Origin of the sequence: Occallatibacter riparius (assembly GCF_025264625.1) — a bacterium.
In the GTDB taxonomy this organism is placed as follows: Bacteria; Acidobacteriota; Terriglobia; order Terriglobales; family Acidobacteriaceae; genus Telmatobacter; species Telmatobacter riparius.
The window spans coordinates 1,380,371-1,438,041 of sequence record NZ_CP093313.1; the positions used below are offsets into that span (position 1 = coordinate 1,380,371).

At 59.9% G+C, this 57,671-nt stretch carries 40 protein-coding genes (2 of these 40 running past the window's edge); 22 read left to right on the forward strand and 18 right to left on the reverse strand.

The window, feature by feature from the left end; genetic code table 11:
* From MOP44_RS05490 to MOP44_RS05505, 4 genes are all read right to left on the reverse strand, one after another.
* A protein-coding gene (locus tag MOP44_RS05490) for a carboxypeptidase regulatory-like domain-containing protein (RefSeq protein WP_260794904.1) crosses the window boundary here: on the reverse strand, nt 1–2,908 show its 5' portion. The gene continues 611 nt to the left of window position 1, outside the view; the window shows 2,908 of its 3,519 coding nt (coding positions 1–2,908); the start codon lies at nt 2,906–2,908; its stop codon lies beyond the left edge, outside the window.
* 404 nt (nt 2,909–3,312) lie between these two features.
* On the reverse strand, nt 3,313–4,227 hold the full coding sequence (locus tag MOP44_RS05495; protein WP_260794905.1) for a metallophosphoesterase: 915 nt from the start codon (nt 4,225–4,227) through the stop codon (nt 3,313–3,315).
* A gap of 114 nt (nt 4,228–4,341) precedes the next feature.
* Complete coding sequence (locus MOP44_RS05500) at nt 4,342–5,856, reverse strand: sulfatase family protein (protein WP_260794906.1); 1,515 nt, start codon at nt 5,854–5,856, stop codon at nt 4,342–4,344.
* 496 nt (nt 5,857–6,352) lie between these two features.
* Nucleotides 6,353–6,544, reverse strand: a complete 192-nt coding sequence (locus tag MOP44_RS05505; RefSeq protein WP_260794907.1) for a hypothetical protein — start codon at nt 6,542–6,544, stop codon at nt 6,353–6,355.
* A gap of 72 nt (nt 6,545–6,616) precedes the next feature.
* On the opposite strand from MOP44_RS05505, the gene MOP44_RS05510 reads away from it, so the two are divergent.
* The gene (locus tag MOP44_RS05510) at nt 6,617–7,555 is read left to right on the forward strand and encodes a hypothetical protein (protein WP_260794908.1); all 939 of its coding nucleotides are present in this window, start codon (nt 6,617–6,619) and stop codon (nt 7,553–7,555) included.
* A 253-nt stretch (nt 7,556–7,808) separates the two neighbouring features.
* Nucleotides 7,809–8,657 carry an RraA family protein gene (locus tag MOP44_RS05515; RefSeq protein WP_260794909.1) on the forward strand — a complete coding sequence of 283 codons (849 nt, stop codon included), beginning with the start codon at nt 7,809–7,811 and terminating at the stop codon, nt 8,655–8,657.
* A gap of 27 nt (nt 8,658–8,684) precedes the next feature.
* On the opposite strand, the gene MOP44_RS05520 is transcribed toward MOP44_RS05515, so the two are convergent.
* Complete coding sequence (locus MOP44_RS05520; RefSeq protein WP_260794910.1) at nt 8,685–10,022, reverse strand: MFS transporter; 1,338 nt, start codon at nt 10,020–10,022, stop codon at nt 8,685–8,687.
* Nucleotides 10,023–10,493: 471 nt separating this feature from the next.
* On the opposite strand from MOP44_RS05520, the gene MOP44_RS05525 reads away from it, so the two are divergent.
* The 4 genes from MOP44_RS05525 (at nt 10,494) to MOP44_RS05540 (ending at nt 18,269) form a co-directional block, all read left to right on the forward strand.
* Entirely contained in the window at nt 10,494–11,741 is a 1,248-nt protein-coding gene (locus tag MOP44_RS05525) for a mandelate racemase/muconate lactonizing enzyme family protein (protein ID WP_260794911.1), read from the forward strand.
* 37 nt (nt 11,742–11,778) lie between these two features.
* Complete coding sequence (locus MOP44_RS05530; RefSeq protein ID WP_260794913.1) at nt 11,779–12,747, forward strand: RraA family protein; 969 nt, start codon at nt 11,779–11,781, stop codon at nt 12,745–12,747.
* A gap of 95 nt (nt 12,748–12,842) precedes the next feature.
* Nucleotides 12,843–14,150 (forward strand): hypothetical protein, encoded by a 1,308-nt coding sequence (locus tag MOP44_RS05535; RefSeq protein WP_260794914.1) that lies wholly within the window; start codon nt 12,843–12,845, stop codon nt 14,148–14,150.
* Between the two features lie 552 nt (nt 14,151–14,702).
* Nucleotides 14,703–18,269, forward strand: coding sequence for a TonB-dependent receptor (locus MOP44_RS05540; RefSeq protein ID WP_260794915.1), 3,567 nt, complete (start codon nt 14,703–14,705; stop codon nt 18,267–18,269).
* Nucleotide 18,270: 1 nt separating this feature from the next.
* Here MOP44_RS05540 and MOP44_RS05545 read toward each other — a convergent pair whose 3' ends face one another.
* Entirely contained in the window at nt 18,271–19,656 is a 1,386-nt protein-coding gene (locus MOP44_RS05545; protein ID WP_260794916.1) for a sigma-54-dependent transcriptional regulator, read from the reverse strand.
* Nucleotides 19,646–20,758 (reverse strand): sensor histidine kinase, encoded by a 1,113-nt coding sequence (locus MOP44_RS05550; RefSeq protein ID WP_260794917.1) that lies wholly within the window; start codon nt 20,756–20,758, stop codon nt 19,646–19,648. The genes MOP44_RS05545 and MOP44_RS05550 overlap by 11 nt, the downstream gene beginning before the upstream one ends.
* Nucleotides 20,759–21,118: 360 nt before the next feature.
* Between MOP44_RS05550 and MOP44_RS05555 the strand changes: the two genes are divergently transcribed.
* The 5 genes from MOP44_RS05555 to MOP44_RS05575 all read left to right on the forward strand — a co-directional run bounded on the left by MOP44_RS05555 (nt 21,119) and on the right by MOP44_RS05575 (nt 29,661).
* Nucleotides 21,119–22,279, forward strand: a complete 1,161-nt coding sequence (locus MOP44_RS05555; protein ID WP_260794918.1) for a TolC family protein — start codon at nt 21,119–21,121, stop codon at nt 22,277–22,279.
* Between the two features lie 11 nt (nt 22,280–22,290).
* Nucleotides 22,291–23,448 carry an efflux RND transporter periplasmic adaptor subunit gene (locus tag MOP44_RS05560; RefSeq protein WP_260794919.1) on the forward strand — a complete coding sequence of 386 codons (1,158 nt, stop codon included), beginning with the start codon at nt 22,291–22,293 and terminating at the stop codon, nt 23,446–23,448.
* On the forward strand, nt 23,449–26,574 hold the full coding sequence (locus MOP44_RS05565; protein WP_260794920.1) for an efflux RND transporter permease subunit: 3,126 nt from the start codon (nt 23,449–23,451) through the stop codon (nt 26,572–26,574). It abuts the gene before it with no gap.
* A gap of 389 nt (nt 26,575–26,963) precedes the next feature.
* Nucleotides 26,964–29,240: a hypothetical protein gene (locus MOP44_RS05570; protein WP_260794921.1), complete on the forward strand. Its 2,277-nt coding sequence runs from the start codon at nt 26,964–26,966 to the stop codon at nt 29,238–29,240.
* A 16-nt stretch (nt 29,241–29,256) separates the two neighbouring features.
* Nucleotides 29,257–29,661 (forward strand): DUF1360 domain-containing protein, encoded by a 405-nt coding sequence (locus MOP44_RS05575; protein ID WP_260794922.1) that lies wholly within the window; start codon nt 29,257–29,259, stop codon nt 29,659–29,661.
* Nucleotides 29,662–29,844: 183 nt separating this feature from the next.
* Here MOP44_RS05575 and MOP44_RS05580 read toward each other — a convergent pair whose 3' ends face one another.
* Entirely contained in the window at nt 29,845–31,764 is a 1,920-nt protein-coding gene (locus tag MOP44_RS05580) for a CocE/NonD family hydrolase (protein ID WP_260794923.1), read from the reverse strand.
* Nucleotides 31,765–31,913: 149 nt separating this feature from the next.
* Between MOP44_RS05580 and MOP44_RS05585 the strand changes: the two genes are divergently transcribed.
* From MOP44_RS05585 to MOP44_RS05610, 6 genes are read left to right on the forward strand one after another with little or no spacing between them, the layout of a single operon-like run.
* A complete protein-coding gene (locus MOP44_RS05585; protein WP_260794924.1) occupies nt 31,914–32,459 on the forward strand; it encodes an RNA polymerase sigma factor in 546 nt (181 codons plus the stop codon).
* A complete protein-coding gene (locus MOP44_RS05590) occupies nt 32,456–35,041 on the forward strand; it encodes a FecR domain-containing protein (protein WP_260794925.1) in 2,586 nt (861 codons plus the stop codon). Before MOP44_RS05585 ends, MOP44_RS05590 begins: the two co-directional genes overlap by 4 nt.
* A 1-nt stretch (nt 35,042) precedes the next feature.
* On the forward strand, nt 35,043–35,984 hold the full coding sequence (locus tag MOP44_RS05595) for an ABC transporter ATP-binding protein (protein ID WP_260794926.1): 942 nt from the start codon (nt 35,043–35,045) through the stop codon (nt 35,982–35,984).
* Entirely contained in the window at nt 35,971–36,843 is an 873-nt protein-coding gene (locus MOP44_RS05600; RefSeq protein ID WP_260794927.1) for an ABC transporter permease, read from the forward strand. Before MOP44_RS05595 ends, MOP44_RS05600 begins: the two co-directional genes overlap by 14 nt.
* A 5-nt stretch (nt 36,844–36,848) precedes the next feature.
* Nucleotides 36,849–37,790, forward strand: a complete 942-nt coding sequence (locus tag MOP44_RS05605; protein WP_260794928.1) for an ABC transporter ATP-binding protein — start codon at nt 36,849–36,851, stop codon at nt 37,788–37,790.
* Nucleotides 37,787–38,641, forward strand: a complete 855-nt coding sequence (locus MOP44_RS05610; RefSeq protein WP_260794930.1) for an ABC transporter permease — start codon at nt 37,787–37,789, stop codon at nt 38,639–38,641. Before MOP44_RS05605 ends, MOP44_RS05610 begins: the two co-directional genes overlap by 4 nt.
* 8 nt (nt 38,642–38,649) lie before the next feature.
* Here the strand turns inward: MOP44_RS05610 and MOP44_RS05615 are convergent, their stop codons facing one another.
* From MOP44_RS05615 to MOP44_RS05635, 5 genes are all read right to left on the reverse strand, one after another.
* A complete protein-coding gene (locus MOP44_RS05615) occupies nt 38,650–39,789 on the reverse strand; it encodes an iron-containing alcohol dehydrogenase (protein ID WP_260794931.1) in 1,140 nt (379 codons plus the stop codon).
* A 2-nt stretch (nt 39,790–39,791) separates the two neighbouring features.
* Nucleotides 39,792–40,097, reverse strand: a complete 306-nt coding sequence (locus MOP44_RS05620) for a putative quinol monooxygenase (protein ID WP_260794936.1) — start codon at nt 40,095–40,097, stop codon at nt 39,792–39,794.
* A gap of 496 nt (nt 40,098–40,593) precedes the next feature.
* The gene (locus tag MOP44_RS05625; RefSeq protein ID WP_260794937.1) at nt 40,594–44,553 is read right to left on the reverse strand and encodes a TonB-dependent receptor; all 3,960 of its coding nucleotides are present in this window, start codon (nt 44,551–44,553) and stop codon (nt 40,594–40,596) included.
* A gap of 212 nt (nt 44,554–44,765) precedes the next feature.
* A complete protein-coding gene (locus tag MOP44_RS05630) occupies nt 44,766–46,088 on the reverse strand; it encodes an SMP-30/gluconolactonase/LRE family protein (protein ID WP_260794938.1) in 1,323 nt (440 codons plus the stop codon).
* Nucleotides 46,089–46,100: 12 nt separating this feature from the next.
* Nucleotides 46,101–47,501, reverse strand: a complete 1,401-nt coding sequence (locus tag MOP44_RS05635) for a cytochrome c3 family protein (RefSeq protein ID WP_260794939.1) — start codon at nt 47,499–47,501, stop codon at nt 46,101–46,103.
* A 636-nt stretch (nt 47,502–48,137) separates the two neighbouring features.
* Between MOP44_RS05635 and MOP44_RS05640 the strand changes: the two genes are divergently transcribed.
* Nucleotides 48,138–48,812, forward strand: coding sequence for a hypothetical protein (locus MOP44_RS05640; protein WP_260794940.1), 675 nt, complete (start codon nt 48,138–48,140; stop codon nt 48,810–48,812).
* Between the two features lie 171 nt (nt 48,813–48,983).
* The gene (locus MOP44_RS05645) at nt 48,984–49,907 is read left to right on the forward strand and encodes a hypothetical protein (protein WP_260794942.1); all 924 of its coding nucleotides are present in this window, start codon (nt 48,984–48,986) and stop codon (nt 49,905–49,907) included.
* Nucleotides 49,908–49,998: 91 nt separating this feature from the next.
* On the opposite strand, the gene lpxC is transcribed toward MOP44_RS05645, so the two are convergent.
* Nucleotides 49,999–50,931 carry a UDP-3-O-acyl-N-acetylglucosamine deacetylase gene (gene lpxC / locus MOP44_RS05650; RefSeq protein ID WP_260794944.1) on the reverse strand — a complete coding sequence of 311 codons (933 nt, stop codon included), beginning with the start codon at nt 50,929–50,931 and terminating at the stop codon, nt 49,999–50,001.
* 338 nt (nt 50,932–51,269) lie between these two features.
* On the opposite strand from lpxC, the gene MOP44_RS05655 reads away from it, so the two are divergent.
* Together MOP44_RS05655 and MOP44_RS05660 are read left to right on the forward strand one after the other, a co-directional pair.
* On the forward strand, nt 51,270–51,827 hold the full coding sequence (locus tag MOP44_RS05655; protein WP_260794946.1) for a DUF4396 domain-containing protein: 558 nt from the start codon (nt 51,270–51,272) through the stop codon (nt 51,825–51,827).
* A gap of 64 nt (nt 51,828–51,891) precedes the next feature.
* Nucleotides 51,892–53,070 carry a M20 family metallopeptidase gene (locus MOP44_RS05660; protein ID WP_260794947.1) on the forward strand — a complete coding sequence of 393 codons (1,179 nt, stop codon included), beginning with the start codon at nt 51,892–51,894 and terminating at the stop codon, nt 53,068–53,070.
* 3 nt (nt 53,071–53,073) lie between these two features.
* Here MOP44_RS05660 and MOP44_RS05665 read toward each other — a convergent pair whose 3' ends face one another.
* The 4 genes from MOP44_RS05665 to MOP44_RS05680 all read right to left on the reverse strand — a co-directional run bounded on the left by MOP44_RS05665 (nt 53,074) and on the right by MOP44_RS05680 (nt 56,569).
* Nucleotides 53,074–53,550: a DUF1761 domain-containing protein gene (locus MOP44_RS05665; RefSeq protein WP_260794949.1), complete on the reverse strand. Its 477-nt coding sequence runs from the start codon at nt 53,548–53,550 to the stop codon at nt 53,074–53,076.
* Nucleotides 53,551–53,673: 123 nt separating this feature from the next.
* On the reverse strand, nt 53,674–54,270 hold the full coding sequence (locus MOP44_RS05670) for a septal ring lytic transglycosylase RlpA family protein (protein ID WP_260794950.1): 597 nt from the start codon (nt 54,268–54,270) through the stop codon (nt 53,674–53,676).
* 203 nt (nt 54,271–54,473) lie between these two features.
* Nucleotides 54,474–54,767 (reverse strand): hypothetical protein, encoded by a 294-nt coding sequence (locus MOP44_RS05675; protein WP_260794951.1) that lies wholly within the window; start codon nt 54,765–54,767, stop codon nt 54,474–54,476.
* A 398-nt stretch (nt 54,768–55,165) separates the two neighbouring features.
* Entirely contained in the window at nt 55,166–56,569 is a 1,404-nt protein-coding gene (locus MOP44_RS05680) for a sugar transferase (protein ID WP_260794953.1), read from the reverse strand.
* 809 nt (nt 56,570–57,378) lie between these two features.
* Here MOP44_RS05680 and MOP44_RS05685 point away from each other — a divergent pair.
* A protein-coding gene (locus tag MOP44_RS05685; protein WP_260794954.1) for a capsule assembly Wzi family protein crosses the window boundary here: on the forward strand, nt 57,379–57,671 show its 5' end (the start). The gene runs 1,447 nt beyond the window's last position; only the first 293 of its 1,740 coding nucleotides appear in the window; its start codon is at nt 57,379–57,381; its stop codon lies off the right edge, out of view.

Consider the following 57,671-nt stretch of genomic DNA (forward strand, 5'->3'; position numbering starts at 1 on the left):
GGTTTAGCGGCGTAGCGAGATTGTCGTACTGGCGCGGCAGGGTCAAAGAAGCGAGGAACGTGAGACCGTTACCGGTGTGCTTGTCAGCCTGGATCTGCAGTGCGTTGTAGTAGGTGGTTCCGGCCTGATCGAAGGCCCGCGCCACGTTCGAGTACTGCGGAAAGTTCTTCAGCGACTGGAACACCGTTGCGCCGCCCTTGAACTGGCTGGAGAAGTCGGCATACGGTGCGCTGAACCCGGCTGCCTGTGCCTGAGGCGAGTTGATGTTGTCAGTAAGCAGTGAGCCGTATTGGAGCACGGAAGGATCGGGCTGACTGATCGGGTTGATGTTGTAGCCGGTCAGATGTGTCACGCGGTTGGCGGAGTACGCCACGGTGATGAGCGTGTTCCAGCCGAGCTGACGCTGCACGCTGGCATTCCACGCCTGATACATAGGAGCACGGCCGTCCTGATTGGGATTGAAGTAGTTGATCGTCTGGGCCACGCCAAGCGAGGGGCTGAAGGGGGTGGTGGAGACGGTGGGTAGCGGGTTGGGAGTACCGTTAGCCGTCCACGGTCCGTAACCGGGAACGTTGCTCCCGGTGCCATTTACGGTGAAGCTTCCGCCCAGGAGCGATGCCAGGCTCACTGCGCCGCCGACGCCCTCACCCTGTCCATAGGCGCTGTTGAAACCGAGGAAGTTGATGATGTAGCCGGCGTGGACAACCGTTCTTGGATCGAAGGCGTAGGCAAAGCCGACGTGTGGACCGAAGTTCTTCCAGTGAATTGCGGCGCGATCGACACCGGAGCAGCCGGTGCAGTTGCCGAATGCGGTCGCGGCGCCAGGAAGGTTGCCGGCGGCAGGATTCGGAGCCGTTGGGTTCAGCCACACGTTGTTGTTCTGGGTCAGCTTGTAGGGAACCATCACGTCCCACCGCAGGCCGGCACTGACGGTCAACTTGCTGGTGAGCTTAATGTCGTCCTGAATGTAGGGCGAGTAATCCTGGGTGTAGAACTGGGTCTCGGTCTTGGCGGTGCGGCTGGCCGAGTCAGGCAGCCCGAGCAGGAAGCTCGCGAAGCCGCTGCCGTATTTGCCGAAGTTCGGATCTGCGGAGTTCGGAACCGACGTGGTGGACTGGTGGAAATCGAACTCGCCACTGCCGTAGTCGCTGATGGTGTGCGCCATGTAGTGGTGGTACTCCCCACCCATGTTCAGCGTGTGACGGCCACGGGTCCACATCCAGTTGTTGACGATGTTCCAACCGAAATTGTCGACATAGTAGTTGATCAGGCCGCTCCACACGTCGCCCCAGCCGGTAGGGGCGTTCTGGCCGCTGAACGTGATGATGGGAAGCGTCTTGCCGTTGGTGACACCGGGGAAGCTAACATTCTGGTTGTCACCCACGTAGTCCTGCATCTTGTCTTCCGCGGCCAGGCCGATGGTGAAGAGAAGGTTCGGGGTGACGGTTTTCTGATAGGTTCCGAGCCACACGTTGGTGTTGTCGATGCCCGACTGCTCACCGGTGAGGGGGTTGGACTTGGGAACGATGGGCGGAGTTGACTCCTGCACTACGGAGTAGTGATTGCGCCACCAGGTGAAGCCGAGGTTCTGGGTTGAGCTCAGGGCGTGGTTCACGGTGAGTCCCCAGGCCTGCGTTTTGAAGGGAACCGACTGAATCGCCGGTAGCTTGTTGGCTACCAGGCCGAAGTTGTTGCCCGGTGTGTCGGGGTCCGGAAGGTACTGCAAGAGAGACTGGCTCAGCGGGTCAATTCGGTTCGGGCAGATGACATTGAGCTGGCCGTTGCACGAGAACTGCTGGCCGGTCTGCGGATCGTAGATCGGGATCAGCTTGCCACTCGCGTCGACGAACTGGCTGAAGTCGCCGTTCTTCATCGCAGGCGTAGGAACGGTGCCGATGCTGGTAATGCCCTGATTCTGGCTGAAGATATCTACACTGCCCAGGAAGAATGTCCGGTTGTGTCCGTTGTAGAGGTGAGGCAGAACGACCGGACCGCCAACGCTGCCACCCCAGTTGATTTCGCGATCGATGGGAGCAACCGGCTTGCCGTTCGCATCGAACTTAGATGGAAAGAACCCGGCCGAATCGAAAGCGTTGTTGCGGTTGATAGCGAACACATCGCCGTGCAGCTTGTTGGTGCCGGAACGCATGTTGTACGCGACCGCACCCTGTGTCATGCCATAGCGAGACGAGAACGCGGAACGAAGCATACGGAACTCATCCACCATTTCGAACGGGGGATCGGAGTTGATGGCCGACGCAGTGACCAGCGGCAGGCCGTTGTAGTAGCTGCCCGATGAATTGATCTGCTTGGGGTTGCCACCTTCCACCGTTAGCGTGCCATACGGACCAGATCTGACGCCGGGTGAGAGCGTGCCGAAGCTGGTGATCTGGCGGATGTTGCCGCTGATCTCCAGCGGCAGGGCTGACACTTCGGCCGGCGGGAGCATGGTATCGAGCTGCGGCTCGGTGGTATTGAGTTCGATGGAATTGCCTTCGGAAACCTGAACCGTCTGGGTCTCCGCGCCCATATTCATCTTGATATTGAACGTGGGAGTAGCGCCTACTTCCACCAGCACCTGGGTCGCCTGGTACCTCCGGAACCCGGGTGACTCGACAGACACGTTGTAACTTCCAGGCGCCAGAGCGACGCTGTACAGTCCGACCGAGGAGGAAGCGACCTGAGAGCTGATCCCGGTCGCGGTGTTGAGGAAGGTAATCGTCGCGCCCGGAATGGCTGCGCCGGACGGGTCCGTCACGGAACCCGTGAGGCCACTATTTGCCTGCGCGCGGAGAAGTTGAACTGACGGGCCCACCAATGTGAAAAGCAGCACCCACATCCACACGACGCACCGCTTTCCCATTGGTCCGACGCTGGGCTTTTTGAATACTTGTTCCGTGAAAAGCATGCTACTGCAGCCTCCAAATACACTCGAAAGTTCCCACGTTCAGGCGCACGCGTATTCCCCAGAGTCAGAACTCCACCAGCTTCAGGTGCGTCCAATCGTGCCTATCTGGAACCAGAGCGAGTTTCGAAGATCAGAGACTGCTTGCCAAGGGATTAGCCCTCCGCAACGTGGTGAAAACTTCGATTTAACAAGTGCCTTTATCTATTGCAATAAGATCCGCAGCCGTCTTTAGGTACTGATGCGGGAGAGTTTCGAGGATCAAAGGAGGTTCTGCTAAGAGATATAGCCGCTGAACATCTCTCGATGCGAAGCGGCCGATTTTGTCGTCACCGCGCAACAAGGGATTTGCAGGTCATGATGACGCGGCTCGGGAACCGTCCAAGTTCGAAGATCTCTCTGTGAAGTCACTGCGGACAATGCGTCGGCGGCAGATTGGGCGGCTGCACCTGATTAGGTATGTCCGCAAGGCAATACCATCGCGACTCGAGCTTGCTTCCATCGACGGTGACCAACCTGAATCCCGACAGCGATCCGCCGATGGGCAAGCCCACGGCGCCACTGACGCTCTCATTCAGCGATCCGTCTTTACCACCCGCATTGCGGTGATAGTGCCCCGCGAAAACATAATGCACATTGCCTCGTTCAAGGAAATCGAGGTACTTGCGACGGATGGAGGCCGGCAGATTGAAGTAATCATCTTTCTCTGCCGGGTCGTGGAGGAAGTAGGGAATATGCTGGAAGACAACTACCTCGCGACCTCGGTGCGCCCGGGCTTCAGTGAGAGTGTTTTCGAGCCACTGCTCCTGTTTCTGCGCTTCATCCGTCACCTGCGTCGGCGACCCTATCAGGCTTGAATTCAAGACGATGCCGAGAATGCCATCTGCCGAAAAGGAGTAGTAGTCGCGCCCAAATGCCTGGCGATAGCTATTGAGGGTATTCGGGGTGGGTTCATTCCCGACGTCGTGATTTCCCGGCACGTTATGGACGGGAATTGCCGGGTCCAACTTTTGGAGAATGCGTTTGTACTCAGCTATCTCCGTTGCATCGCCTGTACGGTTGGTCAGGTCGCCGCAGACCACCACGAATCGCGGATGCAGCCGGTTCAAGCTGGCCACAACAAACTCGAGGTTTGCGCTCTCCTGGGTGAAGTTCTGGTCCTTGGCGTACATGCCCAGTTGCGGATCGGCCAGTACCGCAAAAAACCATGGCTGCGCGGCTTGAGCCATTCCGAATGGGGCAATGAAGGTCGGCAGCAAGAGCAAGATGATAAGAAGGAGCCGCCGCGACAATTTGTCCTGCCCCTGGAGATTCGATTTCACACAGCTCTCCCTAAGATCATTCCGCAACACGGAGTCGATATGGCCAATCGTCCGGACCGGCTTCGACATGATCTGAAGACAAGGATAGTCATCTGTGTGTCGCACGCACTTCACTCAATCGCCCGGGGGCGCGAACTTGACCGGGTAGCCGGTGTTGTCGTTGTATCGCTCCCGCAGCTGCGTCAACTGTGCCAACAGGTCCTTGAAGACGGTGTCGTATCCCTGCTGGATGTGCCGTCCGTTATCGATGACGAGGTTTTCCATCTCATCGGGATCCTTCTCCAGGTCGAACAGCTCCCACTCATTGCGAGTGTAGTAGCTGATCAGCTTGTAGCGTTCGGTGCGAATTCCATAATGCGGCGCCACCCAATGCGGCGTACCGAACTCGTAGTAGTGATAGTAGAGAGCGGGACGCTCGCCGGGCAAACTCTGCCCGCGCAGAATGGGCGCGATGCTCTTGCCCTGCATCTCCGCCGGAATGGGCAGGCCCACCAGGTCGAGAATCGTGGGCGCATTATCGATGTTGATCACCCAGTCGTTGCGCACCGTGCCTCGTCCAGCAGCGCCGGGGCAACGGATCATCCAGGGAATCCGGATTGCCTGCTCATACATGAAGCGCTTGTCAAACCAGCCGTGATCGCCGAGGAAGAATCCGTGATCGCAGGTGTAGACGATGATCGTGTTGCCGGTGAGTCCGTTCTGATCCAGGTATTGGAACAGGCGGCCGATATTGTCGTCCTGAGAACGCAGAGTTCCGAAAAAGCGACGCATATATCTCTGATAATTCCACTGTTTGCGCTGGCGCCCCGTCAGATCTGCCGGTGGATTGAAGTCCGGCATGTCTTCAATGCGCATTCTCGCTCTGCCCGCGGGGCTGGCGCGGTGATCATAGTTGTCCCAGAACGTACCCGGCTCGGGAATCCGCACGTCGTCATAAAGGTGTTCGTACTTATGCGGGGGGTCCCACGGCCGGTGCGTGTTGAAAAACTGCATCATCATGAACCACGGCTGCTTGAACTGCTTCAACCCTTTGAGACACAGGTCGGTCATGACATCTGTCTCATATCCCTCGTAGCGAAACTTCTGAATTTCCTCGCTGCCGAGGCTGGGATTGCCAAGAAATCCGGTGGGCTCGTAATACGGGCCGCCCGCGCCCTCCTTGTAGACGAAGTAATCAAAGCCGGCCTTGGCTGGATTCACCGGCAGATGCCACTTGCCCACCATGCCAGTCTGGTACCCATTCCGCTTTAGGATCTTGGCAACGGTCTCCTGCGCCGCATCGAAACGCGAGGGCGGGTCTCCCAAACTATAGAACTCCGGGTTCCCGAGAATTCCGTTCACATGGCTGTAGGTGCCCGTCAGCAAAGTGGCCCGGCTTGGCGCGCAGAGCCCATTCGTGCAGAAGGAATTTTCAAACCGGATGCCTTCGTTGGCAATGCGGTCGATGTTCGGCGTCTGTAGGAGACGTCCTCCGTAACAGCTCAACGCCGGCTGGGGCACACCCTCTCCGGTGATCCAGAGGATGTTGGGGCGCCTGGGCAAGGAGCTTGTTGCACTGCTCTCGATTGGCGTGGCTTTCGTCGCGAGTAGCGGCTCTCCCTGTGCACTCACCGTTGCGGCGGCGATCATGCCTCCGAGCCTCTTGAGTGCGCTGCGCCGACTGAGAGCTCCCGATAGCTTCGAATCATTGTCTGATTTCATGGAAGGCAAGAACAGCAACATGGATTCCGTATGCGGCTGACGTGTCCGAGCCCAGATCTCGTTCTCGTCGCTCTGCAGCCCCAGGCGGAGCCTGGCAGCCGGAAATCATTCTTGCGCTCCGCGCTGATGCACGCCAAGAGGTTATCCAGCTAAAACCAGGTGAAAACATTCTGTTCACATGTGTTCTCGGTCGCAAAATATTCTGCGGCAGTTACATGGCGCGATGCCACCGGCGGGCCGATACAGGAGTAAATGCGCGCGAGCACGGCCGTGTAAGTAGGGGGCTATAATTTGTTTCGGTATGTCTTCCCCCCAGCGGCTCCCGAACAAGGTTGAAATCCCTCTTTCTTCAAAACCAGACCGGGACGCCGATCCACGCTGGGGGCTCATCGAACGTATCCTGCAGAGCCCGCCGTTCCAGAAATCAGCTAATTTGCACGGCCTGCTTTCCTACCTGGCTGAGCACTCCATTCGCGGGGAACGAGAGGCCTTGACCGAGAGACAGATCGGCCGGGCAGCGTTCGGGAAACCGGAAGACTACAGCCCAGCCGAGGATAGCGCGGTTCGCGTTCACGTGCGACACCTCCGGCTCCGGCTGCACGAGTACTTTGCCCACGAAGGCCAGACAGAGCGTCTACTGGTCGAAATCCCGAAGGGTTCCTACGCGTTGGAGTTCCGGCCCAGATATATGGAACCGGTTACCGCGCCCCAGTCTCTCGTCGTTGCGGCGACGCCCCCGGAGACGCGGGCCAGAGGGCACTTCCGAGGCCAGGGCCTCCTGCTCTGGTGCTCGATAGCCGCTGCGGTGATCTGCGCAATCGGCTGGTATCGTGCGGTCAGGGTGCATGAGAACAACCAGGCGATTCTGTGGCCGCTGAATGCCGTCATTCAACCGGATCGCGAGACACGGCTCATTGTTTCCGATGGGAATACGATGCTCAGGCTCCTAGGCGACAAGGAGTTAACCCTGGATCAGTACCTGGCATCCAACTTTCGCACGAGTCTGGTGCCCACTCACCTGCCGCCGAATATCTCGCGGCTTGTCGACTACATTTCTGATTCGCAGCTCACTTCTTTCGCAGACCTGGTCGTGGCTTCTTCGATTGCGAAAGTCGCCGGGAGGTCCGGTCATCCGATCCAAATTTATTCCGCTCGAAATCTGAACCTTCGCGAGCTCGATGATGGCAACTACATCTTCATTGGCGGCCCCACTTCCGATCCCTGGGTGGGGCTCTTTACTGGAAAACTCAATTTCGAAGTCGTGGAAGATGGGGTGGGCGGCAAGATGTACTTCCGCAATAGGAGACCGCTCCCGGGTGAGCAAGCGACCTATGAGGGTCTGCCGCGCACCGGCTCAGCCGGTGAAGAATATGCGACCATTTCCCTTCTTCCCAGTTCCACCGGCCGTGGCAACATTTTGATTCTGCAAGGACTGCGCCAGGAGGGAACGGAAGCGCTTGGGGAGTTTCTGCAGAACTCCGCGGATCATGCTCAACTCGAAAAGGCGTTGAATATCCACGAGGGTTCATCAACACCCGTCTACTTCGAGGCTTTGGTGCATGCTCGCGTGGTGGCCGGCGCGCCGTTGTCGATCAGCGTCGTGGCTACGCGCACCATCCAGCCCTGAGGCTCTGCAGAGGCGCCCGTTCGATAGCACCAGGGATATTTGGCAGAGCGCTTCCGACATTACCTCAACCATCCTCCGATGGCGTATGCGGCGCGTTGGCGACTTCCGGTTGGGAGCGCAGATGCCGTTCGCCATGCCGAGAGAGAACAAAGCTCCAGTCAAACTGGCAGCAACCGCCGATACTCCAATTCACCAGTTGGATACTGTAGGCTTGCCACTAGCGAACGGCTGACGCCAAAGTGAGGAAACGAAGATGAAGGATGCTCGTCAAGGAACGGCCACAGGGGTGACAGCGCGCCGGGCGAAGCGCTTCATTTTCTCATTGGTGTTTGCACTGGTTACCGTGCTCGTAATCTTTCCTGCTGTGGCATCGAGGAAGGCACGCGGTGCCACGCATGAAGTGGGAAGGCCCGTTCAGGTGGGGAACGCACAATCCGCGGCGGCCAATGAACATGATCCGGCAACACTGCTCCAGGCTTACCGCCATGTTGAAGTGGCATCCGTCTCCGACGCCATCGAACAGCTTCTGGGGCGGCGCATGTACCTATCGCACGGGATGCAGCCGCTGTTTCCATCGCATTTTGCGGGGTATGCCGTCACCGTGCGCATGGAGAAGCAGGAGAATCACGACCCACACGCTGTGGATGGGATGCTCGAAGCGATCGATCGTGGGAAGAAAGACTCCGTTTACGTTATGTCCATCGAGGATGGAGCGGACGTGGCTGGCATGGGCGGGCTGATGGGCACGGCAATGGCGGCGCGTGACTTTGCGGGAGCGATTATCGATGGCGCGGTTCGCGACACTGCGTATCTCAAGAAGATAGGCTTCCCGGTCTACTCAACCGGTATCGCGCCATCCACGCTGGTGGGGCACTACAGATGTGCGGGAAGCGAGGTGCCTGTGGCGATTGAGGGGGTGACTATCCGTCCCGGTGACATCATCGCCGCAGATCACGATGGAGTGGTTGTCGTACCGCGCGAGCGCGCAGAAGATATCCTCAAGCTCGCGCAGCAGTTGGATTTCAAAGAACACTCGATGTACCCGCTGATCGAAAAGACAAGGTCGATCGAGGCGGCGGTAAAGCAGTTCGGCAGGCTCTAGTCAATTCGAAACATAGAATGAAATCGCTCAATGCGATTCGCGGCTGATCTCGAATTGCGTGAGCCCCTTGGATGCCGCGAGGTTGTCAATCACGGCGCTGACGAGTTTCGTTTCGGGATCGACCGCGAGCCACGCGATTGCGCCTGCGACGGCCAGTATGGCGGCGACGAGGAAGGAAGTCGTCCAGCCAAAATGCTGTGCGATCCAGGGAGTGAGCGACGCAGTCACTGCGCCCCCGATCTGCGCTCCCATATTCATCACGGCGGAGACGACTCCAGCGCTTTCACCTGCGATGTCGGCCGAGACCGACCAAAACGAGCTCTGGCAGAGATACAACACGCCTGCGCCGGCGGCCAGGATCATAGCCGCAAGCGAAGCGCTCCCGACACGTGAGCCAAGCACCAGCAACACCGCTGTCATTACGAGCGAAAACACGCCGACACCGCAGCGTCCGGCGCGTAATCCGCGGCGCGCAGTGATCCAATCGCTCAGTACACCGCCGCCGAGACAGAACACGGTCATGGCGATAAACGGGAACATGGTGTAGAACGCGCTAGTCTTCAGGTTCAGGCCGCGCGCCTGGGCCATGTACATGTAAAACCAACCTAGGAAGATCCACGCCACGTAACCGAAGGTGAAGTAAGTAAAGGTGAGCAGAAATAACGTGCGGCTGCGGAAGATGGCGCTCCACGGAACGGGTGTTCTCGCTGCATGCTTATCTCCGGCTTCTGGAAGACCTGCCTGTATATTGCTCAGTTCGCGCGCGGAAACCAGCGCATGTTGTTCGGGCGTGTCGCGGGCGATGAAGTACCAGATGATTCCAGCGATCACGCCGACCGTCGCACTGAACCAGAAGGCTGCACGCCATCCATGCGAGGCGATGATGGCGACGAGCAGAGGAGGAGTAAGTCCCGCCCCAGCACCGACTCCGGCAAAGATGACTCCATTCACCGTGCCACGCTCGCGGGTGGGTATCCAGCGCGCCACGAACTGGTTGGAAGCGGGATAGATGATGGCCTCGCCGATGCCCAGTCCGAAGCGGACCGCGATCAGCACCAGGATCGCGCCGCGCATTTTTGGGGGGACCAAAGCGGTGGCCAGCGTGAATCCACCCCACCACAGCACGCCTGCGGTGAGCGCGCGCCGCGGGCCGAGGCGAACCGCCACCCAGCCGGCGAGCACCTGCGATGCGGCATATCCGATGAGGAAAGCGCTGATGATCCAGCCCATCCGCAGGTTATCGAGCCCGAATTCGCGGATAATTTGCGGTCCCGCGATGGACACGTTCGTGCGGTCAAGAAAGGCAATGGCGCTGAGCAGGAAAATCCAAAAGACCAGCACGGCGCGGACTGGCAACTTGCCCATTGCAACGATGCTCCGATCCCAAACTTGGATCCGGCAGTCGTAGCGCCGGAGTTGTTCGTCCATTGATCTGCGGATTGCAGTGTCGCGGAAAGCAGTTATGCGTCGCACGTGCTAACCTGCCGCGTCGTTCAGGAAGGATGCGAGGGAGACGCGAACCACGCCAGCCAGTCTAGCGCGAAGGTTTACCCCAGCGCATCAATCGTGTCATGGCGTGGGACGATTCGAGAGGCAATTCCTCGGTGCATCCCTGAAACGAAAGAATTTACAAAAATCGCTTTAGTTGAGTCCCGCTATTTCGTTGACAGAGGCCGAATCTCTTTTGTAATCTTCGCGACCGTTCAAGACTTTCGGCAAGAATCGTCACGAACTTCCCCGTGACGCTGTGGACTCAGTAAACGCTTCCTGAACTCGGAATCAAATCCAGACAAGAAGATTCCCCGGGGGTTTATGCCTCATCTGTCACGAAGATCGATGCTGAAGGGCACTGCTCTTCAAGCACTCGGAGCAGTTTCGGCCTTTTCTCTTCCCGGCCTGGCACGAGCAGTCGAAAACAACAGCACGCCGTACCAGCGCAGCAAGCTGAAGATCACGGATGTGCGCACCGCCCAGGTGCTTGTTCATGGTCCGCAAACGCACGTGCGTATCTACACGGATCAGGGACTCTACGGCCATGGCGAGTGTACCGACGCTGCGGTTGGTGCGGCATCGCTGATCCGCGGATGGCGGCGCATGCTCATCGGGCGCGACCCGCTCAATGTCGAAGCGATCTGGGAGCGTCTTCGCACCGGAGGAATTTTCGCCGGCGCGCAGGGTGGCCAATACATCACTGCTCTTTCGGGACTGGAAATTGCCATGTGGGATCTTGCTGGTAAGGCGCTGGGACTCCCTGTCTACCAGTTGCTGGGCGGAAAATTCCGGGACAAGGTCCGCATCTATTGCGACTCCGACATGGATGTTCCGATTGGCGCCGAGGCCGACAAAAAGCTGCCGTGGATCAAGGAGCAGGGTTTCACGGCAATGAAGATCGACTTGGATGACGCCAGGGATCCTGCGCGCTTCGATGCGGTCAATTGGACTGCGAGCAACGGCGAGATCGATCGGATGGTGAAGTGGGTGTCGCACGTGCGCGAGTCCATTCCCGCCAACATGGATTTGGCCTGCGACATGCATGGCCGCTACGACGCTCCGACCGGAAAGAAAGTGGCCAAGGCGCTAGAGCCATTCCGGCTGATGTGGCTGGAAGAACCGGTTCCCGCCGAGGACATTGACGCTATGGCGGACATCCGGCATTCGACGTCCACTCCAATTGCCTGCGGCGAGAATCTTTACATGCGCTGGGGGTACAGGGAACTGCTCGAGAAGAAGGCGGTCGATATCATTCAGCCGGATTTCCAGAAAGTAGGTGGAATTGCCGAGGCGCAGAAAGTGGCCAACATGGCGCAGGCCTACTACGTGCCGGTCGCCCCACACTGTGTCGTATCGCCGGTCGGCGTTATGGCGACGGCTCACGCATGTACTACCTATCCGAACTTTCTGGCATGCGAGTGGCACTGGATCAACCATCTCGACCTGTGGAAGAGCTGGGTGAAGGAAGGCGAAATCATTGTGCAGGGGCATGTCACTCCCACGGACAAGCCTGGCCTGGGTGTGGAGATGGATGAGGACGTTGCGAAAAAGGCGCAGATTCCGGGAACACCCTGGTTCGAGCCCGAGAAGTAGAGATCAGCAAGACAAACTCACGGGAGCAAAGAGACAGATGCGGAGAATCATTGCAGGCGTTCTGGCCGGGGCAGCGTTCCTGGCATTCACTCCCTGCCTCAGGGCCCAGCAGGAGTTCTTCACGCGCGAGGATGTGATCAAGTACACCCCGGAATGGCGCGGGGAGAGATTTCCTGACGGCCGGCCCAAGGTGCCCGACGACATTCTGGACCGTATGAAGAACGTCACGCTCGAAGAGGCTTGGGCAACGCTTCGCAGTGCAGGATTCAACCACCAGTATGAGGACGGCTGGTATTCCATTCACCCGGATCAGGTGCTGGTGGGCAGAGCGCTCACGGCAGTGTGGATGCCCGGGAGACCGGACATTGAAAAGGTGATCGAAGAACAGGGAGTACAGGACCATCGCAAGGGAGGAACGAACGCCTGGCCCGTCGATATGCTCCAGCCTCGTGACGTCTATGTCTGCGACCACTTCGGACTGAAGAAAGACGGGCCTTCCATTGGTGATAACGTCGGTAACGCGATCTACGCGAAGTCAGGCAATGGCATCGTCTATGACGGCGCGGTTCGTGACATTAATGGATTGGAAGAGCTGAAGGACTTCACCTCATTTGTTCGCTACTATGATCCCTCGCATCACTTCGGAATGCTTGCCACCGGCGCGCGGCTCAATTCGACCATGGTGAGCATCAATGGGCCAACGCGAATTGGGCAAGCGCTGGCAATGCCGGGAGATGTTGTGCTCGGACGGAACGGCGGGGTTCTGTTTATCCCGCCACAACTGGCGGAGCGCGTCGTGAAGTATTCGGAACGAACGCACCTCGAAGACATGTTCGGCCACCAGCGCCTGCGGGAGAAAAAGTACACCGCGGGGCAGATTGACGCGAAGTGGTCACCGGAGATCGAAGCAGATTACCACCAGTGGCTTAAAGAGAACGAGGGCCACCTGCCGGCGCCGAAGTCCACCATCGATGAAATTCTGAACGAGAGCAAACCGCCCCAGTAGGCGGATTGCTTGTCAAGCAGATGGGAAGCGGGTCCGGTGCCTGACGACTACCACGAACAGAACGTCTGGAAGCCAATCCTCCTGGAGACCAGAACATGAAGAATCTAATGGCAGAGGTGGTCACTCCTCTCCCTCCTCTGCCGGGAGAATCAGAGGCTGTGTCTGCATCCGAAGTTCAGACATCGCTAGCCGATATCCTGCAGAGTTCCCCCTTCCGCTCGAGCCCGCAACTCCAGAAGCTTCTGAAGTTCCTCGTCGGCGAGACGCTGGCCGGGCGCGGCGAGTCACTCAAGGAAAGGAATATCGGCGTACGCCTGTTTGACCGGTGCCCCGACTACGATACGAACGTAGATCCCATTGTGCGGCTCCGGGTTGCTGAAGTCAGAAAGCGCCTGGCGCTTTTCTATCAGGGAGTCCGGGATCAGACGGTATTGATCAGCATCCCATCCGGCTCCTTCCGGGCGGTATTTGAGCCTGGCGTTCTGAGGGCGCTTCCCGCAGGGGTGACTCCCATGCTGACCCCGGAGCCGATCCCAGTTCCGCCGCAGAAAGGCACGGCGGCGGATGTGAAGGCTCGGAGGTTTCGATTTCGCCGATGGTGGATCGCCGTCCTCGCTTCCCTACTGCTGATGGCCGCTGCGCTGGTGCGGTATCTTCCGTCCTCCGACGAACGATTGCTAAACCGGTTCTGGTCGCCGGTTCTCGAGAACCCCAACAGTGTTTTGATTGGAATCGGCAACAATCCGATTTATGAGCTCTCTAACGCGGGCGAAGATGAGTACTACAAGGATCATCCAAAGGGGCAATTCGAGGAAATGGGGCTGCACCCATATATCCCACTAGCTCCTGAAAGCTCAATCGATAGCAGGTATTTGCGTTCTGCCGTTAATACGTACCTCACTACGGGCGATGCCGCAGCGTTGTCGGATGTCGAATACATTCTCGCGCAGCGGCGCATAAAGCTCGACATGCGGTTTGTGAATGATGTGACCTATGGCGATCTTCGCCAGAATCCCACGATCCTGATAGGTGCGCATAACAATATTTGGACGCTCACAATGACGGAGAACCTGCGGTTCGGGTTCCAGGGCCATAGCACGATCGTCGATCGGTTCGACCGTCAAAAGCAATGGACCGCCAACGCGGACCGTTCCGAGACTTACGCGATTGCGGCCCGGCTCCTGAATGCATGGAATGGGAAGGTGATGATCGTAATCGGAGGAGTGGGGTCGTCAGCAACACGTGCCGCAGGGGATTTCATCACCAATCCCCACTCCATTGCAAAGATGGCTATGTCTCTTCCCAAGGGATGGGAAAAGAAGAATATCGAAGTCGTTTTGCATACGACTGTGAAGAACCAAATTCCGAGTACATCGGATATCGTTGCCATCTATTCCTGGTGACTTTACAGCGGCTCAGAGTTGCGTGCTCGGAATGATCCGTCTGGCGAAACCCGCAAGGCAAAGGCGGGGCTCAACCCTTGCTGCCCCTGAGCCGAGAAGGTGAGTCACGGCGCGTCCCGGGAAATCATTGCTTGGCTGCAACTGTCTCCGCTGGGAGTATGCGGCCACGCGCACGACACAAGCCGGGAAAGCGCGTTCTGAAGACAGACTCTCCGGACAGTACTGTACGGCACGCCTAACATGGTCAAAAAGAGACACTTACTTCTTTCTTCCTAGAACACTACCCGAATGAACTTGCAATGGCTTTGACAGCAGGAATCTGCTTGCGTCTGGAACACACCGCATACACCGGATGTCGTTTCTCAGACTATGCGCAGATCCCCACACGGAACCGTTCGGGAATGGCTTGCCGGCCGGCACTTCCACACTACAACTTGTACACGCAATCGAGGACGCAATGACCGGGAGGTCGACCCTGTGAATCACTGTGCGAAGCGGCATACTCAGCCCCTTTTCATCCAGCCCAATCAGCCCGTTCGACGGCTTCATAAGATGCCCCGGAAATCTGTCGCCATCGCTTGGGATATCCGTCCGACCTTCGGCTACGCAGCGCTTGCGGCTCTTCTCGTTCTGGCATGGGGGTCCCGGCTGATGGCCCAGACCGCGGCCACCATCTCGGGCCACGTCAGCGATACAAGCGGCGCCGCTGTTCCGGGCGCCGCCATCCTGCTCAGTAACAATGCAACGCAATCGGGACGGTCCACGATATCAACGACAACGGGCGACTACACGTTTACCGACGTTCCCGTCGGAACGTATAAGCTCACCGTCACGCACCCAGGCTTCAAGACAATTACAAGTAACGCAATCCAGGTTCAGGTGCAGCAATCGGTCCGGCTCGACTTTGCTCTGCAGATCGGCGCGGTGACCGAATCCGTCGAAGTGCAGGCCAGCAGCGCTCTTCTGCAAGCCGAAAACGCGACGCTTGGCACGGTGGTGGAGAACGAAGCTGTTTCGCAGTTACCGCTGAACGGCAGAAACTATCTCGCCCTGGTAGCTCTCGCTTCCAATGCCAATACGCTTTCACCGAACGCAGGCCAGGCAGGAGCTCGCCTGGGAGGCGAGCGCGCCAGCCAATCGATCTCGGTTGGCGGCAATCGCATCATGTTCGATTACTTCACCCTGGACGGCGTGAACAATACCGATCCCGATTTCAACACCTATGTGGGGCTGCCCTCGGTGGACGCCATCGAAGAGTTCAAGGTGCAGACCGGCGTCTATTCCGCGGAGTTCGGCCATGAAGCGTCCCAGGTCAATGTTGTAAGCAAGTCAGGCACCAATACGTTCCACGGATCGGCTTACGAGTTCATCCGCAACAACTACGTGGATGCGAACCCCTATTTCTTTCCCTACAACCTGACTCCCCCCAAAGTCTTCCCCTTCAAGTGGAACAACTTCGGGTTTGAGTTGGATGGGCCAATCAGGATTCCGCACGTTATCGATACAAGAAACAAGTTCTTCTTCATGATCGACGACGAATGGAGACACATCCGTTCAGTAGGACAAGGGGAAGCAGTAGTGCCCACAGCGGCAATGGCTGCCGGAGACTTCTCGGGCTACACGTATCAGGACGCTACGGGCACCCATCCAATCACCCTCTACGATCCCGCCACGGGAGACGCGAATGGCCTCGGGAAGCAGCCATTTCCAAACAACAAGATTCCGTCGCAAAGAATCAGCCCTCAATCGACGGAACTCCTGAAGTACCTGGGAACAGCCCCCGCCGCGCCCACATACACCTGCACCGGATCCAGCTGTTCGGTTAACAACAACTACGCGTACAGCACATCTTCTCCGCAAGACCGCCAGAGCCTGACGGTTCGTGGAGACTTCATCCAGTCACAGAACTTGCAGTACGCGTTCCGCTACAGTTCGGGCGACGAATCAATCATTTCGACAGGTCTGCTGGGAGCGGGCAGCAAGATCATCACCAACTATTACCAATACCTGGGCTCCAACACCTGGACGCCAACCCCGCACCTTGTTAATGAGGCGCGATTTGGTTATACCCACTTCTACAATTCACTGGGGCTGCTGTCGGCTTTCACGCACAACGTGGTCGACGAGATCAAGATTCCTGGCCTGAGCGGCGGAGCCCCTGCCACGTGGGGCATTCCGGATGTGTCTTTTGGCAGCGCGCAGGGAAATCCCATTAAACAAATCTGGAGTGGTTTCGGAGATCGAGGCGGCGACGGTCCGTATGTTGTGACGGATCCCGGCTGGCAGATTGTCGATAACGTCTCATGGACGCGAGGGAAGCACTCGCTGCGGCTGGGCTACGAGTACAACAAGCAGACGTTTAACCAGCTTGGCAACCAATTCTCGCGCGGCCAGTTCAGTTCTCAGCCCATCGCGACGGCCTACAACTCCGGCAGTGGGAGCAATCCCCTTTCTGGCGGTGACTCGCTTGCTGACTTCCTGCTCGGTGATCTCTACCAGTCGACTGTTGCAGTGGCGGTGGCGAATGCGAATTATGTGCGTCACGTTCAATCTGCGTACGTGGACGACACGTACAAATTACTGCAAAACGTGACCATTGATGCGGGCCTCAGGTATGAACTCACGCCGCCTTGGAACGATACGTATGGCAACAACTTCACGGTGGGCATTCCGGTTATGCCTGAGCATTCTGCAATCAGCACCACATATCCGCAGAGCGACTGGCCTTACTACGTCCGCCAAGGGAACTGTTCGCCCGACCATGTCTACGATGGCCTGAACATCCGGTGGACAGCCAGCACCGTTGGAAATGGGCCGCCGCCGGTGTGCAGCAACGGCACGCTGCCTAATGGTCCGCTGATGCATACGCAATACAACAATTGGGCGCCTCGGCTGGGGATCTCTTACTCACCGAACGCGACGACGGTCATCCGCACGGGGTTCGGACTTTTCTATAGCCAGGATATCGGCAACGCGTACTTCGACATGGCCAGGAATATCGCCGGACGCGTGACCTTCACCAACGCAAATGCGGTTGCGCCGTACGGCAGTTCCACCCTGACATGGAACAATGCCGTGCCGGGCGGGGGCGGCGGATCAGGTGTCGCCCTTCTGCCTGCAAGCACCGTTGCGTTCGTCATGGCCGCCGGCCACAAGACGCCGTACGCTGAACAATTTCTCTTGAACATCCAAAAACAGGTTGGGCAAAACTGGTCCTTCGAAATGGGCTATCAGGGTGCTGTGAGCCGGCACCTTTATGGATTCAGGAACGTCAACATCGCTACACCCTCGGGGTATGTGCCAAATGGAGCCGGGACCTCGGTCAAGTTCCGTACTCCTTTCGCCAATATGGGCGGTATCCAGTACGTGCATGACGAAGGGATCGGCAACTATAACGCCTTCAGCGTGAAAGCTACCCGGCGCTTCAGCAACGGCTTCAATCTGATCGGATCCTACACGTTTGGCAAATCGCTGGATGACACGAGCGGCGTTCGAGTTCAGGGCAACGATCCCCTGTTTCCGCAGGACAACCGCTGCCTTACCTGCGACTACGGCCCATCGGCATTCGACGTAAGGAACCGGATCGTCGTTTCGGCGCTGTACGAACTGCCGTTCGGGCCAGGGAAACTGGTGCCGGTGAACAGCAAGGCACTCAATGCCCTGGTTGGCGGCTGGCAAGTGGGGGGAATCTTTACGCACCAGACTGGCGCCATCGCGACTCCGCAGGACGGCATCGATCGCTCAGGAATACAGGGTGCGGGAGGCAACTACGATCGCCCAAACGTCACGGGCATCAGCCCTTACAGCGGCACCAGAACACTGAACGCCTGGGTCAATCCAGCTGCGTACCAGCTCCAACCCGTGGGCTTCTTCGGAAACGCGGGCAGGGGCAGCTTCACAGGGCCCGGACTTACAAATCTGGATGCTTCGCTGCACAAGGCGTTCTTCATGCCGTACAACGAGAAGCATCAGTTGTCGATTCGCTTCGAAGCCTTCAATGCACTGAACCATCCAAACTGGAACAATCCGAGCATGACAATTACGTCTTCAACGTTCGGCCGGATCAGTGGAACCGGTGCCATGCGTCAGCTTCAGCTGGCGGCGAAGTACCAGTTCTAACTCAGCGGGTTAGGTCTTCCTGGCGCAGCCCGTGTTTCTCCATGCGATAGATGAACGTGCGACGGCTGATATCGAGGTAGCGGGCTGCGTGGGTCTGGTTGCCGTCGAACTTTTCCAGGGCGCGGAGAAGCAGTTCGCGTTCCACGGCTTCGAGGCTGATCCCCTCGTCCGGGAGTTCAAGCAGCAGGGTTGCGCGTTGCTGCGGGAGAGAAGCCTGGCGCAGTTCCTCGGGGAGGTCGTTCTCAGTGATGATTTCTCCGTTGGAGAGCACCAGCATGCGCTCGATGATGTTTTCCAGTTCCCGGATATTTCCTGGCCAGCGGTACGCCGCAAAAAGTCCGACGAGCGAAGGCGCCATCCGGATATTGGGCATATTGTGCCGTTCGCGCGCCTGCCGGAAAAGGTGTTCGAGGAGTTCAGGAATATCCTGGCGGCGTTCACGGAGCGGCGGAAGGCGAAGGGGGACTACGGCGAGCCGATAGAAAAGATCTTGGCGAAAGGCGGCGTCCTCGACCATGGCGGCGAGGTTGCGGTGCGTCGCGGCGATAATGCGCACGTTCACGGTTTTCGGGGCGGAGCCGCCGACGCGCTCGATCTCGCCGTGTTGAATCACGCGCAACAGCTTGACCTGAGACTCGAGGGGAAGCTCGCCGATTTCGTCGAGAAACAAGGTTCCGTTGTCGGCCATTTCGATGCGGCCGGGCTTGTTGGCAACCGCGCCGGTGAAGGAGCCGCGAGAATGGCCGAAGAGTTCGGATTCAATCAGGTCGCGAGGAATGGCTCCACAGTTGATGGTTACGAAGGGTTGATTGCGCCTCCTGCTGTTGTAGTGGATGGCGCGCGCGAGCAGTTCCTTTCCCGTTCCGGTCTCGCCTTGGATAAGTACCGTGGAGTCATGCTGGGCCACGCGCGAGGCTAGCTCAAGCACCCGCAGAAGAGACTCGGAATGTCCGATGATGTTCTCAAATCCATAGCGCCGATCGAGGGCGGAACGGAGATTGCGCACTTCATCGATGAGATCCTGCCGCTCCATGGCGCGCTGCACGGCCAGCAGAAGCGCCTCATAATCGATGGGTTTCGTGATGTAGTCGTACGCACCGAGGCGCATGGCCTGGACTGCGGTCTCGATGGATCCGAAGGCAGTGATCATGATGACGGTGGTTTGAATCTGGTCGTCGGCAATCAGACGCAGCAACTCGATTCCGTCGAGGCCGGGCATGCGCAGGTCAGTGATCACGAGCTTGGGGCGGCTCTCGACGAGCAGCTTGCGCGCTTCGGTTCCGCTCTGAGCGGTGGCGACGGTGTAGCCGGCCTCGACAAGTTGCATCTGCAGAACGCGCCGAACACTGGCGTCGTCATCAACCACAAGTATGCTGCTAGCTGGCATGTGAGGCCTCCTGGCCCAAGGGGAACTGGATGCGGAATGTTGTTCCGCCACGCGCATTCTTGTGGAACGTGAGCGTGCCGCCATGCTGAGCAATGATGGTGGAGGAGATGGCGAGGCCCAGTCCGGTGCCCTTGGGTTTGGTGGTAAAGAACGGGTCGAAGATGCGTTCCGCCATATCGTCGGGTATGCCAATGCCACAATCCTCCACGTCGAGGCAAATGTGGCGGTCTTCGCATATGGTGCGCAGAATGATACGGCTGTCCGCGGGCGAGGCCTCAATGGCGTTCAGCACGAGATTTAATAACACCTGGCGGAGCTGCTCCGGGTCGCAATCGATTTCAGGAGAGAGAGCGAGCGGCTGGTGTTCGATCGTGATCCTTCGCTCTTGCGCGGCGTGCGACGCGAGCGATGCGACGGAAACCACGATTGAATCGGGCTCTGTATGCTGCAGGCGTGGCAAACGCGGCTTAGCGAAGTTGAGGAAGCCGGTAAGCAACTTGTTGAGCCGCTGTGATTCTTTCTGAATGATGTCGAGACTGTCTTCGAGGTATTCGGCCGGCGCCGCTCCGCGGCGAAGAATGCCCGCAGCGCCGGAGATGCTGGCCAGCGGATTACGAATCTCATGGGCGAGACTTGCGGCAAGCCGTCCGGTGGCAGACATGCGCTCGGCCTGCTTCATACGTTCGACATTCTCGCTGAGTTCGCGATAAACGTCTTCGAGCTGCTGACGAGTTTGCTCGAGCTTGCGGCGATGCTCCCGCTCGCGGTCGGAGAGGTATCCGGCGATGAGGCCGGCGATCACGAAGATGCTGAACTCCAGGATCTGATCCTTCGCGTCGAGGGGCCAGCGCCTCCATTGGTGCGCGATCACAGGGGCATTGATCAAGCCGCCCAACACAGCCGTGGCAAGCGCGCCACGCACTCCAAAGAGCATGCCCGCAATCATTAGGGGAAGGAAGTTGAGATGGTGAAGGATATTGTGAGCGGAGACGTCGGAGCCCGGTACGACGATGGCGAGGACCGCAAGCAAGACAAAGAACGCCACTATCCCGAAGGCAGTCCACCTTGCTTTGCCTTTATCCGGGTTATAGAGCAGGTCCATAGCGACAGGATAGCGGGACCAGAGCCCTTCAGGGCGATTCATACCGTTTGACTGAGCAATCCTGGTTCCAATCAAGGGGCGTGGTCTGGTGGGAGTTGGCGGCATCAGATGTACGTTTTGGGACAGCAGCAACGAACGGCATGTCCCATTTGCGGCACGGCGGCAGTCGTAACTCACAAAGACTGCGCGAAATCTCATTGGTACGCGACGTGCAAACAAGCGGGCGTGCGACCTTGGATCTATGCACTACTTTTCCCGTTCTTAGTCTTGCCGGGGGTTTCAGGCCAGAGCAACAGCTCTGCGTCCGCGCCCGGCGTGTCTGCCGCGGCAGGGGCGCGCGCTTCCGGCGCTGTTAGCTCTTTGTCGATTGACGAAGCTCTGGCCATCGCGGAGCAGAATAGTCCCCTTCTGAAACAGAGCCAAGCGCAGATTGAGGCGGGGCAAGGCCGCGTGGAAGCGGCCCGCGCCTACTCCAATCCCACCGTTCAGGTTCTGGCAGGGCATCAGGCGGGACTTGATGTACCCACACCCGGAGTGCCGGGACTTCTTCAGCACTATTCGGCGAGCCAGCCAATTGAGATTCCCGCAGAACGGCAAGCCCGCATTCGTGCGGCGCGGCTTGCGATGTCCGCGGATAAAGATCTGTTGCTGGCGGTGCGCCTGGGCGTGATGGCGAACGTGAAGCGGGCCTTCTACGACGTGATCCGGCGTAAGGAGCAGCTTGCCAATGCCGAAGGGAACTTGGCGCTGGTCACGGACCTGCGCCGACGCGTGGGCGTGGAAGTGAAGGTGGGAGAAAAAGGCAAGCTTGAACTCACGCGCGCAGAGGCGGAGATGTCGCGAGCACGCGCAGTGGTGAAGAGCGCGGAGGTAGAACTGGCAGCGGCGCGAGCGGTGTTGAAGGCGGTGCTCGGTATGCCGGTTTCGGAGAGCCCGGAGCCGTCAGGGTCGTTCAGTCCGCAGATAACGCTACCCGCGCTGGAACAATTGCGGCAGTCGGTACTGGCGAACCATCCGGCGCTGTCGGAGGCGCAGACCCGAACCGAAGAGGCGAGGGCGATTGTGCAGGACGAGCGAGCGCGAAGAATTCCCACCCCCCAACTGTATGGGGAATACGAACATCAACCGGACCTGTCGTTCTTTCGCATGGGCGTGAATATCGATATTCCAGTATGGAACCGCCGGCGCGGCCAGATCCGGGAGGCTGCAGCGAACGTGGCGCGTTCCACCTCTGCGGAGCGCCAAACACAACTGGAGCTCGTAGCAGCGTTGGAGCGCGCCTACAGCCAGTACGAAATCAGCAGCGATCAGGTGGAGAGCCTGCAAGCGGGATCATTGCGGGAAGCAGAGGCGGCAGTCGAGGCCGCTCGCGCTGCCTACAAATTTGGCGAACGCGGGATTGTGGAAGTGCTTGACGCGCAACGCGTGCTGCAAGGCGTGCGGACCGACCTGCTGGACGCGCGTTATGCGCAGCAGAGCGCACTGATTGATCTGGAAGAACTGGGAGCCACTCACCCATGACGGAGAATGCGATGCGGAAGTTGTGTCTGGCTGCGATGAGCGCAGTGGTTGTGATGTGGAGCATGGCTGCCTGCAAACACGATGTCGCGGCCGGGAGCCGCGGAGCTGCACCTCCCGATCCTCTGACGGTGCACCTAACGCCAGAACTGCGCAACGAGATCAAGACGGGCAGCGCCCAATGGCAGGAGGTGACCACGCAGCAGAAAGTGGCTGCTCGCGTGGAGACGGATGCCTCGCGGGTGGCGCGCGTCGGCTCTCCCGTGAACGGACGCATCACGAAGATGCTGGTGTTCGAAGGACAGCACGTGAAGCAGGGGCAGGTCCTCGCCATGCTGCACAGCAATGCGCTTTCTGACGCGCAGTTCGCGTTCATCAGGGCGTATACACAGGAAAACCTCGCGCGGCAGTCTGCGGAAAGAGCAAAGCAACTGGTGCAGTCCGACGTAATCGGGACGGCGGAACTGGAGAAGAGGCAGGCAGAGCTGCTGCAAACAAGCGCAGAGGTGGCCGCGCTTGGTGCGCAGTTACGCGGGCTCGGCATGACCGATGCGGCAATTTCGCGGCTGGAAACCTCGCGCCAAATCAACTCGGAATACCCCATCACCGCAAGCATTTCCGGTACCCTCATCGAGCGGAAGGTGACGATCGGGCAGGTGGTGCAACCCGCCGATGAGGTGTTCCTCATTGCCGATCTCTCGAACGTCTGGCTCGTGGCGGAGGTACCGGAGGAGCACTCGGCATCGCTCTATCCAGGCAAGACCGTGTTGGCGACGGTTCCGGCGCTACCGCATGAGCCGGTCACCGGGACGTTGAACTTCGTGAGTCCCGTGGTGAATCCCGAGACGCGGACAGTCCAAGCCCGCATGGATCTCCCCAATGCGAAGGAATTGTTCAAGCCGCAAATGCTCGCTTCCATGACATTCGAAAGCCGCCCCCAGCGCGGCCTCACAATCCCCTCCACCGCGGTGGTGCGCGAAGACAACAAGGATCAGGTGTTCGTGAAAGCCGGCGCCGACTCCTGGCGGTTGCGCGAAGTGGAACTCGGGCCGGAGGTGGCCGATCACAGACTCGTGCTGAAGGGCATCACGGAGAACGACGAGATCGTACTCAACGGCGCGTTCCATCTGAACAACCAGCGCAAGCAGGACATGATCAAGGGAGCGGAATAGATGCGGGCTCTTATTGCGGCAGCCCTACACCAGCGGCTGGTAATCGTTGTGGTGGCGCTCATCCTGCTGTTCTTCGGATTGAACGCTGCGCAGCACCTCTCTGTCGATGCATTCCCCGACGTGACTAACGTGCAGGTCCAGATCGCCACCGAGGCTGCTGGAAAGTCGCCCGAAGAAGTAGAGCGGTTCATCACCGTTCCCATTGAGATCGGCATGACGGGATTGCCGGGCCTGCAGGAAATGCGCTCTCTGAACAAGCCGGGACTCTCTCTCATCACTCTGGTATTCGAAGACGGCAAGGGCGTCTACTTCGAGCGGCAACTGGTTAGCGAGCGCCTCAACGAATTGCGCGACCGCATGCCGGAAGGAGTCACGCCGCTGCTGGGCCCGGTCTCCAATGCTCTAGGCGAGGTGTATCAATACACCCTGGAACGAACCGATGATGGACAACGCGCCCTTACGCATGACGAATTGGTAGAACGCAGGACTGTGGAGGACTGGGTGGTACGGCCGCTGCTTCGGTCGATTCCCGGTGTTGCCGAGATCAACTCGACAGGTGGATACGTCAAGGAGTATCAGACGCTGGTAGATCCGCAGAAGCTGCGCTACTACGGCTTGACTATCGAGGATGTGTTCGCCGCGCTGAAGCGGAACAATGCGAATGCCGGGGGCGGCATTCTTCCTCAGCACTCCGAACAATACCTGATTCGAAGCATCGGCCTGATTCGTGACGCCGACGACATTCGCAACATCGTGCTGAAGGAAAGCGCCGCAACGCCCGTGTACATCAAGGACGTTGCGACAGTTCAAGTAGGCCAGGAAGTCCGCTATGGCGCCATGGTGAAGGGCGGCTACACAGAAGCCGTGGGCGGCGTGGTGATGGCCATCGCCGGGGGCAATGCCAAAGAGATCGTAAGCAAGGTTAAGGCTAAGGTAGAGAAGATCAACGCGGAAAACAAAATCCCCGGCGGTCTCAAGATTGTGCCTTACTACGATCGCTCCCGTCTGGTGGATGCGGCAATTCACACCGTCACCGAAGTCCTTGCGGAAGGCGTTGTGCTCGTTGTCGTGGTGCTCTTCCTCTACCTTGGCGATCTGCGGTCGAGCCTGATCGTGAGCGCCAACCTTTTACTCACGCCACTTCTTACGTTTCTCGTGATGAACCACGTTGGCCTGTCGGCGAATCTCATGTCGCTTGGCGGTCTGGCTATAGCTATCGGTCTCATGGTGGATGGTTCCGTCGTCGTGGTGGAGAACGTGTTTGCGCGGCTCAGCCACGAGCAGCACGACAGCCGGTTGCATACGGTGCGTGACGCGGTAGTGGAGGTGGCGACTCCGGTGATTTTCGGCGTGCTGATCATCGTGTTGGTGTTTCTGCCCCTGATGACGCTCGAAGGCACATCAGGCAAGATGTTCGCGCCCCTGGCGTACACCATTGCGATCGCGCTGCTAATCTCGCTGGCGCTTTCTCTATCGCTTTCGCCGGCTCTCTCTATGTTCTTCCTGAAGGCCGGAAAAGAGAACGACACGTGGCTGGTCGCGATGTTGCGCAAGCCCTACAACCGCATCCTTGCGGTCGCGATGTCTAACAAGCGCAAGAGCATCTTTGCGGTGCTGCTGCTGCTTGCCGGAACTCTGTGCCTCTTTCCGTTCCTCGGCACAGCCTTCATTCCGGAGATGCAGGAAGGAACGCTGGGGCCAAACGCGGATCGAGTGCCGAATATCTCGCTGCAGGAATCCATCAAAATGGAGCTACGGATGCAGAGCCTGATGCGCGATATCCCGGGCGTGCAGAGCGTCGTCTCCCGCCTGGGACGTGGAGAGTCACCGGCTGATCCTGCGGGTCCCAATGAAGCCGATGTGCTCGCAAACCTGGTGCCCGTTGATGACCGCCCGCGTGATCTGACCCAGGAGAAGATTGCAGACGAGATGCGGCACCGGCTTGCCGCGATTCCAGGTATCAACCTCGTGATGGCGCAACCCATCTCCGATCGCGTCGACGAGATGGTGAGCGGCGTGCGCGCCGATGTTGCGGTAAAGATCTTTGGCGACGATCTCGACACGCTGATCGAGAAAGCCCAACAGGTGGCAAAGGTAGCGGCTTCCGTGTCAGGCACGCAGGACACGCGCGTGGACCGCGTGGGTGGGCAGCAGTACCTCACCATCGAGATTGACCGCGCCGCTATCGCGCGTTACGCGCTGAACGCATCCGACGTGAACGATACGATCGAGATGGCCATCGCCGGTAAGAGCGCGACTGAAATTTACGAGGGAGAGCGCCGCTTCCAGGCCATTGTGCGCTTGCCCGACAGCGATCGCGACACGGTGGAGAAAATCAAGGAGATTATGGTCTCGTCTCCAAATGGCATCCGCGTCCCTCTTGAAGACCTCGCGCGCATTCGCGTGTCTGAAGGTCCTGCACAAATCAACCGTGAGATGGGCAAGCGGCGGATCGTGGTCGGTATCAATGTGCAGGGCCGAGATCTCGGCGGGTATGTGACGGAACTGGAACGCAGCGTTCGCACCCAGGTTCCGCTGCCGCCGGGCTACTCTTTCGAGTGGGGCGGTCAGTTCCAGAACATGCAGCGTGCCATGCACCACCTGATGATTATCGTTCCCGTGACCATCGGCGCGATCTTTTTTCTCCTCTTCCTGCTGTTCCATTCGGTGCGCTTCGCTGCCTTGATCATCACGGTCCTGCCGTTTGCCTCTATCGGCGGAGTGCTCGGACTGTTCGTTTCGCGCGAGTACCTATCCGTACCAGCATCGGTAGGTTTCATCGCGCTCTGGGGTATTGCTGTTTTGAATGGTGTGGTCCTGGTGTCGTACATCCGCAAGTTGCGAGGCGAGGGCCTGTCACAGGCAGAAGCAGTGACAGAGGGAACGCGGCTGCGGTTCAGGCCGGTGATGATGACAGCCACCGTCGCGGCCCTAGGACTAGTGCCCTTCCTGTTCGCTCGCGGTCCCGGATCTGAGATTCAGCGCCCGTTGGCAATCGTGGTGATTGGGGGGCTGATAACGTCGACATTCTTGACTCTGGTGATCGTCCCATGCCTCTACGCATGGTTCGAGGGCGGGCCACGCGAGATCGCGGACAGAGAGATGGAGAGTCACCTGTTGAGCTAGAGGCCAGGAGAGCCGGGCGATTTACTTCATCGGATCGATCGATTGAGCTTATTGAGGGCTGATCGCGGGGGAAAGGGCGTGCATTTTGTTTGGACGTTCGCATGATCCGGCTTGCTCGCGATCCGCGGCGTCCGTGTGTTCGTTTCGGCTCCCTGCTTTCAAAACTCGTCACAATTCCGACGTAACTTCCCACTTACTCGACGAGAAATTCGACCTGACAAGTCCGTTCTCAGCCTCAGCGCTCGCGCGCTAGGTGTACCATGGTTGCTCCTCCCCCGGCAAGGAGCCGTCCTTGCATAACCATTCACCCGGCGACAGCTGGGCGGAGGACATGCGTTCTGTGCGCGCGTTCGCCCATCTGTCCAATCACCATCTCCCGGGAGAACGACATGAGCGATTCCTTTGATGATGTTGTCAGTCGTCTTGCGTCCCAGTCAGAAGCGATAGGCCGGCTTGCGCAGGATAGTGGCGGTTTTTCCGCTGTTGTAGCAGCTTTCGAAGCAAAGGACCCCGATGCGTTTCGCTGGGTTCTGCAGCGGATGGAGATGCTCCCCTACTGTGAATTGATCTGCGAGTGGGTGCGCATCAAGCTGTGTGTGCTCCGATGTTTAGAACTCTGCGGGCCGCCTGAGCCCAACGAAACTCTTCCCACCCTGGACCAGTTTGCGCATGCGGTCGCGCGGCTGGCAGACAACGAAGCCGGATTGCGTCGCGTCGTCGATGCGGTGTCCTGCGGCAACCGGGAAGAATTCGCGGAAGCACTCAGGGAACTGAAGCTCACACAGGTTTGCCGCGTAATTTGCCATTGGGTGTGCGGCATTGGATACCGCCGCGTCTGCGAGATCATCTGTGGAGGCGAACCGGCAGCGCTCGCCGATCCCGTACAAGAGATTCGTGCCGCGGGCAAGGCGATCGAAAGCCTGCTGCGTAACGAGAAGGCTTGGGCCGCAATCAGCAAAGCCGCACTCGAACGCGATTGCGTCATCCTGCGGAATACCATCAATGCTGTTGGTTTTGCTGGTAGGTGCGAGATCATCTGCCGGCTCATCTGCTTCTGGCGTTGCTTCCGCGTGTGCCGAGAGCTTTGCGTAGTGGAGACCGAGCCGATCGAATTACCGGCAAACGGTGTGGAAGAAGCCCGCGGTTTTGCTCTCGCCTTCCGCAAGCTGGCTTCGCAACCGCGAGCGCTTGCCGATCTCGTCACCGCTGTTGCCGATGGCAACCGCGAGGCCTACAGCAGGATCGTGGGACAGTTCGGACTCCGCATCTACTGTCTGCAGATCTGCGCGTGGGTGTGCGTCGTCAGTTGCCGCGAGTTCTGCATCTGCGTGTGCCCGCCACCCAACCTCGATCCGTGGTTTACCACGGTTGGAGATTTCGGCATCTACTCCGACATCGACTCCGGCACCGGCCTCACAAACAAGGCGCTGCCGGTCACGCCGAGCCTGGTCTACGGCGGCGGGCCGAACTTCGCGTTCTTCGAGCAACTGCAGCTTGGAGGGTTCTGCCCCATTTACTCGCCTACGGTGGCGGGAGCGCAGATGCAGTACCGGTTCCTGATCGCCACCCAGAGCACAACTCTGGCGTCGGCCATCAACTCCGCCCAGACCACGATTACAGTGGCCGGCGGGGCTGCACCGCCTCCCACGCCGTTCAGTATTTCGGTGTGCAATGCGGGCGAGACGGGCGAAACCATGACCGTAACGTCGGTTGCCGCCAGTACCTGGACGGTGACACGCGGGCAGGACGGCACAACCGCCGAACCCGCGAACGCCGCCGCTACAATCTGGATCAACCCCACGCCGATCAACGGCAGCTTTGTCGCGCCGGTCAAGCTTGGAACCAGGTTCGTCTCCTGGCCCGTGAACAACTCGGGCACGGCCAGTGCCTCGAACTCGCTCCAGTTCCAGGATGTCTACGTAACCGGCGTCTCTCCTGCGCCTCCTGACGCGACGCCACCGGCGCCGGGGAATCCGTGGTTCGGCCCCGGCATTCACTGGGCCTCGGCTGACCCATCGACCGGTTGGGTCACCGTGGATCTGAACGCGATCGGCAATGGTTACCAGGTGCTCATGGGCTTTGATACCACGCAGACTGGAGCAGCCCCTGGTGGCGATCCGCTCTCCGGATCGAATGCTTTCGACAATACGGGCCAAGCGCCGGTGGGCGCGCCGGTTCCCGCGGGTAGCCAAAAGGTGGGGGTCGACATGGCCATCCTCTTCCAGGCGACGCGTGTGTCAGCGGCGCCGGCCGTTGACTACTCGAATTCGCTGTGCAAGATCCACGTGAACAACTGGACCGAAGTCAACCATCTCTGGTTCCACGAGTTCACGGCCGGAGCGGGATGCTGCCAGCCGATCGACAACACCCTGACCGTGCAATTCGTGACGGACCACGAGATGCTGCACAACAACTGGTCGCTCGCGATCACGAGTTGCAGCGCCTCGGCTCCGGGCGACATCACGCCGTCCAACCCCACGCCGGGGGTCACGTTCACCGCCGGGGACCGAGGAGCATCCGGCTCCGTTGTCGAAAACACGACATCGTGGACCAACTGCTCGTACACAGCCCACCTCTCTACACGGCCAGCACTGACCACCGGACTTGCCGACCGGACGGGTGCCGACAACACACTCACCTTCTGCATCTGCGGGCACAAGCACTGAGATGTGGAGTTTCGTAGTGGCCGTTCTCGCCACGTGGAGGGTAACTCACCTCCTCGCGGAGGAGGACGGCCCTGCCGATCTCGTCGTCCGATTCCGCAAGCTGCTCGGTGACAGCTTTGTGGGCAGGATGATGGACTGCTTCTACTGTCTGAGCGTGTGGATTGCCGCGCCCGCGGCGCTGTTCATCACGCGAAGGCCACTGGAGTGGTTCATGAACTGGCTGGCGCTCTCAGGGGGAGCATGCCTGCTGGAGAGACTGACGACCAAACATGCGGAGCCGCACGTGCTGCGGCCGCTCGAAGAAGGATCAGAACAAGGAGGCATTGAAAATGTGTTGCGGTTCGAAACGTATGCAGATCAAGGGCGCGGCGGCAGCGATGCCACCGACAACCAGCAACCTGCGCAAGCCCCCCAGCGTTAGTGCGGCGGTGGTGCCGGGGCAGGCGTCGCGTCGCCCGTTGATGGGTGTGTTGCCGGCATCGCTTCGCGGGGCGGCTCCGAGAACCAGCAAGTGATGTTGCTGCGTAACACTAGGGTGACACAGCAAAGCCCGCGGCAGCCGCGGGCTTTGCTGTTGGTACGAGATGGGGGCTAGTCCAGTCCGCTATTTGCCGGACACGATGGGGAGCAGGACAGAGCTTGCGGCTTGCGGGTTGTGCTCCACCGTCATGGTGGCGCTGCGGAAGTCTTCGGGTTTGGCGAAGAAGATGTTATCGACATAGGTTTGCGGGTTGCGGTCGTAGAGGGGGAAGAGCGAGGACTGGATCTGCACCATGATGCGGTGTCCTGGCTTGAAGACGTAGTTCACAGTTGGCAGGCGGAAACGGTACTCCTCGACTGCGCCGGCGGGGATGGCCTCGGGGTTTGGGAAGCTTTTGCGGTAGCGGCCGCGGAAGATGTCGAGGCTGATGGGGAGCTGGTAGCCACCCATCTCAGGCTGCTCGGCGTCGTTAGGCGGATAGACGTCGATGATTTTGACGACGAAGTCGGCGTCGGTGCCAGTGGTCTTAACGAACAGATCGGCGAACGGCGCGCCTTCGAGACTCACAGCACGATCGAGTACCGGGGTCTGGTAGCTGAGCACGTCTGTGCGGGTGGCGACGGGGCGCTGATCCTGAACGAGCCAGGTCTGCCAGCGCTTGCCGCCGTCGGCCTCGACGGGGGGCGCTAGATAGGGCACAGGCTTGGCAGGATCGGAGAGGTAGCTGTCTTCGCCAGCCTGAGGTTTGTTGAGGGCGAGGCCGAACTCTGACTGCAGGTACATCGGCGTCAGGTGTTTTTCATCGACGCCGGGCCAGTCGGCGAACTTGTCCCAGTGGTTCTCAGTGGCGTTGTAGATCAGCGCAGCGGGGAGCGACTCGGCGGCCTTGCGGTCTTTCAGGTAGGTGTTGAAGAAGGGAATGAGGATGGTGCGGCGGAAGTCGGCGGCGGTATCACCCTTCCATTTCAGCGGTCCCAACGTTTCAGCGGACCGGTTGACCTGGCTGTGGTACCAGGGACCCATGACGAGGTGATTGTTGGAGGCGTGGCCGGCGGCCTTTAGAGCTTCCCAGGTGTGCACTGCGCCGTACATGTCTTCCTGATCCCAGAGACCCTGAAGCCAAACGGTAGGGATCGAGGCGGGCTTCTGGACGACGAGCTTGTCGAGTGCCTGAAGCTGCCAGAAGGCATCGTAGGCGGGGTGCGCGGAAAGGCGGTTCCACCAAGGTAGCTGTTTGAAGCCGTTTGCTTCAGCCCAATGGCCGGCGCTCACTGCGTCGAGAAAATCCTGGTAGTCGTCTGAGCCGGGGCGGGGGACCTGACTGCCAGCGGCGCGCTGGGATGACTGCTCAGTGAAGTAATCGAGGTTGACCTGGCGGAAGGCGCCGTAGTGGAACCAATCATCGCCCATCCAGCCGTCGATCATGGGGCTTTCGGGCGCGGCCACCTTGAGCGCCGGATGGGGGCCGAGGAGAGCCATGGTTACGGTCCAGCCGTCGTAAGAGGAACCGATCATGCCGACGCGGCCGTTGGATTCGGGAATGTTTTTGACGAGCCAGTCGATGGTGTCCCAAGCATCGGTGGTGTCGTCGGTCTTGGTGGGATTGAGCGGGCCGATGGGCGGGCGGGTCATAACGTAGTCGCCCTCGGAGCCGTATTTGCCGCGAATATCCTGGGTGACGATGATGTAGCCGTCGTCGGCCCAATCGCGCTGGGCGGACCAGACGGCGTCGCGCATGTGAGGCCTGTCGGTCGAGAATCCGCTGGCATTGTAGGGAGTGCGCTCGAGCAGGATGGGCAGGCCTTTGGCGCCTTTGGGCACAATGACGACCGTGTGGAGCTTGACTCCGTCGCGCATGGGGATCATGACTTCGCGCTTTTCGTAGTCGTAGCCGGGGTGAGGCTCTTCCCATTTGGCGGGGATGTCGCTGCCGGTCTGGACCATGTCGGGGGTGACGGCGGCAGACTGGGCAGTCAGGGCCGGACCCAATGTTGCGGAGGCGAGAACGAGACAGGTCAGGGAGATGGAAGATGTGCGTCGCATTGCTCTTATCTTGACATGGCGAAGAACGGGCGTGTCGAAGGCTCTTTGGCTGGGAACATCGGGGCGGCGGTGCTCGTACGTCCGGATATGCGCATTCATAATTTCGAGACTGGTGCGTCATCCCTATGAATGATCCAGAGTGTGGCCCCATGAGCGCAGCAACGGCGAGCTATCCGGCGAGGCAAAAGAACCACGGGCTGGAGCGCCTGTTTGTAGAGCACTACAGGCGGGTGCTGATGGCCAGCTACCGCATCACCGGCAACATGGCCGATGCGGAGGACGTGGCCCAGGCGGTGTTTCTGCGGCTGGGCAGCGGCGGTCTGCCTGCGGTGGCAAACGCGGGGAGCTATCTTTACCGCGCGGCGATCAACGGCGCACTGGATCTGTTGCGAAAGACGAAGACGGCAGCGGCTGAGTCTCTGGACTCGGCGTCGGACCTGGTAACGAAAGAACCGGCAGCATCACCTGAGAGGGCGGCGGGAAACAGCGAGCTTGCGCGGCAGCTACGGCTGGCTATCGGAGGGCTGGCGCCGCGGGCAGCGGAGATGTTCGCACTGCGCTACCTGGAAGAGCTGTCGAATGGCGAGATCGCGAAGCTGATGGGGACGTCGCAGGCCGTGGTGGCGGTGACTCTCTATCAATCGCGCTTGAAGTTGAAGAGACGGCTGGCGGAACTGCAACGGGGGATGAGATGACACGCGACGAGAAAACATTGTTGGACCGGGCCACGCAGGCGCTGCGGGCCGATGTACCGGATGCGGAAGCGATCAGGGCTGCCGCGGAGAGAACCGCACAGGCATTGGAGATCAGGATGGATCGCGAGGCGTTTGAAGGAGCGATTGAGAACTGCGCAGGCGTGCAGCGGCTGTTTGTGGCCCATCGCGCCGGGAATCTGACCGAGAACCGCAGGGTGCTGGTGGATGCGCATCTGCGCGACTGCGGCGAGTGCCTGCGGCTGTTCAAGCAGGGGCGCGAGGGTGCGGTGTTGAACTGGTCTGCACCCGCAGTGAAAGCCGCCCCGAAGATGCGTCCAGCCAGGCTAGGATGGGCGATGGCGACTGCAGCGGCGGCGCTTGTGACGAGCGTGTTCGTATACAGGGTTTACTGGCAGGTTCCGCCGGGCGTGCGAGCCGAGGTGCAGTCGATTGACGGCACAGCCTTTGTGATGGGCGAGGGCGGAGATCGCAAGGTTGCGGCCGGCGCTGAGTTGCGCGAAGGCGATGAGCTGCGGACTACGGGCGGCTCGCGCGCGGTGCTGCGCTTGTCGGATGGATCACTGGTGGAAGTGAATCAGCGGAGCGCGCTGGGCGTGGGTGCGCGCGGGCACAACATGACGGTGAGCCTGGACCGCGGCGCGGTGATTGTGCAGGCAGCGCATCGGACGTCTGGCCACTTGTATCTGAAGACGCCAGACTGCCGTGTGGCGGTGACCGGAACCGTGTTCTCAGTGGATGCGGGAATCAAGGGCTCGCGGGTCGGAGTGCTGCAAGGATCAGTGAATGTGGCCTATGCGGGCATGCATACAATGCTGCATCCGGGCGAGCAGGTGGCAACGAGCGATAATCTAGCTCCCGAGCCGCTGGACCAGCAGTTCGCGTGGAGTCCGGAGCGCGAAAAGTACGTGGGAATGCTTGCGCAGCTTGCGAATGTGGAGCACCAGATTGCGCAGATTCCCTTCCCCGGGCCGCGCTACAGCAGCGATTTGCTGACGCGTGTGCCAATGGATACGCAGCTTTATGTGAGTATTCCGAATCTGGGCGAATTTCTGCAGCAGGCGAACACCATCTTTCAGAATCAGCTGAATGCAAGCCCGGAGCTGAAGGCATGGTGGACGCAGGGGCATAAGCAGAATCCCGATGAGCTGAATCAACTGGTGACGAAGATCCATGACGTGAGCCAGTACCTGGGCAACGAAGTCGTGTTGATCGGCACGGGCACGGGCGAAAGCAAGACGGTGGCGTTGCTCGCGGACGTAACGAAGAGCGGGTTGAAGGACGAGCTGCAGCAGATTGCCGGCGACGGAAACAAGCTGACGGTTCTCGATCCTAATGCTCTGGCGGCCGCGGATGCGAGCCAGAATGCAGGCAAGGGCATGTATGCGCTGGTGCGCGATCACGAAGTCGTTTTTGCACATGACATCGCGACGCTTAAGAAGCTGAGCGCGCAATTGGATGCGGGTGCAAGCGGGTTTGCCGATGGGGAGTTCGGGAAGCAGATGACGGCGGCATACACGCGCGGCGCGGGGATTCTGCTGGGAGCGAATTTGCAAGCAATGCTGCAGAACGCGCAGCAGACGGCTGCAGTATCGAGCAAGAGGCGCGGCTTGGAGAGTACGGGGCTTAGCAATGTGCAGTATCTGATTGCGGAGCATCGCGAGTTGAACGGCGCGCCCGCGAATCATCTGAATCTGCAGTTCACGGGAACACGCCAGCGCGTGGCGTCGTGGTTGGCGAGCCCAGGGCCGATCGGGTCGCTGGATTTCGTGAGTCCGAATGCGGCTGCCGCAGTCGCGACGCTGACGAAGGACCCTGCCGCGATTGCGGATGACCTGATGGCGATGGCGACACAGGCAAAGGGCCAGCCGGTGGACTGGAACGAGATCGATCAGAAGCTGCAGATTGATGTGCGCAACGACTTGATGGCAAATCTGGGCGGAGACTTTACGCTGGCTCTCGATGGGCCAGTGCTTCCGACGCCCTCCTGGAAGATGGTGATCGAAGTCAACAATGCCAGTGCGCTGGAGAACACTCTGGAGAAGATGGTGCAGGCGATCAGTAGCCAGGCGCAAGGCACAAAGGCACATGTTCTCCAGATCCAGCAGAGCACGGTGGATTCGACGGTGTATTACACGGTTCGTGATGTGACAGCGGGAGCAGTGGTGGCCGAGTACACGTACGCCAACGGATTCATGGTCATGGGTCCGAATCGCGCGATTGTGATGGACGCATTGAAGACCCAGGCGAACGGCAACTCGCTGTCTCGTTCCGCGTCGTTCCGGGCTTCTCTGCCGAAGGATGAAAACGAGAACTACTCGGCCGTCGCTTACCAGAACCTGAGCCCGGTGCTGACGCCGTTGCTGTCGCAGCTTACCGGCGACACCGCGCAGGCGATTCAGAAGCTCGCTGCGGATGCCAGACCGACGGTGATCTGCGCGTGGGGCCAGGACAATCGGATTGAAGCAGCGAGCGATAGCCGGTTGTTCGGCTTCGATTTCCTGACACTGGGCGCAATTCTTCATTCCGGGAACAAGCCACCTGCACAGAACGTATTGAACTGACATGAGCGTCATTGAGCTTAATGGATTGCAGGTGCAGCTCGGCGGAAGGCTCGTTCTTGACGGGCTGACCGGCGAGCTGCGCGGCAATGCGATTGGGTTGCTGGGACCGAACGGCGCGGGCAAATCGACGCTGATCAATACGCTGCTCGGGTTCCATGAGCCGACCAGCGGATCGGCCCGGGTGTTCGGGCGCGATACGCGGCGCGAGCGGGCGCTGATCCGACAGAGCGTGGGCTACATGCCGGAGAACGACTCGTTCATCGGCAACATGACGGGTGTGCGCTTTGTTCGCTACATGGCGGAGCTGGCCGGGCTGCCTCCGGCAGAAGCATTGGAACGCGCGCATGAAGCGCTGTTCTATGTCGGGCTCGGCGAGGTGCGCTACCGGAAGGTGAGCACCTATTCGCTCGGCATGAAGCAGTTGATCAAGCTGGCGCAGGCGCTTGCGCATGGGCCGAAGCTGTTGATTCTGGATGAGCCGACGAATGGCCTTGACCCGATGGCGCGTCAGCGCATGATCCAGACGCTGCAGGAGATTCGCAAGGAAGGCAGCATACGACTGCTAATCTCATCGCACCTGCTGCGGGATATCGACCAGACATGCGACGAAGTGCTGATTCTGAAAGCGGGACGCGTCGCAGCCCTGTGCGACATCGCGGAAGAGCGCAGATCGCATCGCAACTTCATTGAACTGGAGACGATGGGGCCTACGGAGAGGTTCTGCGAGACACTGCGCGGGCTTGGATGCGAGTGCGCGACGTTTGCAGGCGGCCGCATCAAGCTGGTGATGCCGGACAGGATTGAGCCCCGCGATTTGTATGTGACGGCAAGCGAGACCGGATTGCAGATTCGCCGCATGAATCGCAGACGCGATTCACTCGAAGATATCTTCATGCGCGCCATGGAAGCGGAGCCGGCGAGGGGGGAACTTGTCAGTCTATAAGCATGAGTATCGAGCCTACACAGGCACGCTGACGCCACTGTGGGTTCGCGTGGCGGTGGTAGTGCGATACGCGTTCGCCGAGGCGTGGTCGTCACGGATCACGGCGACGCTGTTTACGCTTTCGATGGCCCCGGTTGTCGTCTACCTGGTCGGAATATATTTGGCGAATAACGCGCTGGCGCGCGCCCTGGTGATGAAGGGCAACTCATTTTTGACGATCAACGCCAGCTACTTTGTGAAGGTTCTGGAGACGCAGAGCTGGCTGGCGCTGGTGCTGACAGCGTGGATAGCGCCACGGCTGATTTCGTTCGATCTTGCGGATAATGCGCTGCCGATTCTGCTGAGCCATCCGATTTCGCGCTTCGGCTATGTGCTGGGGAAATTTATCGCGCTGTTTGCGTGCCTTTCCCTGGTGACGTGGATTCCCTGCCTGCTGCTATTTGTGTTTCAGGGCTATTCGTCGGAGCAGCCTTGGCTGATGGCGAATCTGAGGATTGCGGCGGGGCTGATGGCGGGCTCGCTCATCTGGATTGTGCTGCTGTCGTTCCTGGGACTGGCGATGTCGTCGCGCGTGAAGTGGAGAGTGGCGGCCACAGGCGTGATCTTCGCGGTGGTGTTCATTCCAGCGGGGATCGGCGGCATCATCATGGCGATTCTGCGCACCAAATGGGGATTGCTGCTGAATGCACCGGCGATCATGACGCAGCTTTGGCAGCAACTGCTGGGCGCGCCGGTGAGCATGCGCGCGGATTTCGTGCTGCCGGATGCAGCCATCCTGGCAATGCTGGCGGCGGTGTGTGCCGTGAGTGTCTACATATTGAACGCGCGGATCAGGGCGCGCGAAGTGGTGCGAGGATGATGGCCATGAGCGATCGCATCGTCTTCGAAAACGTGTCGAAGTTCTACGGCGAAGTGCTGGGCGTGAATCGTGTGTCGCTGAGCATTGCGCCGGGCGTGTCGACGATTGTGGGCCCGAATGGGTCAGGCAAGACGACGCTGATGAACTTGATGACGGGGCTGGTGCAGCCGTCGAGCGGCAAGGTTTCGGTTCTGGGGCTAACCCCGGCAGATGCGGACCGGTTCTTCAGACAAGTGGGATATTGCACGCAGTTCGATTCATTTCCGCGGCGGCTGACGGGATGGGAGTTCCTGCTGGATTCGCTGTTGCTCCACGGAATGAGTGAGGGCGAGGCGATTCGGCTTGCCGGTGAGGCGATGGAGCGCGTGCGGCTGGGCGATGCCGGACACCGCAGGATTGAAGGCTACAGCAAGGGCATGCGTCAGAAGATCCGGCTGGCGCAAGCCATAGCGCATCATCCGCGCGTGCTGGTACTGGATGAACCGCTGAACGGACTTGACCCGATGGCAAGAGCCGAGTCGCTGGCGCTTTTCCAGGAATTAAGCCGGCAAGGGATGCACCTGATCATCTCCAGCCACATTCTGGATGAGGTGGACAGGATCTCGGATCGCGTGATCCTCATTACCGGCGGCTACATTGTTGCGGAGGGCGACATTCACCAGGTGCGGCGCGAGGTGCGCGATAAGCCGCTGCAGGTGCTGATCCGTTGCGACCAGCCGGAGAAACTCGCTTCGCGCATGTTCACTGACAACCACTGCGTGGAAGCAAGGCTGCATCCTGATGGGCGCGGAGTGTTTTTGCGCACCGGCGACATCGACGAGTTCTATCGACTGCTGAACGTGATTGCCGTGGAGGGTCTGGTGCAGATAGAAGCGGTGGCTCCGGCGGATGACGACACGCGGGCGATTTACCAGTACTTGATCGGTTCAGATGGGAGCGCGTCATGACGAACGCATTCACGCACTCGGTTATGGCGCAGCCCTGGGGCCTTTGGTGGCTGCAGATGCGGCGACTGGTGCGGATCGAGCTGCGGAGGAATTTGTTCTCGTGGAAAGCAGCGTGGATTTATTTCCTCGCGTTCGCGCCCACCGGGATCATCTTCATTCATCTGTTCGTGGACAGGCATACGCAATCCGCCTTCACCGAAGACACGAACGTGCTGGCGGGGATTGTGCAGTTCTACTACATCCGGCTGGGCGTGTTTTTTGGATGCCTTGGTATCTTCGCGCGGCTGATCCGCGGAGAGATGCTGGAGCGCAGCCTGCACTTCTATCTTCTGGCGCCGGTGCGGCGGGAGATTCTGCTGCTGGGCAAGTTTGTCGCGGGTTCGATCAGCGCACTGCTGCTGTTCGGCACTGCGATCATTGCAGACTTCGCACTGATGTATGCGGGGTTTGGCCCGGTGGGCAGCGATTATGTGTTCAATGGGCCGGGATTGGCGCAGCTTGAGGCGTATCTGCTGATCGTGGTGCTGGCGTGCCTCGGCTACGGGGCGGTGTTCCTTCTGCTGAGCATGATGTTCCGCAATCCCACGCCCGCTGCGATGCTGGTGCTGGGGTGGGAGGCGATCAACCCGGTGCTGCCGTCGCTGCTGCAGAAAATCAGCGTGGCTTCGTATCTGCGGCACCTGATGCCGATTTCGGTTCCGGGCGATGGCATCTTTGCGCTGCTGACCGTTACGACGGAGCCGGTGGCGAAGTGGGTGGCTGTCGTCGGGTTGATGACGCTGATTGTGGTGGTGCTCGCCTACTCGTGCTTCAGGGTGCGGCGGCTGGAGATCCGGTACACGACGGAGTAAGCGGCGCTTTAGAGCGCAGCGTTCGCAACGGCGAGCAATTCATCTGATGTGAGTGGAAGAGGATTGGCCTGCATGCTGCTGGCGCGGGCGGCTTCATCGACGATGCGGGCCAGGTCGGTTTCACTTATTCCCCAGGCGCGAAGTGGCGGAACCTTGAGGTCGGCGCAGAGAGTGCGGACCCAGGCGATGCCGTCGTCGGCAGTTGCATCGGCGCGGCCAGTGAGCAGGCGCGCAATGGCGGCGTAGCGTTCGAGAGCGGGATGCTGCGGAGCGCGTGCGCGCAACGCGGCGAGGTTGACTGCCATGCCGTGCGGCAGGATGGCCGCGCAAAGCGCTCCGTGCGGGGCGTCGAATGAGCCTCCAAGCGGAGAGGCAAAACCGTGCACGACACCAAGCCCGGCGTTGGCGAGGGCGAGGCCGCCGAACAGGCTGGCCTGGGCCATATCGCGGCGGGCTTCGCGGTCGCTGCCGTCGCGGTAGACGCGGCGAAGAGCGCCGGCGGCAAGACGAATTCCCTGAGTGCAAAATGGATCGACCAGTGGATTGGCACGCTTGCTGACGTAGGGCTCGATAAGCTGCGTGAGGGCGTCGAGGCCTGTCCTGGCGGTTACGGCAAGCGGAAGGCCCCACGTGAGTTCGGGATCAACAAGGGCGATGCGGGGCAGCATCATTGGGCTGCGCATGCTGGCTTTAACGCCATGTTCAGGAGAACCCAGCACGGCGTTGCGAGTGACTTCGCTGCCAGTGCCAGCGGTGGTGGGCACGGCGATGAACGGCAATGGCGCGATGGAGATGGAGCGGCCTCTGCCGACGACTTCGAGGAAGTCGAGCGGCTCGCCGCCGTTGGTGGCGAGCGCGGCGATAGCTTTGCCGGCGTCGATGGCGCTGCCTCCGCCGATGGAGATGATGACATCGCAGCCGGCTTGCACGGCGCGCTGTGCGCCTTGGCGGACGAGGTCGACGGTGGGCTCGCCGGGGATGGAAAAGGTCACCGCGTCGAGCGCTGAAATGAGTGCGGATGCGCGGTCGGGTGTGGCGCCAGTGACGACAAAGAAACGAGTTCCGAACGTCCGGGCTAGCTCGGGTAGTGACGCGGAGGCGCCTTCGCCGAAGATGATGCGCGTTGCGGTGGCGAACTCGAAGGGCATCCTTACCAGCCTTGAGCGTCGGGAAAGACCTCAGTGAATTTCACGCTCTGGCGCGGCTCGGCCATCATGGGAGCTACCGTGTCACGCCATTTCGCGTAGTGCGCGGTCTGTTTGTGCGCGGCCGGGGCTTCGGGCGTGCGGTAGACCTCGACGAGGACGAAGCGCGCGGGGTCGTCCTGCTGCTGGACGACGTCGAAGCGGGCGATGCCGGGCTCCTGAATGCTGGCGGTGGCGTTTTCGATGGTGGCCTGCTTGAAGTCCTTAATAGATTCAGGTTTGACGTGCACGTGAACGTGGACGATGAGCATGGGCGCAGCCTCCGCTCTTCATCGTAACCGGCGGAGTGTTGCGGTGATTCTTCGAGATCGACGTTTTCGGGAATGAGCGGTTCAGGAGGCGATCAGCAGACTCGAGCGGCAGTTCAAGTGTTTACTGCGAAGTTACGTTTTGGAGTTTAGTGGCAGATTTTGGGGGTTTCTGTCTATGTATTTCCATAGTGACTTAACTTACTCTACTGGAATCACTTGATCCGAAACTGATACCCAAAAAGCGAATATACGGAGAAGCAAAAACAGGGGGAGGGGTAGCTAATTTTCTAGTAAACTTCCGATGTTCGTTGTTCAAAGAACACGGCCGGAAGACACTGTTGCCGTCTGGAAGCAAGATAACGCGCGCAGAAGTGTGGGTCTGTGATTGCGGTCACGGGTGTGCAGGTTCTGCAACGTGCAGTGAAGTTCTGTAGCGTCCACAGGGCAAAAAGCAAAGGGCGCCGCTTGCGGGCGCCCTTTCTGTGAGGGGGTGCGGTCAGAATTGCAGATGCAGAGACATCTGGATCTGGCGCGGGCTGCCGATGGTGTGGGTCACGATGCCGAGGCCCGACGGGCAGGCATAGAAGCTCTCGTTGGTCTGGGAGCCGTTGGCGGTGCAGCCGGTGGGCAGGGGGGTAGTACCGGCCTCCGGGAATGGGTTGTAGTCCTGGTTCTGGGAGACGTCGTTCCCGGGCACGTCGAAGCTGGTGGTGTTGGTGAGGTTGTAGACGTCGAAGCTGTAGCGGAAGTTGTAGCGCTCGTGGATGGTGAGGTTCTTGACCAGCGACATGTCGGAGCGCTTCTGGAATGCCTGGCGGAAGATGTTGCGCTGGCCACTGGTGAAGGTGGTCTCGAAGGGATCAGACGAAGGAATTGCACCCTCCATGCCGCCGGCCGGCAGGAGAGGCAGCGTGAAGCAGGTCACCTTCAGTGCCGTGTCACCATTGAGGAACGCGCCGGATTTGCCGGTGAGCGCGTTCTTGGCGTTGCATCCCTTGGCCAGCGGAACTATGGGGTTGGTGATTCCGTTGGAGGTGGAGTAGTAGATGCTGCCGATGGCACCTGAGTAATCGATGACGCTGTAAGGCTGGCCGCTTTGCAGAACGGTGAGTCCCTGCATACCCCAGCCGTTTACGAACCATCCGAGAACGCTGCCTTTCGCGGCGGTGTCAGGAACCTGGAAGACGTAGTTGAAGTTGATGACGTGCGCGCGGTCGAAGTCGGCGAGGCCGTAGCCGCTGCGCAGATCAAGCGGATTGTTACCGTTGTAGAAGAGGCCGAGCCCGCTCTGCTCATCAGTGGTGTGCGAGTAAGTGTAGGACGCGCCGACCTGCAGGCCGTGGCTCATGCGCTTTTCAAGGTGGGCCTGGAGGGCGTTGTAGGCATTGATGCCTGCCGCCCTGTACGCGATGGATTCAGCAGCGTAGCCGATGTAGGGAACCCGCAGGTCTACGTTGCCGCCTTCGTAAGTGGCGAGATAGGGCGAGCCGTCATCAAGATTGGCGCCGAGCACGTTGTAGCCGTAGCTGTACTTCTGCTCGTACTGGGTGCCGGCGAGCATGGGATGGCCGGGAGAGGCGATCTCAGGCTGGTTGAACGGAACCGGGACGACCTGATGGCGTCCGACATTGCCGACATATCCGATTTCAAAGGCGAGGTCATTGCGCGGCTGCCACTGGATATCGAGCGTGTAGTTGAACGTGTAGGGCAGCTTGTTGGTGCGGTCGTAGACGCCGAGGGAGATGGGCTGGCCATTGTTGATGAGACCCGGCATGTCGGTGCCGGTGTTGACAATGCTGTAGGCGTTGGGGAGATAGTTTGCCAGGTCCGACGCCTTGGGATTGCTGGGCGCGGGGTATTGCAGGGTGGTGCCGTAGGGATTGGCAAGATTGCCGCCTTCGGCAGTGGGCGGGCCGGTGGGCGGGCCGAAGCCGCCATTTCCGCCGCAGGTGGGAATGTAGTACTCGTACAGCGAACGGCCGGTGGTGGGGCAGCTTGAGACGTTGACGAAGGGAAGCTGCTGGTTGACGCCGAAGGGGCCGCCCGTCACGGTGCCGATGGCGTATCCGGGCGAGAAGTAGCTGAAGAGTTCGCCGCGATCGTAGTACATACCCCCGCCCGTGCGAACCACGACTTTGCTGTGGAACATGGCGGGCTGCCAGGCGGCGCCGATGCGTGGAGCGATGCCCCACTGGCGGCCGGTGAGCGTTGTTTTGCTTACGCCGCGCGTGCCGTTTTCGTTGTTGCCCGCAATAATCAGGCCGGGGTTTTCGATCTGGTCCGTGCCGGAGTTGTACTTGTACGAGGACGGATCGAAGTTGAAGATGCGGCCATATTTCTCAGTGAGTCCGCCGTCCCAGTCGTAGCGCACGCCGGCCGTGAGAGAAAGCGTAGAAGTGATCTGGAACTTGTCCTGGAGGTATGTGCCGAGCTGGTTGGCACGGTAGTAGCGATTGGCATCGCCCTGCAGGAAGCTGGTGACATAGAAGCCCGTGGCCGAACTGCCCGGAGTCACGTATCCCTGGGCGAACTGGCTGAAGTCGTCGGTGGCGATAGTGCCCTTGTCGGTGCGCGCATCGATGGTGTTGAGCTGCGTGTAGCTGTAGTTGGCTCCGAAGCTGATGGAGTGCTTGCCCTTGATCCAGACGGCGTTGCCGGAAGGAGCAATACGGTTCTGAAACACGCCGGTATTGGACGCCTGGCCTTCTGCATTCGGGCCGATGTTGAGGATGGCAGAGGCGACACCGGCGGGCTGGTTGTCACCGAGCACGTTATAGATCGATACGCCGGGGAAATACTTCGACCCAAAGACATTGATGGACGCGGTGCCGGCGGCCCCGCCCGGGATCGCGTCAGGGCCGAAGGCCTGCGTGTTGGTGCCCCATATCTTTTCACGCAGTATGCCTATGGTCTGAGTTGTGCTGATGTTCGGGCTGAGGATGAGGCTGTTGTTGATGGAAAAGACCTGCGAGCCTGCATCCAGATGCTGCGTGAACCCTGGCACGCTGGAATAGGAATAGGGCGAGATAGTTGGGTCGTGCTGATAGAAGTATTTGGCGGCGACCCGGTCTTTGCTGCTGGCGTTGTAGTCGAGATCGGCGACTACGAAGTCGGCGTGGAAGAGCGCAGTGCCGGGCAAGAAGGCGTTGTCGATGTGGGCGGCAGAGGGCGGTGCGCCGTGCAGGCCGTCATTGGGGATAAGCCACTTGCCAGGCTCGCCGGGCAGGGCAGGTGAGTTGAATAGAGCGAGGGCGGTGTGGTCGATCTGCGCCGGATTGATGCTGGTGCCGAATGAGGCGTTGGTCAGGCTGGCAAGAGCCGACGCGGAGCGATCGTCAGTGAGACCGACTGGAACGTCGACAACCGAATCGCCGATCTCCTGGTCAGAGGCGTGAATGTGCTGATAAGAGACAAAGCCGAAGAGCTTGTCCTTGAAGAGCGCGCCGCCTAGGGTGCCGCCAGCTGTGTAGCGATGCAGCTGCGGGACCTTGTTGTAGTCGGGAATGTCGGCATCCTGCTTGAAGAAGAAGGGGGCTGCGTTGATCCAGTCGGTTCCGCGATTGAGGTATGCAGTTCCATGGATGGTGTTGGTGCCCGAAGCGGTGTTCAGGTCGATGTGAGCGCCGGAGGTTGAGCCTTGCTCGGCGTCATACATGGAGGCGTTGACGCGCACTTCCTGAAGGGTTTCCGGCGCAGGAGTGGGAATAGCGTTGCCGATGGAGAGGTAGACCGAAGCGACGGTCGGGATCACGCCGCCGGCACCGGTGGAGGAGGAAACGCCGGTGCTGTTGATGACGCGTGCGGAGGGCACCTGGCTGGTGCTCTTGCCGTTGAACAGGTTGGTGGTATCAACGCCGTTTAGAGAGAAGCTGTTGCTGGTGTCGCGTTGGCCGTTTGCCCAGATGGGTGCGTTGCCAAGGCCGCTGTTGGCGCCAGTGCCTCCAGATAGCTCGGCGGTCACGCCCGGGGAGAGGATGGCGACGCCGGTGAAGCTGCCGGTAGCCAGTGGCACGGCGTCGATCTGCGCGGCGTCGAGGACGTATCCGACGGTGGTATCGACTGCGTTCATTAAGGGCACCGCGTCCACTTCAATGGTGGTGGTGGTCTGGCCGATCTGCAGCGATGCGTTCACGGTGGCAGTGCGATCTGCCTGCACGAGAATGTGCTGCGTCTTCTGGACGTTGAATCCGTTGGCGCTGAAGGTCAGGGTGTAGGAGCCAATGGGGAGATTAACGAAGTTATATAGACCGGTGGTGGTGGTTGTGGCGCTTCTGGAGAAGGACGTCTGCTCGTCGACGGCGGTGACGGTGGCGCCCGCCAGCAGACCGCCCGAGGAGTCTGACACTGCGCCGGTGATTCCGCCCAGAGTTTGCTGTGCATTCAAGGAATTGGAAATCGAGAGGACGGCAGCGAGCGCGAAAAGCAGACTCGCAACGCATAGAGGGATGCGCAACATAAGAATCTTCAATGGATCGGCCTCAGAAATGGAGTGGTCCCGCAGAGGATGAGAGCTCAAGAACTGCGCTGTCTCTTCTGGCCCTTGTTTTCAGATGAAGGAGTTATTCGATGCCTTACGGGGATGTTTACAGCATAGTGAATCGGCGGCGGAAATCCATATGTTTTCCATAAGGATTTCCGCTGCGATGATGTTGCGGGATTTGGAGGGAGCTACTGGTTTGGCGGAGCGCTCGGAGTAGCCGGTGCGGGCGCTGCCGGCTTTTCTGCGGCGGTTGTATCAGGCTTTGCAGGAGATGCCGGGGCGGCCTTTTGATGGTGCTGCGAGCCCTTTTGCTGGTCTTCCTCGTGCTTTGCCTTCTCTGCCGCGGCTTCAGTGTCGGTGACGTAGCGGAACATCTGCAGACGGCCGGGATACTGTTCGGCCGTGTAAACGCGGTTGTTTTTGCTATCAACAGCTACCCCGACCAGTGCCTTGAACTGGCCGGGCAGCTCGCCGTGACCCTGGCCGATGAACGTAAGAAGCTGACCCTCGCGATTGAAGATCTGCAGGCGGTCCTGCATCTCATCTGCAACCCAAATGTGGCCATCGGAATCAACCGCGATTCCCTTGGGGCGCGCGAAGTATCCGGGACCATCGCCGGCTTTGCCGAAGGTGCTGATGAAGTTGCCATCGGCATCGAAGATCTCGACGCGGTTGTTGAGAGTATCGGTGACGTAGACGTTTCCGTCGGAATCGACGGCGACTCCCTGCGGCGCGCCGAAGTCGCCTGGGGTAGTGAGGAAGTGATTCTTACCGGCGGTACCGATGCGGCGCAGCAGTTTGTGGCTGTCGGCGTCGTAGACCACGACCTGGTCCTGCTGGGTATCGACGACGTAGAGAAGGCGGTTCGTTGTATCGATCGCCAGTCCCACGGGGTCTACCAACCCTTCGGCGATCTGTCCTTCCAGTTCATGCTTGGGGCTGAAGATCAGGATGCGGCGCGCCTTGCCGTCGGAGACAAACAGACGGTCGTCGTCGTCAATGGCGACACCGTTGATCCATCCGAAATGAGCTTCGTAGCCGTTGCGGATCATCTCGGTGTCGTGAGTTTCAGGATTGAAGATGAACACGGCGCCAACTTTTTGATCAGCGGTGTAGACCAGTCCCTTCGAGTCGACGGCAATGCCGTAGGGGCCGATGAGCTGAAACGGGAAATTCTTGGTGCTGGCCTTTTCCTGGTCGGTCTGGCCGCCGGCGAGGCGATCCATCCAGCTCGCCTTGGGTTTGGTGGTCTGTGCAGAGTAGTCGATCTTGCTGCCGGCAAAGTAATCGAGCCACTTGATGCGTGCAACGTTGGGGGGGCTGGGCCAGGCCAGCTTTTTGGGATCGAAGGGGAACTTCCGCGGCCCCTCTACGACGGCAGGCGATGCTGCATTGGCCTTCTTTTTCTTTTCTGCGCGCGCGGTGAAAGGAATGATAAGAGCGAGCGCGGCGAGCAGAAGCAGAATCGCGGAGCGGCGGGTGCGAGTTGGGTTCAAAGAAGTACGAAGCATTTGAATCTCCAGCTATTTCCCGGGGGAAGTAGTCTCCTTCATGTTCATCCGGTTCTTGTGGCAGTTGTCGCAGAAGGCCAAGTTGTTAGCCTGGTCTTTGACGAGAAGCCCAGGCTGCGCCGATGCATGCGGCTGGTGGCACGATAGACAGCTCAACGGAGTGCGAACCCTGGACTGGTTGCTCGGATCCATCACGTCGGAAACGGGATGGTATTCGACTGGATGGCCGAGCCCAAAGCGCAGCGGCAGAACCGGCACTTTGTTCTTTTGGTAGTAGTCCTCAGGCAGTTTCACTGAGCCGTTGAAGATGGTCAGCAGCTTCTCGCCCTCGACGTGTTTGGGAGCCGAATCGGGTCCGTGGCACTCGAGGCACAGGGCGTTACCTTTGGCGCGGAGCAGATGCTCGTTGTCGCCGCCGTGGGGTGTATGGCATGTGGCGCATCCCTGCTCAAAGGCGGGCTGGTGATGAACCGATTTCTTGCGCAGGTCGTCGATGTCGCTGTGGCACGTAGTGCAGATGTTTACTGCATCGGTCTTGGGCAGGCCGGGCTGCTTGCTGGCATGGGGATTGTGGCAGTCCGTACAGTCGCCCGCGGCGCCTGGGTGCTGCACCTTGGCAGTTTCGATGGCCTTGGCCTTGTCATCATGGCACGTGACGCAGAGCGCTTTGACGTCAGTCTGGGTGAGCACCACCTTGCCGTCTTTGGCGGGCGCATGACAGGTGTCGCAGCCATTGCCCTGGAAGGGCACATGCTGGAACTTCACCATCAGTTTGGGCGAATCGGACTGGTGCGGATCATGGCATTGCGTGCAGTTGGCCGTGGCGAACGGCTGGCCGTTGTGCGCCTTCACAAGAGCGGCGTCTTTGGCATCGTGGCAGTCGAGGCAGAGAGCCGGGGCGGCCTTGGTGAGATGGAAGTGGTTTTCCTGCGTGGGCTCAGCACCGGTTTTGTGGGTGGTGTGGCAGGTGTCGCAGCCTCCATCGAGAGCGAGGTGATGGCTGCCCTTTTCCGGGACATTCAACCCCTGCTTGTGGCACTGCAGGCAGAGGTTCTCCTTCTCACTGCCGGACTCCGCTTTGAGCAGCTGGTTCGGGTTATCGCTGCTGTGCGGGTCGTGGCAGGTGGTGCAGTCACGCACGGCCGGAGGATGGACCCTGCCTTTGATATCCGCCGCTTTCTTGTCTGCGTGGCAGGTTAGGCAAAGAGCGCCGGTAGTTGCCGTGATGAGCTTGACGCGGGTCACATCCTTGTTCACGCGGATCTCATGGCAACTGAGACATCCAGCGGCGATTGCTGTGTGGACGTGCTTACCCTTGGATTTCTCCTCATGGCACTCGAGGCACTTTTTCGCGTCGGTGTTCTTGTCGAGCGGGACGGGGTGAACCGCGGCGTGTGCGCGGGAGGCAAACATGACGGACAGAAAGAGGATGGAGGCAAGAAGAAGCCACCGGCGGACGTGTCTCCGGCGGGCCGGATGCGAGAACGGGGCGTATTGCGAGAGCGGCATCATACGGTTCCGAAGCCTGAAAACTGAGACGAAGGTATCAGAACGCGGCTGAAGCAAGGATGCCGGGGAAGTTCTGAACCGACGTAGCTGAGTCAGGTTCACGGAATCATTAGACAAGGTCCCCCAAAAAGTGACGGTGATTTAGAACACATCTCTAATGGGTGGTGGCCGTTGTAAGAGGCTTGGGGATTGCCGGGCGCGGCAGTCCGGGTTGCAGTCCGGATTTGGAACACGTTAATGACCGCGCCTGGGCAGCGGCGTCGCGCTTCCCCAATTACCAGCGTCCGGCTCCCCCGCTCAACTTCTTCTAATTTTTGGTCGATGGGCTCCTAAGAGGACGCTCATCCGATGAAGGTAATCGCGCTGGTTTCGATTGTGTTGATGGTGGGGTCATGTCTTGGCTGGGGGGAGATTTCGGCCCCTGCGAGCGATGTGCTGGGTGCCCATTTGAGTTTTGGGCGGGGGTGCTCGGCCTGTCATGCGCCTCACATTGGGCCGGTCGGGAATGGCGCGGCTACCACGGTTGACGCCGAGAGAGGTATGCAAGCCCTATGGGGTGAGGATGTTACCGGGCTTTATGCGAAGATGATCGGCACGGGAGACAACGGGCAGGATGTCGAGGCTCCGTCTTCGAGCCCCTCGGCCGGGACTCCGGACGTAATGGGCGTGACAGCGTGCATGAGCTGCCACGACGGTAATCTAGCTTCCCGGGCAATCATGAAGAACGAGGCCTACGAAAGGGTGCCCGTCACGTACGGTAAGTTCAACGATTTGCCTACGTTTCTGGCGGATGGGTCGCCATTCGGGGAGCTGTTCAACCACCATCCTGTGGGTCTGAGCGTGGTGATACCGTGCGGAGGCGAGGATGGGTGGGACTGCTCCTCGTCGGAGGGCGTGATCAACATGAATGGGACGCGATCGAGCCTGTTCGTTAAGAACTACGGGATGTTCGTTAAACCGGGCAAGTACAACAACCAGCCGGTGGTGGTGTGCACGACGTGTCACGATCCGCACGTGATGGACGTGGTGAATGTGGGACCCAAGACCAGGTCGGGACTCCCGAGGGGGCGCTACACGACAATGTTCTTCCTGCGGGGGCCGTACAACACGTCGAGCACGATCCATGGCAATAATCAGGCAGCTCAATTCTGCCGGCAGTGCCACGCGGCGGAGTCGAACGAGATGAATGGAGGGTCGGAGGCGACTATTACGTAGTGGCGAGCTTTCTGTATGCGGCCTGCCGGGCCGGGCTCGGAAGCGGGCGGTCCGTTCTGAATCATTCCTGATCGTTCTCATCTTCAACTTGCGTAGAATTCTGCTGCGCCAAGCCGGTGTGCATCCACCGGCTGAGACTCTTCCCTTCCGAGGCGCAAGCAGGAGACGAGCATGACGATAGAAGCATGGGGGATGCTGGCCACAGGTGTGGCTGCGCTGGCAGCGGGGCTGATCCTGGCACGGGGGCGCTGGAGAGCCGCGAGCGGAGCGAAGCGTGTGCTGCTGCTGGGTCCTATTTTCGAGGCCGTGGCGCTGGCGATGTTTGCGGCGGAGCATTTCACGGCGGCGCGGGAACTGATGGGGATCGTTCCGCTGTGGCTGCCCTTACCTTTGTTCTGGACCTGGTTTGTGGGCGTGGCGTGGGTCGCAGCGGCGGTGAGTTTGATCGCTTGGCGGCAGGTGCGTTGGTCGGCGATGGGAACCTCCCTGCTGATGCTGATCATTGTGATCACGGTGTCGCTGCCGGGTTTGTCGAGGCATCTGCACGATAGATTCTCCTGGATTCTGACGGTGCGCGAGACATCGTTCGCGGGCGGAGCGATGGTGCTGGCTGGGAGCGTGTGGGGATCAGGAGAGACTGGCCGGGTGCTGATGCGGGTTGGGCGCTGGATTGTCGCGTTGGTGATGGTGTTCTACGCGATAGAGCACTTTTTGTATCCGCGGTTTGTTCCTGGGGTTCCGCTCGAGAAGCCGTTGCCGGGGTGGGTGCCAGGGGGCTGGCTGCTTGCCTACGTGGTGGGAGCGAGCCTGCTGGCGGCCGGAATTGGGTTGATGGTTCCACGGAAGGCGCAAGTGGCGGCCGCGGGTTGCGGGACTGTTCTGCTGCTGCTGACGGCCTTTTTCTACGTTCCAATGTTCTTTACCCAGATGCAGACGCCGGCGGGGGCGGTGGAGGGACTGAACTACATCGGCGACACCATGCTGTTTGCGGCGACAGTGTTGCTGGCGGGGCGGAGTGCGGAGCGCAGAGACTGCGTCGGTGACAGAAGAGCCGCCGAACCCATTCTTACCAAGGCTAAAGCCCACGCCCTTTGATGGAGCCTCTCGGCACGATGGAAGGCGTGCCTTTCACAAGGCTTCTGTTCCCTTTGATCTTTGTGAAGTTTGACGCGGCTGCGCGGTCTAGCTACACGCCCTGAAGGACAGGGCGGTGCAGGGGGGTGGCTTCCCGGACGGCGCTCGGTCCCTCGACACTGCGCACCGGGACGCGGGCCAGTTCCCATGCGGAGCGGTCTTTCATCAGGCAAGAGACCAGGGCGGTGTGCATGGCATGGCCGGCGCGCTCAGCCACAACTCGGCCTTCAATGCGATGGCCAGCCAAGGCGAGGTCGCCGATGAGGTCGAGGACCTTGTGGCGTACATACTCGTCGCCGAAGCGGAGGGGGCCGTTTTCGGGGCCGTGCTTGCCAAGGATGATGGCGTTTTCTTCGCTGGCACCGCGGATAAGGCCCATATCGCGGAGGCGCTGCTCGTCGGCCTTGTAGCCGAAGGTGCGAGCGGCGGCGATGAGGGAGCCATAGGTCTCGGCGGCGAGATCAACGGAAGTGCTCTGGCGACCGATGGGGGCCGGGAAGTCGATGGTGTAGTCGATGGTGTAACCGGAGCCGGGGTAGACGCCGATGAACTTGTCGCCCTCCCGCACTTCGACGGGCTTGAGGATGCGGATGTGTTCCCGCTTGCGGCGCTGGGACTGGATGCCGACCCTCTGAATGGCTTCGACGTAGGGGAGCGCACTGCCGTCGAGAATGGGAACTTCGAGGTTGTCGACCTCAATGATGACATTGTCAATGCCCATGCCGATGAGGGCCGAAAGCAGGTGCTCGGTGGTAGAGATGAGCACGCCCTGGCGCATGAGACTGGTAGCGTAGCTGACCTTTGCGACGTTGCGGCCGATGGCGGCGATCTCGAAGTTGTCGAGGTCAGTGCGGCGGAAGACGACGCCGGAACCGCCGGGCGCGGGAAGCAGGCGCATGCTGACCTGGGCGCCGGAGTGCAGACCGATTCCTGAGAAATCGATGGCTTCGGCAATGGTCTGTTCCAGGTGGTCGTGTTGCGCCAAAGGTCTGCTCCAACAGTTCAGTTCGGGATCTTACCAACAGGTTAGACGCAGATTACAAGATAAGCAGTGTGGCATTTTTGCAACACAGTGGTGCGCTAAACCGCCATTTTCGAGCAACTTGATCTGGCGCAAGGATCGCAAATCGAGCTGCCGGAAGGAGTTGCCGGGACGCCGGAGCCATCCCGAAATCCGCGCCGATCATCGGAATGCGGGGTACCAAAGCGGGTACGGGGGGCGGATTGCTCACGACGATTGCATGGATTTCTATTGGATTGGCCTTCGCCAGCGCGATTTGGATAGCAGCGGATGAAACGCGACACCCACAAAAAATGGGGGTGATGAACGTGGTGTGGCCGGTCTCTGCACTCTACTTCAGCGTGCTGGCGGTATGGGCGTATTACCGGTTGGGGCGGAAGAGCGGTGAGCACCATGGCTCCAAACACGACGAGCCGACGGCTGGGCAGGTGGCGGTCGGGACAAGCCATTGCGGAGCGGGGTGCATGCTGGCGGACGTGGGCGCGGAGTTTGCGATTGCGGCAGGGGGAATTACGCTGCTGGGCTCGGTTCTGCTGGCCGAATATGCCATCGATCTGGCGGCGGCATGGGCGCTGGGAATTGTGTTTCAGTACTTCGCCATTCAGCCGATGCGGAAGCTGCCTGTGGGGCAGGCGCTGCTGGCGGCGATGAAGGCTGATACGTTGTCGATCCTTGCGTTCCAGGTGGGGATGTACGGGTGGATGGCGCTGACGTATTTTGTGCTTTTCCCAAAGCCGCATCTGACGCCGTTCGAACCCGGGTATTGGCTAATGATGCAGGCAGGGATGATCTGCGGGTTTGCGACGAGCTATCCGATGAACCGGTTTCTGATCCGCAAGGGGTGGAAGGAGGCGATGTAGGCCTCTGCGATGCGGCGGACCGCGGCTTAGAATGGGAAGCACGCTTGTTGGATTGAGGATCAATTTGCTGAAAACAAGTTCTGTGGCGGAGAGCAGTGTTCCCATGCGGGCGCTGCTGGCGGGGGCGCGGGAGAAGGAAACGGCTCTGGTGGAGCTGATCCAGAGGCTGGTCCGGGTGGAATCGCCCTCCGATGACAAGGATGCGGTGGATGGCTGCGGAGCGCTCGTGACGGAACATGCGACTGCGCTGGGCGGACGGGTGAAGGTGCACCGGCAGAGAGCCTTCGGAGACGCGATTGAGGTGCGATTCGGGCCGCGGAAGAAGACGGCCGAGCGGGTGATGCTGCTGGGCCATATCGACACGGTGTGGCCGGTGGGTACGCTGAAGACAATGCCCTGCCGGGTGGGGGAGGGGCGGCTCTGGGGTCCGGGGACGCTCGACATGAAGGCGGGCGTGGCGATGGGGCTGACGGCGGCCGAGATGCTGACCGAAGCGGGGATGCTGGATCGCGAAGTGGTCCTGCTGCTGAACAGCGATGAGGAGGTCGGCAGTCCAGTTTCGCGGCCGGTCACGGAGAAACTGGCACAGGAGTGCAGTGCAGTCTACGTGCTGGAACCGGCGCAGGTGCTGGCATACAAGACGGCGCGCAAGGGCACGGGCAACTGGCGGATTGAAATCAAGGGAGTTGCAGCCCATGCAGGGGTGGATTTCGAGAAAGGCGCGAGCGCGCTGCGAGAGCTTGCCCGGGTGGTTGAGACGGTGAGCGGCTGGACCGACCTAAAGCGAGGACTGACCATCAGCGTAGGGCTTGCGGCAGGCGGATCGAAGACGAACGTGATTCCGGCAGAGGCTTGGGCCGAGGTGGATGGGCGTATTGCGCGGATCGCGGACGGCGCGCGGATCGAGCAGAAGTTTGCGAGGCTGAGGGCGGTGGACAAGAGGTGTTCGGTGACGGTGACTGGCGGAATCAACCGGCCTCCGATGGAGCGGACGCGAGGGACCGTCGCGCTCTATCAGCGGGCGCGGGCGCTCGCGGCGGACTTGGGGCTGGAGTTGGACGAGGCGGCGACGGGCGGCGCGTCGGATGGTAATTTCACTTCGGCCCTGGGCATCGCGACGCTGGACGGTATGGGAGCGGTGGGGGAAGGTGCACATGCAACGCACGAGTCGATCGCGCTGGAGCACCTGGCGCCGAGGACGGCGCTGCTGGCGGGAATGATTGCGGGAGCCGGAGTTCGATAGCCGCTACTTGGATGCTGTCGTGGCGCGGGATTCGGTGACGACGGCGCGCAGGCCGGATGGAGTCTTTCTGCGCCATCCTCCGACGATTGCGCCGGTGAGCATCATGCCGATAAGCCAGAAGCCTGCGTTGATTCCGAAGAGACCAGGCTTGACCTCGAAGGCGTACTCGGTGGCGAAGGTGGTGAAGACAAAGCTCGCCCAAACGGCCGCGCCGACGCGGATGCCGCGCACAGCGGTCTGCGGTCCGGTGAGCTGCACGGTACAGGAGATGGCGGCGGCAATGATGGCGGCCATGGCGAAGGCGGTGAGGTAAGGCAGGGCCGGGCTGACTCCGGAGTTCATGAGCTGCTCGCGGGTGCTGGCGATGCCTTGAAGCCACGGTTTCTGGAACGCGGTGTACCAGACGGCTTCAAGGAAGAACGTGGCAAGCGCCGCGGCGAGAATGGCCCAGTAGTTGAGTTGGACCCGCGATTGACTCATGTCATCCTCCGCGCCGAGCAATGGGATTCAGCAGAAACGAAGAGATTGTAGACAGCAATCGAAGCGGAAAGCTACTGGTAATAGAGAGAAGCCGGCGGGGCGCTAACCAATCCAAGGTGAGGGCTAGTCGAGGCGAGTCAAGAAGGCTTCGCCTTCCTGGGGGCGAAGGCGCTGGGCAATGGATTCTGCCTGCTGGCGGTTGTCGCCTGGGGGCCGGATACGGACCCAATAGCTGTCTTCGCCGGGGAACTCGATCACATTGGCGTCAGGGTATTTGTGCTGAAGCTGGTCCTTGAGCTTGTGGGCTTCGCGCTCGCGGTGGAAGGCGCCGATCTGGACGCACCAGCGGCCGCCGGTGTCGATGGGCTTGGGGGTCTCGTAGACGTCGATGCGGACCTGGGCGAGGCCGACGCGGTAGACGCCGGTGGCTTTTGCCGAGGCGATGGTCAGATCAAGGATGCGGCCGTCGACGAACGGGCCGCGGTCCGTGATGCGCATGGCCGAGGTCTGGCCGGTTTTCATGTTGGTGACCACGATGAGCGAGCCCATGGGCAGGGTGCGATGGGCGGCGGTCAGGGCACGGTCATCGAAGATCTGGCCGTTGGCGGCTTTGCGGCCCCGGTAGGCGGTGTACCAGGTGGCGTAACCGGTCTCAGTGCGGATGGGGCGGTGGGTGTTGACGTACTCGATGTCCTCCGCGCTGACTCCGCCGGCCGGCACTGTCGTGATGGGAATGCGGCCGCGGGAACGCTGTGGTTGGTTGGCAGGAGGGGTGAGCTGGGCGAGTTCCTGGGGCGGCGCGGTGGGGGGAGCCTTGCTGGTCTTCTTGTGATGGGCGCAGCCGGCGAGCAGTGCGCATACGAGCGCAAGGAGGGCTCCGCCGCGGAGGCGGTGCAGCTTGGCGCCGGTGTTGCAGCCGAAGGTCAGGACTCTGGTCCTTTCGAGGACGACGGTCCTTTCGGGTCGGCCTGGGGGGCGGACCCGGCTGCGGATTGCGCTCCGGTCTGAGCTTTCGTTTCCATGCGATCGGCCAGGGAGCGGAGTGTGTCGGCAACGTTGCGCATAGCAGATATGGATTCGCGGCGGACTTGCGGAACGACTGAGTCGTTCAAGTAGGCGACGGCGTGGCGCAGTTCCATCTGGATGAGTTCAATAGCTTCATCGATGCGCTGACCGACGGAGCCTGGCGTGCCGGGTGGTGGTGCGGATGTGTTCATACGAGTAACCCTCGTGCGAGTAACCGGGGATTGGTAACTCGATTTCAGTGTGCGATGTAGCGCATGACAGGTCAACCCCGCGGAGGTACAAGGTGCCGCAATCGTTACGGGTAGTTCGTTTAACCGCAACGGTTTCAGGACACGAGCAATCCTGCAAAAGAGCGCGGCGGCTTAGGGGCGGGATCTTGCTCGCCTGTTCCTTGAGATGAACCCGGGATCGCGATGTGAGTTGCGCGTGGCAGCAAGGCTGCGATCAGTCCGGAGATGAAACGGGCGACGGGAAAGCTCACCTGCTCGACGGAGAGCGTTGGAACCCAAACTGGAGCACTCGCAGAGGGGAAGTAGCCCTCCCCGGTCCCCAAATGCGAGGGACCGGGGGCACCCCTGGGGGTGGAGTCTTAGGAGCCGGTTCCGGCGAAGACCACGGTGATGGTCCGGAGAATGATCTTCAGGTCAAGCCAGATGTTCCAGTTCTCAACGTAAGCGAGATCGAGAGAGATGTAGCTGTCAAAGGAGGGATCCTGGCGGGCGTGAACCTGCCAAAGTCCGGTGATGCCGGGCATCACGTCGAGACGGCGAAGGTGATCGAGCTTGTACTGGCGGACTTCGCTGCCGATGGGGGGACGGGGCCCGACGATGCTCATGTCGCCCTTCAGCACATTGAAGAACTGGGGCAGTTCATCGAGCGAGTACTTGCGCAGGATGCGGCCGATCGGAGTGATGCGCGGATCGTTGGTGACCTTGAAGAGAACGCCATCGCGCTCGTTGAGGTGCATGATCTCGGCGCGTTTGCGATCGGCATCGGCAACCATGGTTCTGAACTTGATGCACTTGAACACCCGTCCGCGCTTGCCAATGCGGTCAGAGAGGTAGAAGATCGGGCCCGGCGAGCCGAGCTTGATCAGCACCGCGAGCGCGATCAACAGCGGCGACATCAGGAGCAGAATCAGGCTGGAGAAGATCAGGTCTACGACGCGCTTCAACATGAGCGCCATCTCGGGAAGGTCGCCGCGATGGAGCGGGATAGTTGGGAACTGGCCCACGTATTCGATGGGGCAGTTGAGCGCCAGACCGCCGAAGGTGTGAGGCAGAACGCGGACGTCGATTCCAGTTTCGCGGGCCTTGAGCAGGACTTCCTGCATGTCGGACCGCTCGAGCGGAGTGGTAAAGAAGATCTCGTCAACAAAGTGCTTGCGCGCGTAGTCGAAGAGAGAATCGAGGTCTGCGACCACTTCTCCGGGTGTGGTCAGGGGCGAACGGTAACCCGGGCCGGGGACTTCGACGAAGCCCTTGAAAGCATAGCCAAGATTGCGGACCGTTTCGACATGGTGTCGCAGTTCATGCGCCTCGGGCCCGGTTCCAGCGATGAGGATGTGGCGGACGCCAACTCCCCGTACGAACTGGCGGTATTGCAGATACCTGAACAGCATGCGCCGGATGCTGACGGACGCGGTGACGAGCGCGATCGTGATCAGCACGATGGAGCGCGGAATTTCGGGCGCGTGGAGCAGGTAAATTGCCGCAGTGAGCATCAGGCCGGCGGTCAGGCATGCCTGGACGGCGAGACGCTGCTCATGCAGAAAATTATGGATTCGATGCGGGCTGTACAAGCTCAGGCGGTGGCTTATGTAGAGCAGCGCCAGAGTGAAGCCGCAAAGAAGCGTCATGAGGAGGCCAAACGAGCCGCCGGGAATCAGAGTGCCCTTCCAGAAGTGCTTCGCGCCCGGAATCAACCCTATATGTAACTCGAAAATCGTCGCGAGCACGGTTGCGGCAACGACGGTAAGGCCATCCCACAACATCCCGACCTTCGACAGCCCTGCACTGGCAGAGTGCTGCCCCCCTTCTCTTGGCCGCTCAGAGGAGGATGTTCTAGATATGGTTTGTCGCAAAACATCAGGTGATGCCATTGACTCTCCAAAAAACTATCAGTTTAAGCCAACGATGCGGACACCGATTCCTGCCCTGACAAGCCCCCGAATAATGAGCAAGGATGTTGTCCCCAAGCGGGTGAGTGGATGCGCCGAATTACTCGTACTCAGGTGAAGTTTCTATACCGGAACGAGCCCCGCTGAAACCAGATCGCATGCGCTGACACTTCCAGGCACCCGAGGGACCGTGGTTTAACCCAAAAGATCTAATCGAAAACGCTGCAGAAACGCTCCTTAAGGATTGCGCAGCCGCGGGGTTTTGGCAAGGACAAATTTCGTAAAGAACCGGTTACTCAAACCGGACCTTTAATTACGCTGGTCACTCAGATGGAATCGCGGGACCAGCTTCGCCGGATTCGACGGTCTAATTGGGCGGCCAAGTTGAACAATAAACGAAGGATGGGGTGGAGGGTTCGCACCGGATCCTAGCATAGGTAGAACTACGGTAATTTGCATTCATGCTTCCTGGATGCTCGAAATTGCATATGTGAAATAACAACCCGTCTCATTTGGTGATAAGAATATCCGTCTTGGGTTCGTCCGGATCAACTAAGCCGGGACCCTCGCCTGGGCTGATCAAGAAGCGAGGTTGTGGTTGCCTTGACATCCGAAGGGCCGCAGTTCAGGCTAGACTAACGCACCACTTTGGTCCCTTAAATTTAAGTAGCCGAGGTATGTAAGTGAAAATCCATCCTACGTATGCGGCGGTTTTCCTCCTTTGGTCTGCGACCTTCCCCGGAACGGCACAATCGATCGCTTCTCATTGGTCCGGCGCAAGCTCCGGCGCTGACAATCCTCCCCCCGCAATGGTTACCAGCGCGCAGGGGTCCTCCTATATTCCCCTGGACAACTGGATCTACGGTGCGCTCGACCGGCTACACGGAATGGGATATATAGATACGGCGTTCCTCGGGATACGGCCGTGGACCCGACTGAGCATCGCGCACATGCTGGAGGAGAGCGCAGACTCGGT

Coding starts and splice junctions, on each gene's coding strand:
- MOP44_RS05515 (WP_260794909.1), top strand. CDS start 7,809: ATGAAGGATGCTCGTCAAGGAACGGCCACAGGGGTGACAGCGCGCCGG.
- MOP44_RS05520 (WP_260794910.1), bottom strand. CDS start 10,022: ATGGGCAAGTTGCCAGTCCGCGCCGTGCTGGTCTTTTGGATTTTCCTG.
- MOP44_RS05595 (WP_260794926.1), top strand. CDS start 35,043: ATGAGCGTCATTGAGCTTAATGGATTGCAGGTGCAGCTCGGCGGAAGG.
- MOP44_RS05620 (WP_260794936.1), bottom strand. CDS start 40,097: ATGCTCATCGTCCACGTTCACGTGCACGTCAAACCTGAATCTATTAAG.
- MOP44_RS05640 (WP_260794940.1), top strand. CDS start 48,138: ATGCAAGCCCTATGGGGTGAGGATGTTACCGGGCTTTATGCGAAGATG.
- MOP44_RS05665 (WP_260794949.1), bottom strand. CDS start 53,550: ATGAGTCAATCGCGGGTCCAACTCAACTACTGGGCCATTCTCGCCGCG.
- MOP44_RS05655 (WP_260794946.1), top strand. CDS start 51,270: ATGAACGTGGTGTGGCCGGTCTCTGCACTCTACTTCAGCGTGCTGGCG.
- MOP44_RS05500 (WP_260794906.1), bottom strand. CDS start 5,856: ATGATCGCCGCCGCAACGGTGAGTGCACAGGGAGAGCCGCTACTCGCG.
- MOP44_RS05525 (WP_260794911.1), top strand. CDS start 10,494: ATGCTGAAGGGCACTGCTCTTCAAGCACTCGGAGCAGTTTCGGCCTTT.
- MOP44_RS05590 (WP_260794925.1), top strand. CDS start 32,456: ATGACACGCGACGAGAAAACATTGTTGGACCGGGCCACGCAGGCGCTG.
- MOP44_RS05545 (WP_260794916.1), bottom strand. CDS start 19,656: ATGCCAGCTAGCAGCATACTTGTGGTTGATGACGACGCCAGTGTTCGG.
- MOP44_RS05635 (WP_260794939.1), bottom strand. CDS start 47,501: ATGTTTGCCTCCCGCGCACACGCCGCGGTTCACCCCGTCCCGCTCGAC.
- MOP44_RS05645 (WP_260794942.1), top strand. CDS start 48,984: ATGACGATAGAAGCATGGGGGATGCTGGCCACAGGTGTGGCTGCGCTG.
- MOP44_RS05550 (WP_260794917.1), bottom strand. CDS start 20,758: ATGGACCTGCTCTATAACCCGGATAAAGGCAAAGCAAGGTGGACTGCC.
- MOP44_RS05540 (WP_260794915.1), top strand. CDS start 14,703: ATGCCCCGGAAATCTGTCGCCATCGCTTGGGATATCCGTCCGACCTTC.
- MOP44_RS05535 (WP_260794914.1), top strand. CDS start 12,843: ATGAAGAATCTAATGGCAGAGGTGGTCACTCCTCTCCCTCCTCTGCCG.
- MOP44_RS05530 (WP_260794913.1), top strand. CDS start 11,779: ATGCGGAGAATCATTGCAGGCGTTCTGGCCGGGGCAGCGTTCCTGGCA.
- MOP44_RS05615 (WP_260794931.1), bottom strand. CDS start 39,789: ATGCCCTTCGAGTTCGCCACCGCAACGCGCATCATCTTCGGCGAAGGC.
- MOP44_RS05585 (WP_260794924.1), top strand. CDS start 31,914: ATGAGCGCAGCAACGGCGAGCTATCCGGCGAGGCAAAAGAACCACGGG.
- MOP44_RS05625 (WP_260794937.1), bottom strand. CDS start 44,553: ATGTTGCGCATCCCTCTATGCGTTGCGAGTCTGCTTTTCGCGCTCGCT.
- MOP44_RS05610 (WP_260794930.1), top strand. CDS start 37,787: ATGACGAACGCATTCACGCACTCGGTTATGGCGCAGCCCTGGGGCCTT.
- MOP44_RS05580 (WP_260794923.1), bottom strand. CDS start 31,764: ATGCGACGCACATCTTCCATCTCCCTGACCTGTCTCGTTCTCGCCTCC.
- MOP44_RS05680 (WP_260794953.1), bottom strand. CDS start 56,569: ATGTTGTGGGATGGCCTTACCGTCGTTGCCGCAACCGTGCTCGCGACG.
- MOP44_RS05560 (WP_260794919.1), top strand. CDS start 22,291: ATGCGGAAGTTGTGTCTGGCTGCGATGAGCGCAGTGGTTGTGATGTGG.
- MOP44_RS05605 (WP_260794928.1), top strand. CDS start 36,849: ATGAGCGATCGCATCGTCTTCGAAAACGTGTCGAAGTTCTACGGCGAA.
- MOP44_RS05675 (WP_260794951.1), bottom strand. CDS start 54,767: ATGAACACATCCGCACCACCACCCGGCACGCCAGGCTCCGTCGGTCAG.
- MOP44_RS05570 (WP_260794921.1), top strand. CDS start 26,964: ATGAGCGATTCCTTTGATGATGTTGTCAGTCGTCTTGCGTCCCAGTCA.
- MOP44_RS05510 (WP_260794908.1), top strand. CDS start 6,617: ATGGAACCGGTTACCGCGCCCCAGTCTCTCGTCGTTGCGGCGACGCCC.
- MOP44_RS05630 (WP_260794938.1), bottom strand. CDS start 46,088: ATGCTTCGTACTTCTTTGAACCCAACTCGCACCCGCCGCTCCGCGATT.
- MOP44_RS05565 (WP_260794920.1), top strand. CDS start 23,449: ATGCGGGCTCTTATTGCGGCAGCCCTACACCAGCGGCTGGTAATCGTT.